Annotated in this window: 49 protein-coding genes and 1 pseudogene; 30 read left to right on the forward strand and 20 right to left on the reverse strand. The window is 58.6% G+C overall.

Translation table 11 applies throughout. The features are described from left to right. A pseudogene (locus MYY08_RS19245) lies at positions 1-121 on the reverse strand (flavin reductase family protein); the annotation flags it as partial. Between the two features lie 390 nt (positions 122-511). Between MYY08_RS19245 and narU the strand changes: the two are divergent. From narU to MYY08_RS08570, 7 genes are all read left to right on the forward strand, one after another. Next, the gene (gene narU / locus MYY08_RS08540; RefSeq protein WP_084970107.1) at positions 512-1,894 is read left to right on the forward strand and encodes a nitrate/nitrite transporter NarU; all 1,383 of its coding nucleotides are present in this window, start codon (positions 512-514) and stop codon (positions 1,892-1,894) included. An 88-nt stretch (positions 1,895-1,982) separates the two neighbouring features. Then, a complete protein-coding gene (locus MYY08_RS08545) occupies positions 1,983-5,723 on the forward strand; it encodes a nitrate reductase subunit alpha (RefSeq protein ID WP_288013918.1) in 3,741 nt (1,246 codons plus the stop codon). Next, positions 5,720-7,255, forward strand: coding sequence for a nitrate reductase subunit beta (narH, locus tag MYY08_RS08550; RefSeq protein WP_288013919.1), 1,536 nt, complete (start codon positions 5,720-5,722; stop codon positions 7,253-7,255). The genes MYY08_RS08545 and narH overlap by 4 nt, the downstream gene beginning before the upstream one ends. Beyond that, positions 7,255-7,950 (forward strand): nitrate reductase molybdenum cofactor assembly chaperone, encoded by a 696-nt coding sequence (narJ, locus tag MYY08_RS08555; RefSeq protein ID WP_288013920.1) that lies wholly within the window; start codon positions 7,255-7,257, stop codon positions 7,948-7,950. The genes narH and narJ overlap by 1 nt, the downstream gene beginning before the upstream one ends. Further along, positions 7,947-8,627, forward strand: coding sequence for a respiratory nitrate reductase subunit gamma (narI, locus tag MYY08_RS08560; protein ID WP_288013931.1), 681 nt, complete (start codon positions 7,947-7,949; stop codon positions 8,625-8,627). The genes narJ and narI overlap by 4 nt, the downstream gene beginning before the upstream one ends. Before the next feature lie 424 nt (positions 8,628-9,051). Further along, entirely contained in the window at positions 9,052-9,918 is an 867-nt protein-coding gene (locus MYY08_RS08565; protein ID WP_159378895.1) for an MBL fold metallo-hydrolase, read from the forward strand. An 81-nt stretch (positions 9,919-9,999) separates the two neighbouring features. Beyond that, on the forward strand, positions 10,000-10,740 hold the full coding sequence (locus MYY08_RS08570) for a nitroreductase family protein (RefSeq protein ID WP_288013921.1): 741 nt from the start codon (positions 10,000-10,002) through the stop codon (positions 10,738-10,740). 100 nt (positions 10,741-10,840) lie between these two features. Here MYY08_RS08570 and MYY08_RS08575 read toward each other — a convergent pair whose 3' ends face one another. Next, the gene (locus MYY08_RS08575; RefSeq protein WP_288013922.1) at positions 10,841-11,749 is read right to left on the reverse strand and encodes an AraC family transcriptional regulator; all 909 of its coding nucleotides are present in this window, start codon (positions 11,747-11,749) and stop codon (positions 10,841-10,843) included. A gap of 235 nt (positions 11,750-11,984) precedes the next feature. Here MYY08_RS08575 and MYY08_RS08580 point away from each other — a divergent pair, with 235 nt between their 5' ends. Further along, entirely contained in the window at positions 11,985-12,728 is a 744-nt protein-coding gene (locus MYY08_RS08580) for an SDR family oxidoreductase (protein ID WP_038626157.1), read from the forward strand. Between the two features lie 21 nt (positions 12,729-12,749). Beyond that, positions 12,750-13,604 carry an SDR family oxidoreductase gene (locus MYY08_RS08585; protein WP_104951491.1) on the forward strand — a complete coding sequence of 285 codons (855 nt, stop codon included), beginning with the start codon at positions 12,750-12,752 and terminating at the stop codon, positions 13,602-13,604. Between the two features lie 144 nt (positions 13,605-13,748). On the opposite strand, the gene tyrP is transcribed toward MYY08_RS08585, so the two are convergent. Next, positions 13,749-14,960: a tyrosine transporter TyrP gene (gene tyrP, locus MYY08_RS08590; protein ID WP_288013923.1), complete on the reverse strand. Its 1,212-nt coding sequence runs from the start codon at positions 14,958-14,960 to the stop codon at positions 13,749-13,751. Between the two features lie 338 nt (positions 14,961-15,298). Here tyrP and MYY08_RS08595 point away from each other — a divergent pair, with 338 nt between their 5' ends. Both MYY08_RS08595 and MYY08_RS08600 read left to right on the forward strand, forming a co-directional pair. After that, positions 15,299-16,321, forward strand: coding sequence for an LLM class flavin-dependent oxidoreductase (locus tag MYY08_RS08595; RefSeq protein ID WP_038626163.1), 1,023 nt, complete (start codon positions 15,299-15,301; stop codon positions 16,319-16,321). A 284-nt stretch (positions 16,322-16,605) separates the two neighbouring features. Beyond that, complete coding sequence (locus MYY08_RS08600; RefSeq protein ID WP_038626165.1) at positions 16,606-17,031, forward strand: WapI family immunity protein; 426 nt, start codon at positions 16,606-16,608, stop codon at positions 17,029-17,031. A gap of 434 nt (positions 17,032-17,465) precedes the next feature. On the opposite strand, the gene MYY08_RS08605 is transcribed toward MYY08_RS08600, so the two are convergent. The 4 genes from MYY08_RS08605 to tctD all read right to left on the reverse strand — a co-directional run bounded on the left by MYY08_RS08605 (position 17,466) and on the right by tctD (position 20,319). After that, positions 17,466-17,768, reverse strand: a complete 303-nt coding sequence (locus MYY08_RS08605; protein ID WP_038626167.1) for a DUF1493 family protein — start codon at positions 17,766-17,768, stop codon at positions 17,466-17,468. Then, the gene (locus MYY08_RS08610; RefSeq protein WP_288013924.1) at positions 17,762-18,208 is read right to left on the reverse strand and encodes an STM2901 family protein; all 447 of its coding nucleotides are present in this window, start codon (positions 18,206-18,208) and stop codon (positions 17,762-17,764) included. The genes MYY08_RS08605 and MYY08_RS08610 overlap by 7 nt, the downstream gene beginning before the upstream one ends. A 69-nt stretch (positions 18,209-18,277) precedes the next feature. Further along, complete coding sequence (locus tag MYY08_RS08615; RefSeq protein WP_038626169.1) at positions 18,278-19,657, reverse strand: sensor histidine kinase; 1,380 nt, start codon at positions 19,655-19,657, stop codon at positions 18,278-18,280. Continuing rightward, on the reverse strand, positions 19,654-20,319 hold the full coding sequence (gene tctD, locus MYY08_RS08620) for a transcriptional regulator TctD (RefSeq protein ID WP_038626170.1): 666 nt from the start codon (positions 20,317-20,319) through the stop codon (positions 19,654-19,656). Before tctD ends, MYY08_RS08615 begins: the two co-directional genes overlap by 4 nt. Before the next feature lie 107 nt (positions 20,320-20,426). Here tctD and MYY08_RS08625 point away from each other — a divergent pair, with 107 nt between their 5' ends. From MYY08_RS08625 to MYY08_RS08645, 5 genes are all read left to right on the forward strand, one after another. Then, complete coding sequence (locus tag MYY08_RS08625) at positions 20,427-21,413, forward strand: Bug family tripartite tricarboxylate transporter substrate binding protein (protein WP_038626171.1); 987 nt, start codon at positions 20,427-20,429, stop codon at positions 21,411-21,413. 12 nt (positions 21,414-21,425) lie between these two features. Then, positions 21,426-21,857: a tripartite tricarboxylate transporter TctB family protein gene (locus MYY08_RS08630; RefSeq protein WP_038626172.1), complete on the forward strand. Its 432-nt coding sequence runs from the start codon at positions 21,426-21,428 to the stop codon at positions 21,855-21,857. Positions 21,858-21,867: 10 nt separating this feature from the next. After that, a complete protein-coding gene (locus MYY08_RS08635; protein ID WP_038626173.1) occupies positions 21,868-23,373 on the forward strand; it encodes a tripartite tricarboxylate transporter permease in 1,506 nt (501 codons plus the stop codon). A 214-nt stretch (positions 23,374-23,587) separates the two neighbouring features. Further along, positions 23,588-24,388 carry a MetQ/NlpA family ABC transporter substrate-binding protein gene (locus tag MYY08_RS08640; RefSeq protein WP_038626175.1) on the forward strand — a complete coding sequence of 267 codons (801 nt, stop codon included), beginning with the start codon at positions 23,588-23,590 and terminating at the stop codon, positions 24,386-24,388. 18 nt (positions 24,389-24,406) lie between these two features. Further along, positions 24,407-25,348 (forward strand): nickel/cobalt transporter, encoded by a 942-nt coding sequence (locus MYY08_RS08645; RefSeq protein ID WP_084970113.1) that lies wholly within the window; start codon positions 24,407-24,409, stop codon positions 25,346-25,348. Here the strand turns inward: MYY08_RS08645 and MYY08_RS08650 are convergent. Continuing rightward, a complete protein-coding gene (locus MYY08_RS08650) occupies positions 25,345-26,250 on the reverse strand; it encodes a LysR family transcriptional regulator (protein ID WP_103790985.1) in 906 nt (301 codons plus the stop codon). The genes MYY08_RS08645 and MYY08_RS08650 overlap by 4 nt on opposite strands. Before the next feature lie 96 nt (positions 26,251-26,346). Between MYY08_RS08650 and MYY08_RS08655 the strand changes: the two genes are divergently transcribed. The 3 genes from MYY08_RS08655 (at position 26,347) to hpxO (ending at position 29,809) form a co-directional block, all read left to right on the forward strand. Further along, positions 26,347-27,414 carry an SDR family oxidoreductase gene (locus MYY08_RS08655; protein ID WP_084970114.1) on the forward strand — a complete coding sequence of 356 codons (1,068 nt, stop codon included), beginning with the start codon at positions 26,347-26,349 and terminating at the stop codon, positions 27,412-27,414. Positions 27,415-27,555: 141 nt separating this feature from the next. Beyond that, entirely contained in the window at positions 27,556-28,488 is a 933-nt protein-coding gene (gene glsB, locus MYY08_RS08660; RefSeq protein WP_038626183.1) for a glutaminase B, read from the forward strand. A gap of 163 nt (positions 28,489-28,651) precedes the next feature. After that, positions 28,652-29,809 carry an FAD-dependent urate hydroxylase HpxO gene (gene hpxO / locus MYY08_RS08665; protein ID WP_084970116.1) on the forward strand — a complete coding sequence of 386 codons (1,158 nt, stop codon included), beginning with the start codon at positions 28,652-28,654 and terminating at the stop codon, positions 29,807-29,809. Positions 29,810-29,956: 147 nt separating this feature from the next. On the opposite strand, the gene bla is transcribed toward hpxO, so the two are convergent. The 6 genes from bla to guaD form a co-directional block, all read right to left on the reverse strand. Continuing rightward, a complete protein-coding gene (gene bla / locus MYY08_RS08670; RefSeq protein ID WP_038626187.1) occupies positions 29,957-30,832 on the reverse strand; it encodes a class A beta-lactamase in 876 nt (291 codons plus the stop codon). A 74-nt stretch (positions 30,833-30,906) separates the two neighbouring features. Next, positions 30,907-33,054: a peptidyl-dipeptidase Dcp gene (gene dcp, locus MYY08_RS08675; RefSeq protein ID WP_038629999.1), complete on the reverse strand. Its 2,148-nt coding sequence runs from the start codon at positions 33,052-33,054 to the stop codon at positions 30,907-30,909. Between the two features lie 49 nt (positions 33,055-33,103). Continuing rightward, the gene (gene xdhC, locus MYY08_RS08680) at positions 33,104-33,895 is read right to left on the reverse strand and encodes a xanthine dehydrogenase accessory protein XdhC (RefSeq protein ID WP_288013925.1); all 792 of its coding nucleotides are present in this window, start codon (positions 33,893-33,895) and stop codon (positions 33,104-33,106) included. Then, complete coding sequence (gene xdhB / locus MYY08_RS08685) at positions 33,882-36,248, reverse strand: xanthine dehydrogenase molybdopterin binding subunit (RefSeq protein ID WP_288013926.1); 2,367 nt, start codon at positions 36,246-36,248, stop codon at positions 33,882-33,884. Before xdhB ends, xdhC begins: the two co-directional genes overlap by 14 nt. Then, the gene (gene xdhA / locus MYY08_RS08690) at positions 36,238-37,680 is read right to left on the reverse strand and encodes a xanthine dehydrogenase small subunit (protein WP_288013927.1); all 1,443 of its coding nucleotides are present in this window, start codon (positions 37,678-37,680) and stop codon (positions 36,238-36,240) included. The genes xdhB and xdhA overlap by 11 nt, the downstream gene beginning before the upstream one ends. Beyond that, positions 37,677-39,005 (reverse strand): guanine deaminase, encoded by a 1,329-nt coding sequence (guaD, locus tag MYY08_RS08695; protein ID WP_288013928.1) that lies wholly within the window; start codon positions 39,003-39,005, stop codon positions 37,677-37,679. The genes xdhA and guaD overlap by 4 nt, the downstream gene beginning before the upstream one ends. A gap of 380 nt (positions 39,006-39,385) precedes the next feature. Here guaD and ydfG point away from each other — a divergent pair, with 380 nt between their 5' ends. Beyond that, positions 39,386-40,135, forward strand: a complete 750-nt coding sequence (ydfG, locus tag MYY08_RS08700) for a bifunctional NADP-dependent 3-hydroxy acid dehydrogenase/3-hydroxypropionate dehydrogenase YdfG (RefSeq protein WP_038626197.1) — start codon at positions 39,386-39,388, stop codon at positions 40,133-40,135. Positions 40,136-40,177: 42 nt separating this feature from the next. Here the strand turns inward: ydfG and MYY08_RS08705 are convergent, their stop codons facing one another. Further along, a complete protein-coding gene (locus tag MYY08_RS08705) occupies positions 40,178-40,504 on the reverse strand; it encodes a YnfA family protein (protein WP_190296829.1) in 327 nt (108 codons plus the stop codon). Between the two features lie 119 nt (positions 40,505-40,623). On the opposite strand from MYY08_RS08705, the gene MYY08_RS08710 reads away from it, so the two are divergent. Together MYY08_RS08710 and MYY08_RS08715 are read left to right on the forward strand one after the other, a co-directional pair. Beyond that, positions 40,624-40,968 carry a DUF1283 family protein gene (locus MYY08_RS08710; protein ID WP_038626201.1) on the forward strand — a complete coding sequence of 115 codons (345 nt, stop codon included), beginning with the start codon at positions 40,624-40,626 and terminating at the stop codon, positions 40,966-40,968. 52 nt (positions 40,969-41,020) lie between these two features. After that, positions 41,021-41,317, forward strand: a complete 297-nt coding sequence (locus tag MYY08_RS08715; protein ID WP_084970362.1) for a DUF1161 domain-containing protein — start codon at positions 41,021-41,023, stop codon at positions 41,315-41,317. Positions 41,318-41,365: 48 nt separating this feature from the next. On the opposite strand, the gene MYY08_RS08720 is transcribed toward MYY08_RS08715, so the two are convergent. Beyond that, positions 41,366-42,820 (reverse strand): MDR family MFS transporter, encoded by a 1,455-nt coding sequence (locus tag MYY08_RS08720; protein ID WP_288013929.1) that lies wholly within the window; start codon positions 42,818-42,820, stop codon positions 41,366-41,368. 358 nt (positions 42,821-43,178) lie between these two features. Here MYY08_RS08720 and MYY08_RS08725 point away from each other — a divergent pair, with 358 nt between their 5' ends. The 4 genes from MYY08_RS08725 to osmV are packed head-to-tail and all read left to right on the forward strand — an operon-like array spanning position 43,179 to position 46,611. Next, complete coding sequence (locus MYY08_RS08725; RefSeq protein WP_038626206.1) at positions 43,179-43,892, forward strand: ABC transporter permease; 714 nt, start codon at positions 43,179-43,181, stop codon at positions 43,890-43,892. 14 nt (positions 43,893-43,906) lie between these two features. Then, positions 43,907-44,818: a glycine betaine ABC transporter substrate-binding protein gene (locus MYY08_RS08730; RefSeq protein ID WP_190296827.1), complete on the forward strand. Its 912-nt coding sequence runs from the start codon at positions 43,907-43,909 to the stop codon at positions 44,816-44,818. Positions 44,819-44,827: 9 nt separating this feature from the next. Then, positions 44,828-45,475: an osmoprotectant ABC transporter permease OsmW gene (gene osmW / locus MYY08_RS08735; RefSeq protein WP_038626208.1), complete on the forward strand. Its 648-nt coding sequence runs from the start codon at positions 44,828-44,830 to the stop codon at positions 45,473-45,475. Further along, entirely contained in the window at positions 45,475-46,611 is a 1,137-nt protein-coding gene (osmV, locus tag MYY08_RS08740) for an osmoprotectant ABC transporter ATP-binding protein OsmV (RefSeq protein WP_038626209.1), read from the forward strand. Before osmW ends, osmV begins: the two co-directional genes overlap by 1 nt. A 55-nt stretch (positions 46,612-46,666) precedes the next feature. Here the strand turns inward: osmV and bioD are convergent, their stop codons facing one another. The 3 genes from bioD to MYY08_RS08755 all read right to left on the reverse strand — a co-directional run bounded on the left by bioD (position 46,667) and on the right by MYY08_RS08755 (position 49,730). Then, positions 46,667-47,350: a dethiobiotin synthase gene (gene bioD, locus MYY08_RS08745; RefSeq protein ID WP_038626210.1), complete on the reverse strand. Its 684-nt coding sequence runs from the start codon at positions 47,348-47,350 to the stop codon at positions 46,667-46,669. 132 nt (positions 47,351-47,482) lie between these two features. After that, complete coding sequence (gene mlc, locus MYY08_RS08750) at positions 47,483-48,700, reverse strand: sugar metabolism global transcriptional regulator Mlc (RefSeq protein WP_288013930.1); 1,218 nt, start codon at positions 48,698-48,700, stop codon at positions 47,483-47,485. Between the two features lie 133 nt (positions 48,701-48,833). Then, positions 48,834-49,730 (reverse strand): LysR family transcriptional regulator, encoded by an 897-nt coding sequence (locus MYY08_RS08755; RefSeq protein WP_038626212.1) that lies wholly within the window; start codon positions 49,728-49,730, stop codon positions 48,834-48,836. Positions 49,731-49,825: 95 nt separating this feature from the next. Here MYY08_RS08755 and ynfM point away from each other — a divergent pair, with 95 nt between their 5' ends. Both ynfM and tus read left to right on the forward strand, forming a co-directional pair. After that, complete coding sequence (ynfM, locus tag MYY08_RS08760; RefSeq protein ID WP_498043456.1) at positions 49,826-51,082, forward strand: multidrug efflux MFS transporter YnfM/SxtP(Kp); 1,257 nt, start codon at positions 49,826-49,828, stop codon at positions 51,080-51,082. 128 nt (positions 51,083-51,210) lie between these two features. Next, positions 51,211-52,149, forward strand: coding sequence for a DNA replication terminus site-binding protein (gene tus / locus MYY08_RS08765; protein WP_084970365.1), 939 nt, complete (start codon positions 51,211-51,213; stop codon positions 52,147-52,149). Between the two features lie 77 nt (positions 52,150-52,226). Here tus and fumC read toward each other — a convergent pair whose 3' ends face one another. After that, positions 52,227-53,624 (reverse strand): class II fumarate hydratase, encoded by a 1,398-nt coding sequence (gene fumC / locus MYY08_RS08770; protein WP_190296824.1) that lies wholly within the window; start codon positions 53,622-53,624, stop codon positions 52,227-52,229. Between the two features lie 202 nt (positions 53,625-53,826). On the opposite strand from fumC, the gene manA reads away from it, so the two are divergent. Together manA and MYY08_RS08780 are read left to right on the forward strand one after the other, a co-directional pair. Then, positions 53,827-55,002 (forward strand): mannose-6-phosphate isomerase, encoded by a 1,176-nt coding sequence (gene manA, locus MYY08_RS08775; RefSeq protein ID WP_084970367.1) that lies wholly within the window; start codon positions 53,827-53,829, stop codon positions 55,000-55,002. 74 nt (positions 55,003-55,076) lie between these two features. Next, on the forward strand, positions 55,077-56,576 hold the full coding sequence (locus MYY08_RS08780; RefSeq protein WP_084970368.1) for a YdgA family protein: 1,500 nt from the start codon (positions 55,077-55,079) through the stop codon (positions 56,574-56,576). Positions 56,577-56,686: the final 110 nt, after the last annotated feature.

Here is a 56,686-nt window from a genome sequence, read left to right on the forward strand (position 1 = left end):
AGGCGGCGGCCATCACGTTGCGACGGCCGGAAGCGGCGTCGGCGCTGGTAATCAAGACCGTAGGGCCGTGATTGAGCAGGCGGCTGGCATGGTTAAGCGCGACGGGCTGAAAACAGGACATAATGCACCTTAAGGTTAAGCGGCGGCGCCGCAGTAAGTTATCCAGTGGAAAAGCATACTGAAAGAGGCGCGGCGATGTTAAACCGAAGTGGTCATGGCGCATGGCCATGAGAACATGCGCTGGCGCGTGGCAGCGATCACAAAAACGGACCTTTATCCCTCCAAACTTAACGGTCTTTGCCGTTAATTGCTATCAAGGTAAATAAGTGATTGCTGCTTTTTTACTGGTAGTGACTGTTTTTGCTGCATTTATTTTGTTTCGCAATCTAACTGTAACATTTTTTATTATTTCTTGGCGTTTATTGATCCCTCTAAATAACCCGTCTACGCTTACGGGAATTTGTCGCTTTGCTTCATTCCACCTTCATTGATTTTGACAGGGAATATGAACATGGCTTTAGATCAACGCAACACGCACGCCTCTCTGCGTGGCTGGGACGCTGAAAACCCACGTTTTTGGGCTCAGACCGGAAAAAAGATCGCGCGACGTAACCTCTGGGTTTCGGTTTTCGCCTTACTGCTGGCCTTCTGCGTCTGGATGTTATTCAGCGCAGTGGCGGTAAACCTCAACAAAGTCGGCTTTCATTTCACCACCGATCAGCTGTTTCTTCTTACTGCATTGCCTTCGCTTTCTGGCGCTATCCTGCGCGTGCCGTATTCTTTCGCCGTGCCGCTGGTCGGCGGACGGCAATGGACGGTGATCAGCACCGCCATCCTGATTATTCCCTGCGTCTGGCTCGGTTTCGCCGTGCAGAACACCGCCACGCCCTATAGCGTGTTTATCATTATCTCCCTGCTGTGCGGCTTCGCCGGCGCGAACTTCGCCTCCAGCATGGGCAATATCAGCTTCTTTTTCCCCAAGGCGCGGCAGGGCAGCGCGCTGGGCATTAACGGCGGGCTGGGCAATCTCGGCGTCAGCGTGATGCAGCTGGTAACGCCGGTAGTGATTACGCTGCCGCTGTTCGCCTTTCTCGGCGTGCATGGCGTCGACCAGGCGGACGGCGGCGCGCTGTGGCTGGCGAACGCCGCCTGGATTTGGGTGCCGCTGTTGGCGATAGCGGTTGCGACCGCCTGGTTCTGCATGGATACGCTGGCGGGCGCGCAGGCGTCGCTGCGCGAACAGCTTGTGGTGTTGAAGCGCGGCCATATGTGGCTGCTGAGCCTGCTCTATCTGGCGACCTTCGGCTCCTTTATCGGCTTTTCCGCCGGCTTCGCCATGTTGGCGAAAACGCAGTTTCCTTCCGTTGATATTCTGCGGCTCGCCTTTTTCGGACCCTTTCTCGGCGCGCTGGCGCGCTCGGTGGGCGGCATCGTCTCCGATAAGCTCGGCGGCATCCGCGTTACGCTGATCAACTTCATCCTGATGGCGCTGTTTACGCTGCTGCTGTTCTCCACACTGCCAGGCCACGGTACGGGCAACTTCATCGCCTTTTTCGCCGTGTTTATGGGGCTGTTTTTAACCGCCGGTCTTGGCAGCGGCTCGACCTTTCAGATGATCGCGGTCATTTTTCGCACCCTGACGCGCAAACGCGTGCTGGCCGCGGGCGGTACGGAAGCGCAGGCGCAGCATATCGCGGTGACGGAAACCGCGGCGGCGCTCGGCTTTATCTCCGCCATCGGTGCTATCGGCGGCTTCTTTATTCCAAAAGCGTTCGGCACCTCGCTGGCGATGACCGGCTCGCCGGTCGGCGCGATGAAGGTGTTCCTGGTGTTTTATATCGTTTGCATTCTGGTGACCTGGCTGGTTTACGGTCGCCGCACCTCTAAAAACTAATCACAGCGATGTTCCCTTTCTGCCTGTTTTTCAGGCTATGCAATGAACCATGTAACCGCAGGGGTGCCCCCTCTGCAAGGAGCAGGTAATGAGCAAGCTAGTGGACAAGTTTCGTTATTTTAGGCAAAAAAGCGACACGTTCTCCGACGGTCACGGTCAGCTGATGAACAGCAACCGCGACTGGGAGGACAGCTATCGTCAGCGTTGGCAGTTCGATAAGATTGTGCGTTCGACGCACGGCGTTAACTGTACCGGTTCATGCAGCTGGAAGATTTACGTTAAAAACGGCCTTGTCACCTGGGAGACGCAGCAGACCGACTATCCGCGCACCCGTCCCGACCTGCCCAATCATGAACCGCGCGGCTGTCCGCGCGGCGCCAGCTACTCCTGGTATATCTACAGCGCCAACCGTCTGAAGTACCCGCTGGTGCGCAAACGTCTGGTAGAACTGTGGCGCGAGGCGCTGGCGCAGCACAGCGATCCGGTCGACGCCTGGGGCTCGATCGTCACTGACCCGGTAAAAAGCCGCAGCTATAAAGAGGCGCGCGGCCACGGCGGTTTTATCCGCTCCGACTGGCGCGAGCTAAACACCCTGATCGCGGCCGCCAACATCTGGACAATTAAAACGTGCGGGCCGGATCGCGTGGCGGGCTTTTCGCCGATCCCGGCGATGTCGTTGATCTCTTACGCTGCCGGCACGCGCTATCTGTCGTTGATCGGCGCCACCAGCCTGAGTTTTTACGACTGGTACTGCGATTTGCCGCCCGCGTCGCCGATGACCTGGGGCGAACAGACCGACGTACCGGAGTCCGCCGACTGGTACAACTCCAGCTATATCATCGCCTGGGGCTCCAACGTGCCGCAGACGCGCACCCCCGACGCCCATTTCTTTACCGAGGTGCGCTATAAAGGCACCAAAACCATCGCCATCAGCCCCGACTATTCGGAAGTGGCCAAGCTGTGCGACCAGTGGCTGTCGCCGAAGCAGGGCACCGACAGCGCGCTGGCGATGGCGATGGGCCACGTTATTCTGAAAGAGTTTCATCTTAACAATCCCAGCGACTACTTCCTCAGCTACGCGCGACGCTATACCGATATGCCGATGCTGGTGCTGCTGGAGGAGAACGAGGCGGGCTACTACACTTCCGGCCGCCTGCTGCGCGCCGCCGATCTCGCCGACGGGCTGGGCGAAACCAACAACCCGGAATGGAAAACCGTCGCCTTCAGCGAAACCGGCGACCTGGTGGCGCCGAACGGCTCCGCCGGTTTCCGCTGGGGCGAAAAGGGCAAATGGAACCTGGAACCGCTGGCGGCGGGCCAGGAGGTAACGCTGCGTCTCAGCCTGATTGACCACCGCGACGACGTGGCGCCGGTGGCGTTTCCCTATTACGGCGGCAATGAAAGCCCTAACTTCCGCCATGTGAAACAGGACCCGATCCTGCTGCATCAGCTGCCGGTGAAACATATCACCCTGGCGGACGGCACGGCGGGCCGCGTGGTGACGGTCTACGATCTGCTGCTGGCCAACTATGGGCTGGATCGCGGACTGGACGACGCCAACTGCGCGCAGAGCTATGACGACGTAAAAGCCTATACGCCCGCCTGGGCGGAGCAGATCAGCGGCGTGCCGCGTCAGCATCTGGAGACTATCGCGCGCGAGTTCGCCGAGACTGCCCACAAAACGCGCGGACGCTCGATGATTATCGTCGGCGCCGGTCTCAACCACTGGTATCACATGGATATGAACTACCGTGGCCTGATCAATATGCTGGTGTTCTGCGGCTGCGTCGGGCAGACCGGCGGCGGCTGGGCGCACTATGTCGGCCAGGAGAAGCTGCGCCCGCAGACCGGCTGGATGCCGCTGGCGTTCGCGCTCGACTGGAACCGTCCGCCGCGCCAGATGAACAGCACCTCTTATTTTTACGCTCACGCCAGCCAGTGGCGCTTTGAAAAGCTGAGCATCAGCGAGCTGCTGTCGCCGATTGCGCAGAAGGAGCGCTTCAGCGGCCAGCTGATCGATTTCAACGTGCGCGCCGAGCGCATGGGCTGGCTGCCGTCGGCGCCGCAGCTGAATACCAATCCGCTACGCATCGCCGCGCAGGCGAAGCTGCTGGGCCAGTCGCCGGTGGACTATACGGTAGAGGCGCTGAAAAGCGGCAGGCTGCGCTTCGCCTGCGAGCAGCCGGACGATGGCAATAACCATCCGCGCAACCTGTTTATCTGGCGCTCCAATCTGCTCGGATCGTCGGGCAAAGGCCATGAATACCTGCTGAAATACCTGCTCGGCACCGACAGCGGCATTCAGGGGGAAGAGTGCGTCGGCAAGGGCGACGCTATCCCGGAAGAGGTGGAGTGGCAGACGAAAGCGCTGGAGGGCAAGCTCGATCTGCTGGTGACGCTCGATTTCCGCATGTCCACCACCTGTCTCTTCTCCGACGTGGTGCTGCCGACCGCCTCCTGGTATGAGAAGGATGATATGAACACCACGGATATGCATCCGTTTATTCATCCGCTCTCCGCTGCGGTCGATCCGGTCTGGGAATCACGCACCGACTGGGAGATTTACAAGGATATCGCCAAAACTTTCTCCACGCTTTGCGTCGGCCATCTCGGACAGGAAACCGACGTGGTGTTGCAGCCGATTCAGCACGATTCGCCCGCAGAACTGGCGCAGCCCTATGAAATTAAAGAGTGGCATAAAGGCGAGTGCGACCTGATCCCCGGTAAAACTGCGCCGAATATTATTGTCGTTGAGCGCGACTATCCCGCTACCTGGGATCGCTTTACCTCTGTCGGCCCGCTGCTGGAGAAAATCGGCAACGGCGGCAAAGGGATCAACTGGGAGACGGCGAACGAAGTGGAACTGCTGCGCCAGCTGAACTACGTCAAGCCGGACGGCCCGGCGAAAGGTCAGCCGATGATCAACAGCGCCATCGACGCGGCGGAGATGATCCTGACGCTGGCGCCGGAGACCAACGGCAAGGTGGCGGTGAAGGCCTGGGAAGCGCTGGGCGAGATCACCGGCCGCGAGCATACCCATCTGGCGCGGCGCAAGGAGGAGGAAAAGATCCGCTTCCGCGATATTCAGGCGCAGCCGCGCAAAATCATCTCCAGCCCCACCTGGTCCGGGCTGGAGGATGAGCATGTCTCCTATAACTCCAGCTACACCAACGTGCATGAGCTGATCCCGTGGCGTACCCTGTCCGGTCGCCAGCAGCTCTATCAGGATCACCCGTGGATGCGCGCCTTCGGCGAAAGCCTGGTCGCCTATCGTCCGCCGATCGATACCCGCAGCGTGACGCAGCTGCAACATATTCCGTCGAACGGCTACCCGGAGAAAGCGCTGAACTTCCTGACGCCGCATCAGAAATGGGGCATTCATTCCACCTACAGCGAAAACCTGCTGATGCTGACCATGTCGCGCGGCGGGCCGATTATCTGGATGAGCGAGGATGACGCGCGTGAGCTGGAGATCAAAGACAACGACTGGGTCGAGGTGTTCAACGCCAACGGCGCGCTGACCTGCCGCGCGGTGGTGAGCCAGCGCGTCAAGCCGGGTTCGACCATGATGTATCACGCCCAGGAGCGCATCACCAATATCCCCGGCTCCGAAGTGACCGGCATCCGCGGCGGTTTTCATAACTCCGTGACCCGCATCTGCCCGAAACCGACCCACATGATCGGCGGCTATGCCCATCTCGCCTACAGCTTTAACTATTACGGCACCGTAGGCTCCAACCGCGACGAGTACATTATGATCCGCAAGATGAAAAACATTAACTGGCTGGATGGCGAAGGTCAGGATCAGGTGCAGGGGGAGAGAAAATGAGAATACGTTCACAGGTCGGAATGGTGATGAATCTCGACAAATGCATCGGCTGCCACACCTGTTCCATTACCTGTAAAAACGTCTGGACCGGGCGCGAAGGGATGGAGTATGCCTGGTTCAACAACGTCGAGACCAAGCCGGGCATCGGCTACCCGAAAGCCTGGGAAGATCAGGAGAAGTGGAAAGGCGGCTGGATCAGGAAAATCAACGGCAAGCTGGAGCCGCGGCTGGGCGGCAAGGCGGGCGTCATGGCGAAAATCTTCGCCAACCCCGAAGTGCCGGGCATCGATGACTATTACGAGCCGTTCAGCTTCGACTATCAGCACCTGCATAACGCGCCGGAGGGTAAATATCAGCCGACCGCGCGTCCGCGCTCGCTGATCAGCGGTCAGCGCATGAAAAAGATTGAGTGGGGCCCGAACTGGGAGGAGATTCTGGGCGGCGAATTCAGCCTGCGCTCGCAGGACAGCAACTTTGTCGCCATGCAGAAGGAGATGTACGGCCAGTTTGAAAACACCTTTATGATGTACCTGCCGCGCCTGTGCGAGCACTGCCTTAACCCCAGCTGCGTGGCGACCTGTCCCAGCGGCGCCATCTACAAGCGCGAAGAGGATGGCATCGTACTGATCGATCAGGATAAGTGCCGCGGCTGGCGCCTCTGCATCAGCGGCTGCCCCTACAAAAAAATCTACTTCAACTGGAAAAGCGGCAAGTCGGAGAAGTGCATTTTCTGCTATCCGCGTATCGAATCGGGCATGCCGACCGTCTGTTCGGAAACCTGCGTCGGGCGCATTCGCTATCTCGGCGTGGTGCTGTATGACGCCGACCGCATCGCCGATGCCGCCAGCACCGAGCATGAAACCGACCTCTACGAACGACAGCTGGAGGTGTTTCTTGACCCCAACGATCCGGTCGTCATTGCCGAAGCGCTGGCGCAGGGCATCCCGGAGAACGTGCTGGAGGCGGCGCAGAAATCGCCGGTATGGAAGCTGGCGATGGACTGGAAGCTGGCGCTGCCGCTGCATCCCGAATACCGCACGCTGCCGATGGTCTGGTATGTGCCGCCGCTGTCGCCGATTCAGTCGGTGGCGGACGCGGGTCAGCTGCCGAAAAGCGACGGCGTGCTGCCGGCGGTAGAATCGTTACGCATTCCGGTGCAGTACCTGGCGAACCTGCTGACCGCGGGCGACACCGCGCCGGTGCTGCGCGCGCTCAAGCGTATGATGGCGATGCGCCACTACAAGCGCTCGCAGACGGTTGAGGGCGTGACTGATACGCGCGCCATCGAAGAGGTCGGTCTGAGCGTGGCGCAGGTAGAGGATATGTACCGCTATCTGGCGATCGCCAACTATGAGGATCGCTTCGTGATCCCCACCAGCCACCGTGAGCTGGCGGCCGACGCCTTCCCGGAGCGCAACGGCTGCGGCTTTACCTTCGGCGACGGCTGCCACGGCAGCGACAGCAAATTCAACCTGTTCAACAGCCGCCGCATCGACGCCATCAACATCACCCACAAAGCGGAGGGCGAGTAATGCAGATGCTGAAAATTGTCGCGCTGCTGCTGGAGTACCCGGAAAAAGCGCTGTGGGAAGAACGCGAGGAGCTGTGCGCGCTGGTGGCGCAGCGTGCGCCGATGTTGCAGGGCTTTGTCGACGGCTGGCTTGGCGGCGCGCTGCTCGATCGCCAGTCGGAGTGGTGCGAGACCTTCGATCGCGGCTGCGCCACCTCGCTGCTGCTGTTTGAACATGTACATGGCGAATCGCGCGATCGCGGCCAGGCGATGGTCGATCTGCTGTCGCAGTATGAGCAGGCGGGACTGCTGCTGAACTGCCGTGAGCTGCCGGACTATCTGCCGCTCTATCTGGAATATCTCAGTCTTCAGCCGGAACCGGCGGCGCGCCAGGGGATACAGGATGTCGCCCCGATCCTGGCGCTGCTCGGCGGGCGGTTGCAACAGCGCGGCAGCGCCTTCAGCCAGCTGTTTGACGCGCTGCTCGTCTGGGCGGGCAGCCCGCTGCGCAGCAGCAGCGTCGCCGCGCAGGTGAGCAAGGAGCCGCGTGACGATACCCGACAGGCGCTGGATGCGGTCTGGGAGGAGGCGCAGATTAAGTTTATCGATGATCGGGCGCAGGAGTGCGACTCCGCGCCGGAGAAAGCGCATCAGCAGCGCATTCAGCAGCAGACGATGCCGCAATATCTGGACCTGTCAGCCGGAGGAGCTAAATAATGCACTACCTCAACATCTTCTTCTTCGAGATCTATCCCTACCTGTGCGGCACGGTGTTTATTATCGGCAGCTGGCTGCGCTACGACTACGGGCAGTACACCTGGCGCGCCGGATCGAGCCAGATGCTGGACAAAGGCAATTTCCGCCTCGCCTCGAATCTGTTCCATATCGGCATTATCGGCATCTTCTTCGGCCATCTGTTCGGGCTGTTGACGCCGCACTGGGTGTATGAACCCTTTCTTGCCATCGCCACCAAGCAAAAACTGGCGATGGTTGCGGGCGGCGTGTTTGGCCTGATGGCGCTGGTCGGCGGGCTGATGCTACTGAAGCGTCGCCTGTTCAATCCGCGCATCCGCGCCACCTCGACCCGCGCTGATATTGTCATTCTCGGCATTCTGATGGTGCAGCTGATCCTCGGTTTGACCTCGATTCTCTTTTCGCTGCGGCATCTCGACGGCGTGGGGATGATGAAGCTGGTCGGCTGGGCACAATCGGTGGTCACCTTCCAGGGCAACGCTTCAACCTGGCTGGATGGCGTGGAGTGGATTTATCGCGTTCATCTGGTGTTGGGCATGACGATTTTCCTCGTGTTTCCCTTTACCCGCCTGGTGCATGTCTGGAGCGCGCCGTTTGAATACTTCACGCGCCGCTACCAGCTGGTGCGCGCCCGCCGCTAAGCCGTAACGATAAAGCCGGCCCTGTTGATAAGACGGGGCCGGTTTTTTTATGGGTTTTCATCTTACTGCCAGGGCCAGTGATTTACGCAGGGAAGGGAGAGAATAGCCGTTGGCGGCGATATTCAGTGGATAAAAAAAATCCGGCTCCGTGGCAATGAACCGGAACCGGATGACGAAAAAGCGTCTACAGCAAAGGGTTACACAGGAACTCGTTAATAAAGTTAGTCCAGTTTCCCGATAATGCAATGTCCATACGTTTATTAATGGTATTTTTTTGTCGTTAAGCCTGGTCCTGCGTTACGACGGCGATCGGTGTTAACTGCGGGGAAGGTTCCCTAAACGAAATGAATGATTATCCACTATTAAATTTATTCGACGGTTGGGTTAATTAAGATGGAAAACAATTATTAAAAGGAGGTATAGCGTGAAACATGTTCAGCCCCAAACAAAAGTTTTCCTGAGTAGCGATCAAAATGATGGCTTTGGCGTCACCTCTACCCTTATTTACGGCGAGCGTCAGGCGATACTGGTTGATGCGCAGTTTACCCTGGCTAATGCGCACCGGCTGGTAGCCGAACTGCTGGAACTGAAGCGAGAGCTGACGACAATATTTATTACGCACCTTCATCCCGATCACTATCTGGGCATTGAAGTTATCAAACAGGTTTGGCCAGAGGCGCGTATTGTTGCCTACCGGCAGATAGCGGATGCCATTAACGACGCCTGGGATTTCAAAATCGCTTACTGGGGCAAAACGATACTGCAAAAAAATGGCGCAACGATTAAGTTTACCGCCGAAAGGCTGGAAGATTCCGTTATCTGGCTGGAAGGTCAGGCGATAGAAATTCCGGGCATCATGTGTGGCGACTGCATTGAAATTGCGCCACTGTGGATACCCGCAACCCGAACGCTTATTGCTTCCGACCTGGTCTTTTCCGATTGTCACGTCTGGCTGGCGGATATGCGTACGCCTGAACGTTTGCAGCAATGGCTTAATACGCTGGAGCGGCTGAAAGAAATGAGGCCGGATGTGGTTATCCCAGGGCACTCCTCATCTTCCCTGCATCTGTTGCCGTCGGCCATCGATTTTACCCGTCGCTACATTGACGATTTCTTTGCGCAGCTGGCATTGTCGGCCGATGCGCAAGCGCTTCAGCAAAATATGGATCGCCTCTATCCCGATCTGCCCCTGCGTATCTGCCTGGATTACAGCAGCCGCATTTTGAAAGATCATTATGTCTGGCCCGGCGACTGGCCGCCCGCGCTCAGGGAGATGCCTTCGGCGTTTTAACGCCGGGACGGCACAGAGTGGCAAGCTGCGCAGAAAGGGCTCCTCTACAATCCGGCAGGATTTAACACCAGAGGAGGAATAATGAATCCGGTTATTGAAACACTGATCACTCATCGCAGCGATCGTAGCTATCTTGATAAAGCAATTCCTGATGCCGTTCTGGATGACATTATCCTTTCTGCGTACCGCGCCCCGACCTCGGTTCACTCGCAGCAGGTGTCGGTGATCGTCACGCGCGACAAAGCGACCAAAGCGAAAATCGCCGAGCTGGCAGGCGGCCAGCCCTGGATCGCGCAGGCGCCGGTCTTTATTACTTTTGTGCTGGATATGCATAAAACCCGTGAAGCGATGGCGCTGATTGGCGAACAGCAGATCGCCCACGAAAGTATTGAAAGCATCGTCTCCGGCAGCACCGATGTCGGCATTGCGCTGGCGTCCGCGATGGCGGCGGCGCGCGCGCAGGGCCTCGGCGTGGTGCCGATCGGCGGTATGAGAAGAAGTCCGGCGGCGTTTATTGAGCTGTTCAATCTGCCGCCGCTGACGTTCCCGCTGGTGGGTATGGCGCTGGGCTATGTCGATCGTCCTGCCGACCTGAAGCCGCGTCTGCCGCTCTTTACTTTCCGTCATGAAGAGAAATATCAGACTGAAGGTATGGTGGAACAGATTGCTCAGTTCAACGACGAGCTGGAACAGCACTGGAAAACCATCAACCGCGATGGCGGCGAGAACTGGAGCCATACCGTAGCCAACTACTACAAAAACATCTACTTCCCGGACGTGCTGCCTGCGCTGGTGAAGCAGGGCTTCGGCAAAGATAAATAATTCCGCCGTTAAAGATGCGGAGGCTGCGGCCTCCGTTTTTTTGCCTGCCTTTTATTGACGCCATCCTGTCTGTCACCCCCGTCCGCTAACGCGCCCGTCGCTAGTGGGTGGCGGCAATGCCTTCCAGCTGCGCTATCGGCATCAGCGCAAAAAGCATTTTCATTTCGCGCGCCTCTTCGCCGGGCGTTCGCCCGAAGGTGCGCTTGAACTCCCGGTTGAACTGCGAAGGGCTTTCATAACCGACGCGCACGGCCGCGCCCGCCGCCGTCAGGTTATCGCGGATCATCAGCAGCCGCGCCTGGTGCAGGCGAACCGATTTTATGTACTGTACGGGCGAAGTGCCGGTGACGGTTTTAAAATGGGCGTGGAAGGTGGGAATGCTCATGCCCACTTCGCCCGACAGCAGACCGACATCCAGCGCCTGCGCATAGTCGTCATGAATGCGCTTCAGGGCGCGCGCGATGCGGCCAAAACTGCCGTGACTGGCTAAGGCGGCCCGTATCGCGCCGCCCTGCACGCCGGTCAGTACACGAAAACAAAGCTCTCTGACAATTCCCGGCCCCAGCACTCGCGCCTCCAGCGGATTGGTCAGCGCCCGTAGCAGGCGCAGGGCGGTATCGGCGAGCGCACCGTCAAGCGGCGTGGAAACAATCCCCATCGGGTCGGCCATCGCGCCGCTGGCCTGTCGATCGACCTCTAACACCAGATCCGCTATCGAGGTCATATTGAGCCGCACTGAAATCGCCAGCAGCGGCTCCTCTTTGCTGGCGAAGGTTTCGGTCGAAAAAGGCAAGGGCACCGACAGCACCAGATAGTGCTGGGCGTCATAGGAGAAGATCCTGTCCGCCACATAACCGCGCTTGCTTCCCTGACAGACGATCACAATGCTCGGCTCATACAGCACCGGCGTGCGCCCTAAAGGATGATCGGCGCGCATCAGGCGCACGCTTTCCAGCAGCGTGCGCGTATAGCCTTCATGGGGCGCAAGCTGCTTAATCAGATCGATCATCTCTTTTTGCTGAACGGAGGCAGGAACAAACATGGCGCACGTAACCCGTTGATGACATAAACATGCAATGATTATGGCACAGAGCGTTTTAAAAATAATCATCTCTATAGGATTAGGCAATGATGCCATAGGTATCGACCTGTTTCATCCTGCTCTGCGGCTCTAAGCTTTCACTCAGTTCCACACACCCGGCGCCGCTACCGGCTCCGGCATGTAAAACCTGGAGGATCTGCCTGTGAAATCTTACGACGTAAACGCATCCAAAGTTATTTTACTGACCGGCGCCAGCAGCGGTATTGGCGAGGCGACGGCCCGACATCTGGCCTTACAGGGGCATAGGCTGATCGCCGGCGCGCGCCGCACCGATCGGCTTGCCGCTCTGTGCGATGAGCTGCGGGCGCAGGGCGCGACTATCGATACGCTTGAACTGGACGTTACCCAGCCGCACAGCGTGCAGAAGATGGCCGATTTCGCCATGGAGAAATACGGGAAAATCGATGTGCTGGTGAATAACGCTGGCGTGATGCCGCTTTCGCCGCTCTCGGCGCTGAAAATCGATGAATGGAATCAGATGATCGACGTCAATATCAAAGGCGTACTGCACGGCATCGCAGCGGTACTGCCGGTCATGGAGCGGCAGAAACAGGGGCAGGTGATCAATATTGCCTCTATCGGCGCCCATGCGGTTTCCCCGACTGCGGCGGTCTACTGCGCCAGTAAATATGCCGTATGGGCGATTTCCGACGGGCTGCGTCAGGAGAGCGATTACCTGCGCGTGACGGTTATCTGTCCGGGCGTGGTGGAGTCGGAACTGGCGGATCACATCACCGACGACGTGGCGCGCGACGCCATGCGCGAGTTTCGCCGCGTCGCGCTGCCGCCGCAGGCTATCGCCCAGGCGATTGGCTATGCCGTTGAGCAGCCGGACGGCGTCGACGTCAGTGAAATCATTGTGCGTCCTACCGCCAGCCCCTATTAATGTGTGCAGGAGATAACGCGTATGAATCCATCAAATAACGTCAACGTCTGGTTTATCACTGGCGCCGCACGCGGTATCGGACTGTCGCTGGCGCGTCAGGCGCTGGCCCAGGGAGACGCCGTGGTCGCCACATCGCGCACCCTTGCCAGCTTGCAACAGGCGCTGGGTAAAGAGAGCGCGACCCTGCTGGCGCTGGAAGTCGATCTTTGCGATGAGTCGAGCGTGCGAACGGCCATAGAGAAAGCTATCAGCAAGTTTGGCCGCATTGACCGCGTAGTCAATAACGCTGGTTATGGTCAGCAGGGCACGATCGAAGCATTAAGCGATGACGAACTGCGGCGCAACTTTGACGTTAACGTTTTCGCGCCGCTGCATGTATTGCGTTATGCCTTGCCGCATTTGCGACGTCAGCGTAGCGGACACATCTTTAACGTGGCGTCAATTGTCGGCTTTCAGGGTGGCTATGCGGGTTGGGGCAGCTATGTCGGCAGCAAATTCGCCATCGCCGGAATAACGGAAACGCTGGCGGCTGAAGTGGCTGAATTGGGGATTAAGGCTACCGTCGTTTATCCGGGGCCGGTGCGGACGGGCTTTTTATCTCAGGAGAGTCTGGCCGTTGCCCGCAACAGGATAGCCGATTACACCGAGGCTCAGGCCTCACTCGATCTTCATCTCAATAGCCTGGACGGGAAACAGGCGGGCGATCCTGAGAAGGTGGCCGCGCTCATCTTGCAGACGGCTACCGCTGAGACGCCGCCGGTGCATCTGTTTGTTGGCGCCATTGCCAACACGCTTGCAGAACAGAAGATGCGGGCTGCGCGTCAGGATCTCGAAGCCTGGCGCACGGCTTCCGACGCCACTGACTTTGCTCATTAAGCCGAAATGCGCCGCTGGAAGCGCGTGCCGGCGCGATTAACGCATAAACGGGCCATTGGCCCGTTTTTTATCACATCTGTGAAAAACCGGGCCTTTAACCCGGTTTGCTGGTGGCAGAAGGCTTTTTTTGCCGGTCTGGCCTTATTATCCCACCTCAGGCAGCCAACCCAGCGCGATCAGCGCCTGAATAGCGATCACGCCGATCCCGCAGAGAAAGACCAATATCAGCAGGGGCGAGCCGCCCATCACTTTGTATGCCGCCACGCCGTGCTGCTTGCGGCTGCGCCATACCAGCATCACGGGAATGATTAACGCCAGCACCGCCAACGCTACGCCAGCATAGCCGAGCGCCAGCACGAAACCCTGCGGATAGAACAGGGCGAAGGCGAGCGGCGGCAGAAAAGTCAGCAGGCCGCTTTGTAGTCGGCCTGTAACGTTACCGTTACGCTTACAGAGATCCGCCAGATAATCGAACAGGCCCAAAGAGACGCCGAGGAACGAGGTGGCCAACGCCAGATCGGCAAACAGATGGACCGCCAGCTCAACGTGCGGCGAAGCGACGACGGTACGGATCGCCTGTAACAGTCCATTCAGCCCGGCGTGATGGGCGAGCAGGGCGCTAAAGGTGTCGGCATTGATCGCGCCCAGCGTCGCCAGCTGCCAGAAGAGATAGGCGACCAGCGGGATCGCGCTGCCGGTAATAAAGACCCAGCGCAGCTTGCGCAGGTCGCCATTCATATAGCTGATAACGCTGGGTACGCTGCCGTGAAAGCCGAAGGAGGTGAAGATCACCGGGATCGCCGACAGCACCAGCCCTTTTTCCAGCGGCAGCGTCAGCAGATTGGTACGATGAATATGCGGCATCATCAGCGCCAGCATCACAACCAGCAGAATGATTTTGGCGCTGAACAGCACGCGGTTGAACATATCGACCATATGCGTACCAATACAGACCACGCTGCCGGCAATCAGCGTAAACAGCAGCACGCCGCCGCTGGTGGAGATGGAAACGGAAAACCACTCGCTCAGGCTTGCCGCCAGCAGCTCGCCAGCGCCGCTGATATAGGCGGCCGTCAGCGCGTACATCAAAAACAGCATGCTGAAGCCGGTCAGCCACTGGCCCGGACGTCCAAGATAGCGGCGCGTCAGGGTACCCAGGCCGGTATCTGCCGATGCGTGCTGATAAACTTCAACCAGAAGCAGCGCGGTATAGCACATTAACGCCCACAGGCTGACCAGCAACAGCAGCGTGACGCCGGGACCCACGCCAGCGGCGGCTAACGGCATCGCCAACATGCCTGCGCCGATGGTGGTGCCTGCAACAATAAAAATACTGCCAAAAGTGCGATTCCTCACGCCTTCCTCTGAATTTAAGCTTCGCTATCGTTAAGTGCTGCGCAGGGTAAGCGAAAGTTTACACTCCGTCAAATATCCATAACAGTGATGAAAGCCGCTGTGGGCGGGCAACAGCCAATCGGTGGCTGCTACAGATGCTCATAGAGCACGGCGCCGAGGTAATAGCCTGCGCCAAACCCGACGATAACGTCGTACAGCCCAGCGGCTGACTCGCTGTTACGCATCATTCAGATCGTGGCGTTAACATAGTGCGTTCCTGCCAGCAGATAGCTAAAGTTAATTGATGCATACACGATTATCGCCTGAACAGGCGGCCGCTTACAGATAAGGGTAAAAGCATGAAAAAAATCGGATTCCTGTCGTTTGGCCACTGGGGAGCCTCGTTCCAGTCGGCGACGCGCAGCGCGGCGGATGCGCTACAGCAATCGATCGAGCTGGCGGTCGCGGCTGAAGAACTTGGCGCGGATGGCGCCTGGTTTCGCGTGCATCATTTCGCCCGTCAGCTCAGCGCGCCGTTTCCGCTGCTGGCGGCGATTGGTGCACGCACCAAACGTATTGAGATCGGCACCGGCGTGATTGATATGCGCTATGAAAATCCGTTTTATATGGCGGAGGACGCGGGCGTGGCGGATCTGATCAGCAACGGACGTTTGCAGTTGGGGATCAGTCGCGGCTCGCCGGAGCAGGTGATCGACGGCTGGCGCTATTTTGGCTATCAGCCGCAGGAGGGCGAAAGCGATGCGGATATGGGACGCCGCCATGCTGAAGTATTGCTGGACGTATTGCGCGGCGAAGGATTCGCCAAACCCAATCCGCAGCCGATGTTCGCTAATCCGCCCGGACTGCTACGACCGGAGCCGTTTTCCGAAGGACTGCGCGAGCGTATCTGGTGGGGATCGGGTTCTAACGCCACGGCGATATGGGCGGCGAAGCTGGGCATGCATCTGCAAAGTTCGACCCTGAAGGATGATGAAACCGGCGAAGCGTTTCATATTCAACAGGCGAAACAGATCCGCGCCTGGCGCGCCGCCTGGTTGGAAGCGGGACATGCGCGCGTGGGGCGCGTTTCGGTTAGTCGCAGCATCTTCCCGTTGATCAATAATCAAGACCGCGCTTATTTTGGCGCCAGCAGAGAAGAGGGCGATCAGGTCGGTTATCTGGACGAGAAGACGCGCGCCATCTTTGGCCGCAGCTACGCCGCCGAACCGGAACGCCTGATCGCGCAGCTGAAGCAGGATGAAGCGATCGCCGAGGCGGACACGCTGTTGCTGACGATTCCCAATCAGCTTGGCGTCGATTACTGCGCTCATGTGATTGAAGCGGTATTAACGCAGGTCGCGCCGGAACTGGGCTGGCGTTAGCGGACAGCGAATTTGTCGTTTGTTCGGCCGCCGCGTTCGATACAGGCTGAAACTGTGTGTTATATGGCCGGTCTTTATCGACCGGCTGGATTTACTGGCGGAAAACCACGCCGTTACGTCTGTTTTTTTGACGCGTCTACGTTCATTTTGCAGGAGCATGGTGCTGTGAAGTTCACAGAATTCACGTAGCGCGATCTCACTAACATAAACGTTTTAAATTTGAAATCGTGGTTCGTGAAAAGGACTGGACGATCACTCATTTTTTATATAAGTAATGGGGTACTATGATAGAAATCGTAAGTGGTTCAAGGATATTACGTCTTTCGCCATTCGAAAGGCAAAATACCCCAGACGCCCCCAAATATGACTGGATAAGAACATACGTTGAATATCAACTTCCTGAATTGCAGACACAATATCAGCCATCATTTTGTGTCGGTGAGCTGACTGATTTTAGGAGAAATATAGCTTCTGTTTATCAGGAGTTGATTGATGGGAGCAGGCCACCTGAGGTGATCTTCTATAGTACAGAAAATCAGTTAAATCTTCGATTTTTTCCTATGTCTGGCAATTCTGTCGCAGTGGATTTAATACTCAGGCCTGAAAATCCAGCGGAAAGTGTCATTGTAAAAGATTCTTTTGGCATAGATCAAAGCTACTTCCCAGCATTGCTGTCCGGCCTTGACGAGATGATTAACTGGCAGAACTGAAAGGCTTTCGTTCTTGGTCAGCCTGTTCCCGTTACCACAGCCTGTATGTTGATGAAGTGGGAAATCTCCAAAAGATGAATCCGTTCACTTGCGCCAGCGATGTGGCGGTGCGTTATCAATGTTGCCCCATACGTTTAAGGGCGTTCCGCTAAAAGGATTGGAAGCGGGGCAGGACTCAGATTATGCAGCCAGCTGAACGGGCTAAACGATTGGACGACCTGGGTCAGGCAGTTACACCAGGCAATAAGACGCAAAGGGATAGGAAGGAAACAGGTAGCTATTTGCGGGTACATAAGCTGATATCTAATTTAACATAATATACATTATGCGCACCAATGTAACGGAGGCTCAAAGTTGACGTTTATTTGTGGTTCATTATTCAGGCTATAGCGGAGAGCGAAAAGCAGCTCTCCAAAAGCAGCTCTCCAATTGAGTTAATCATATAGCCAGCGACCCGCTTTAGCGGATTCAATTAGCATGTTGATGGTCAGTGGCTTCGCATCTTTACGATTTTTCACAGGAAAATAGATACTGAAATCGAGATCGGCATGTTTGAGATTAAACTCAGTAAAAATCTCATCAAGCAAATCCTGCGCCTCTTCTTCGTCCATGTTCATGGTGTGGTTTAGTGATGTATCGCCATTTAAAGAAGGCATTTTAAATGTCAGCCATGAGCGTCCATTCCACGGCCGGACAATCTCATAAACCCGCTTTTCGACAGCATCTGCATCTACCATATTTTATCGTTTCCTCTGGCTATGCGGTTGTAATCCCTGACTGTACGGTACGCTATTTGTGAGACATCAGACGCCAGAATAATCCAGCCCAGCACAGGTATAGCCCTGCCAGTAAAGGTGCTAATTTTTCTAACCATGAGAATTTTTAGTTTATGAGGTGGATAACCACCAATAACAGACGGTAGCTTTATTCCCCATGGAAAAATAGGTGTTGTTAAGCTCTTCGACTGTATCCATACCGTAATTTCCTGATTGTAAATGACTTTATTGCATTGGCAATGCGACCATACAGTGAGGCTGTTATAACGCTTTTGCGCGTCGTACCTTAGCCCAATCTTAAAATACTCAGCCAGGGCCAGGCAGACGAGCAGTTTTACATTTAATGATTTGTTGCTTTCTTCGCAATAACTTAATGATTCAATGAACGATTTTAAATCCATAAAGGGACAGTTCTGGGATTTGATATTGAGCTATAAATTGAATCATGTTTGCCTTTTGTAGAAACCAGGTCAGCTTGTAAAGGTAACCACCACCCTTAATCCGCCCAGCGTCGGACTACGTTCCAGCGTCATCGTCGCGCCGTGCCAGGCGCAAATATCCTTCACCAGAGCTAAACCGATTCCCGCGCCGGGCTGTGTACTGCCGTGATCGAGTCGGGAAAACGGCTGTAAGGCTTTTTCCTGCTCGGTGCCGGAAATGCCTGGGCCGCTGTCCTCGATCGCTAACCTGCCCGCCTGTAAACGCGCCGTAATGACCCCGCCGTCCGGCGTATACTTAATCGCATTATCCAGCAGATTCGCGCACAGTTCGCCAAGTAAAACCGCGTCGCCAAATACCGCACATTTCTCATCCCCCTCATAGCCGAGGTCGATCTGCTTATTTCTTGCGGCGGTATAGCTGCTGAAACAGGCGTCACGCAGAATTGCTGCTAAATCGACGCTGACGCGCGGCAGTTCTTCGCCGTGGTGCGCCTTAATCCGCGCCAGCTGAAGTAACCGATCGGTAAGCAGAATGGTGTCATCCAGCGTATGCCGCATTCCCTGCAAACTCTCCTGCCACTGTTCAGGACGATCGCTGCTCAGCGCCACGCCTACCTGCGTTTTCAGGATCGCCAGGGGCGTGCGGAGCTGATGCGCGGCGTCAGCGCTAAAACGATCCTGCCGCGCCAGCAGGCTGCGCAAACGTTCAAGATAACGGTTAAAAGCGATAATCAACGGTTGCAGTTCAGACCAGGGCAACGAAGGCAGCGGCGTTAATTCACTGCCGTCGCGCCGTGACAGAAGACGCGATAACTGGCGCAGTGGACGCAAAACCCGGCGCAGCATCAGTCCCGCCAGCAGCAGCGTCACCAAAACCAGAAAAGTTTGGCTGAGCAGCGCGGTATGCAGCAAACCGTCGGCAAAAGCGCGGCGGGAATTCAGCGTTTCCGCCACCAGTACCAGCGCCATGCCGTTAACGCCCTCCTCGCTCACCGGCTGCCAGAGCGCGGCAACCCGAATGCGTTGTTGGCGATAGCGCGCATCATAGAAATGCACCAGCGCCGGATAGAGCTCTGAAGGCGCGCTGGCTGGCGGAATGGCTGGCAGATCGTCGTAGCCCGACAGCGTTTTGCCCTCCGGCGAAATCACCTGATAAAAGAGCTGATCGTTCATATTGCGCTCGAAACTGTCGAGCACCACCCACGGCACATCCACTTCGATATGACCATTTCTTACCACCAGCCGCTCAGCAACGGTTCGCGCCGACGCCAGTAACGAGCGATCGTAAGCCTGATTCGCCGCATGGACAGCGCTTTGATAGTGCGTATAAACCGAAAGTCCCCACAGCAGCAGCAGCGGCGCGCCGAGCCAGGCAAGCAGTTCGCCGCGCAAAGAGTGAATAAGCCTCACGTTAGCGTTTCCAGCGTATAGCCAAGGCCACGCAGCGTTACGATTGCCACATCACTTCCCGCCAGTTTTTTACGTACCCGGTGTATATAAAGTTCAATGCTTTCCGGGCTGACATCATCAGCGAGCGTAAAGGTTTGTTCATAAAGATGCTGCCGTGAAACCGGCCTGCCGCGTCGCTGCATCAGCGTCGTCAGGATGCTGCTTTCTCGCGGCGTAAGGGCCAACGGCTTCTCGGCCAGCAGAAAATAGCCTTCGGCATCAAGGACTAACTGCCCCAGCGCCTGTTGCTGTGATGAATGATTCTGGCTACGCCGCAGCAGCGCCCGCAGCCGCGCTTCAAGCTCATCCAGCTCGAAGGGCTTGGTCAGATAATCGTCAGCGCCGAGATTAAGGCCGCGCACCCTGTCGTCCAGCGATCCGCGCGCGGTCAACAGCAGTACCGGCATATTTTGTCCGCGCCGCCGCAGCCGTGAGAGTACCTCAAGGCCATCCATACGGGGCAATGCCACATCCAGCACTACCAGAGCGTACTCCTCGCTATGCAGCATATGGTCTGCCGCGACGCCGTTCGCCACCCAATCGACAGCAAATCCTTTTTGCGTCAGCGCCTTCTGTAACCAACGCGCCAGCTCAACCGTATCTTCAACCAGTAAGAGACGCATATCACATCCTGACATTAATTCCGGGTAATGAAAGGTAAATGAAAGGTAGCTGCTTTAACAATTTGGTAACGATAAATTTTCGGCAGTAATCACACTCTGGAAGAAGAATGGAGCGAAAGATGAAAATTATAACGGCCCTGACCTCAACCCTGATGGCCCTTTCCGTTTCAACCGCCTTTGCGGCAGAAGCGCCCTCACGTACCGAATGTATCGCCCCCGCTAAACCGGGCGGCGGTTTCGACCTGACCTGTAAGCTGCTACAGGTCTCGCTACAGGAAACGAAACAGATCTCCTCGCCGATGCGCGTTACCTATATGCCCGGCGGCGTGGGCGCGGTGGCCTATAACGCGATTATTGCGCAGCGTCCGGCCGAAGCGGGCACCGTCGTCGCCTTTTCAGGCGGCTCGCTGCTGAATCTCTCGCAGGGCAAATTTGGCCGCTACTCCGTCGATGACGTTAAGTGGCTGGCTGCGGTCGGCACCGATTACGGCATGGTCGCGGTCCGTGATGACGCCCCGTGGAAAACGCTGGGCGAGCTGATGACGGCGATGAAAAATGATCCGACCAAAGTCGTGGTCGGCGCCGGCGCTTCGATTGGTAGTCAGGACTGGATGAAAACCGCGCTGCTGGCCAGCAAGGCGGGCATCGATCCGCGCAAAATGCGCTATGTCGCTTTTGAAGGCGGCGGCGAACCGGTCACCGCCCTGCTCGGCAATCATATTCAGGTGGTATCCGGCGATATGAGCGAAATGGTGCCGCATCTGCAAGCCGGCAAGCTGCGCGTGCTGGCGGTCATGTCTGATAAGCGCCTGCCAGGGAAGCTGGCCAGCGTGCCGACCGCCAAAGAGCAAGGCTTTGACGTCGAATGGCCAATTATCCGCGGCTTTTATCTGGGGCCGAAAGTCAGCGAGGCCGACTATCAGTGGTGGGAAGAGACCTTTAAAAAGCTGGTCAATACCCCTGAATTCCAGAAGCAGCGTGATATGCGCGGCCTGTTTGAGTTCAACCTGTTTGGCAAAGAGCTCGACAGCTACGTAAAAACGCAGGTGGCGGATTACCGCGAAAAAGCGAAATCGTTTGGGCTGGCCAAATAAGCGGAGCAGATAATGAGCGATCGTATTTTTGCAGCGCTGTGGCTTGCGCTCTGCCTTGGCGGCATGGTGGTAGCCTGGCAAATTCATAGCGAATACAGTTACGAACCGGTCGGCCCACGCCCGTTCCCTATGGGAATACTTGGTCTGATGGCGATCTGCGCTCTGCTGATGCTGTTTCGCAAACCCGACGTTATTCACTGGCCCGCCCGCAGCACGTTTAAACGTTTAGTGGCGCTGGCGGTGATGATGATGATTTACGGCTGGCTGTTTGAAACCCTGGGCTTCGCGCTTTGCACTACGCTGCTGACGTTTGGCATCGGCCTGCTGTTCGGCGCGCGTTGGTGGGCGGCGGCGATTTCCGGCGTGGTAATGGGCGTGGCGTTATTTTATGCCTTTGACAGGCTGCTGGAAGTGACGCTTCCGGTCGGCAGCTGGCTGAGTTAAGGAGAGCGTTATGGATACCTGGTATTTTTTGATGCAGGGCTTCGGCGTTGCGCTGACGCCGGAAAACCTGCTGATTGCGCTGATCGGCTGCTTTATCGGCACCATTGTGGGGCTGCTGCCGGGACTGGGGCCTATCAACGGCGTGGCGATCCTGATGCCGCTGGCCTTCGCCCTGCACCTTCCTGCGGAAACGGCATTGATCCTGTTGGCGACCGTCTATCTTGGCTGTGAATATGGCGGCCGCATCTCCTCCATTCTGCTCAACGTGCCCGGCGATGCGGGCGCGATTATGACGGCGCTGGATGGGTATCCGATGGCGCAACAGGGCAAAGCGGGCGTAGCGCTCTCTATCTCGGCGGTAAGTTCGTTTATCGGTTCGACCATCGCTATCATCGGCATTATTTTGTTCGCGCCGCTGCTGGCAAGCTGGTCGCTGGCGTTCGGCCCGGCGGAATATTTCGCGCTAATGGTCTTCGCCATCGCCTGCCTGGGCAGCATGATGAGCCATAATCCGCTGAAGTCATTCCTTTCGGCCCTGATTGGGCTGAGCATGGCTACGGTCGGCGTCGACGCCAATACCGGCGTTTACCGCTTTACCTTTGACAGCGTCCACCTTTCTGACGGCATTCAGTTTGTGGTGGTCGTGATCGGCCTGTTTTCCGTCAGCGAAATTTTACTGATGCTGGAGTCGACCAGCACCGGGCAGAAAGCGGTGCGCGCCAGCGGACGCATGATGTTCAATATGAAAGAGGCGGCCATGTCGACCGGCGCCACCCTACGCTCCTCGTTTATCGGCTTCTTTGTCGGCGTGTTACCTGGCGCAGGCGCAACGATCGCCAGCGCTATCGCCTATATGACCGAGAAAAAGATCAGCGGCAGCGATCAATTCGGTAAGGGTGATATTCGCGGCGTCGCGGCGCCGGAAGCGGCCAACAACGCCTCAGCCTGCGGCTCTTTCATTCCTATGTTAACGCTGGGCATTCCCGGCTCAGGTACGACGGCGGTGATGGTTGGCGCGCTAACCCTGTATAACATCACGCCCGGCCCGGCGATGTTCGTTGAGCAGCCTGATATTGTCTGGGGCCTGATCGCCGCGCTGTTAATCGGCAACGTGATGCTGCTGATTATGAATATTCCGATGATCAATGTCTTTGCCCGGATGCTGAACATTCCGCTGTGGTTTTTAGTGCCGGCTATCGCCGCGATCTCTGCGGTGGGCGTTTACGCGGTCCACAGCACCACCTTTGATCTGATGCTGATGGTGGGACTGGGCATCTTCGGCTATATCCTGCGCAAGATGGATTTCCCGATGTCGCCGCTGATTCTGGGCTTTGTATTGGGCGAAATGCTGGAACAGAACCTGCGCCGCGCGCTGTCGATCAGCAACGGCAACCTGCCTATTTTGTGGGAAAGCCTGATCTGTAAGGTGTTGCTGGCGCTGGCCATCGCCGTGTTGTTAGTGCCGCCTTTATGGAAACGCTATCGTCGCAAGCGCATGAAGCTGGCGGCTCAGTAACTGTTCATCAGAGAAAACCCCCGTAGAACGTGACGGGGGTTTTTCTTTTACTCTGCTTTTCCGCCGGATCGCCGACGCAACGGTAAGAATCTGTGCGGCCTCACCGCTTAAAATTCAGGCGGCGCATTTTTGAGCAAACGCATTTTCCACGGATGTACAGACGTCTGGATGTATATTATAGTGATTTCCTAACACTTATAAGGGAACACCATAAATGAAAAAAACACTGCTCACGGCCCTTCTGGCGGCGTCCGTCACTCTGCTCAGCGCCTGCAATAAAGAGGAAGACAGCAAAATTAAAGTGGCGATCAATACTGGCCCGGATCAGGCGCTGTGGGAAACCGTTAAGCAGGTGGCGCACGATAAATATAAGCTGGATGTCGATGTGATCGCGTTTAACGACTATGTACAGCCTAACGAAGCGCTGTTTAACAAGGATGTGGACGCCAACGCCTTCCAGAGTCTGCCTTATTTAGAGATGCAGTCCAAAGAGCGCGGCTATCGCTTCGCCGTAGTCACCCATACCTTTGTCTTCCCTATTGCAGGCTATTCGCGCAAGATTAAATCGCTGAAAGAGCTGCCGGACGGCGCAACGGTCACCCTCTCCAACGAGGCGACGACGCTGGGCCGTAGCCTGTTGTTATTACAGGCGCAGGGACTGATCACCGTTAAGCCTGAAGCGGGCCTGCTGCCGACCACGCTGGACGTTACCTCCAACCCGAAAAAACTGAAGTTTGTCGAAGTGGATACGCCGCAGCTGGCGCGCACGCTGGACGATCCGCAGGTCTATCTCTCGATTATCAACAACAATTTCGCGGCACTGGTTAATCTCTCCGCCTCGCGCGACGGCATGTTTATGGAAGGCAAAGCCTCCCCATACGTCAACGCGATTGTGGCGCGCGAAGATAATAAAGACAGCCCGAACATTCAGAAGCTGAAGCAGGCATTCCAGTCGCAGGAAGTGCTTGATAAAGCTAACGAGCTCTATAAAGGCGATATTATTAAAGGCTGGTAATCCTGCCCGTTTCCTGTTATGCTGACGCGCTCCCTTTCATCTTTTCCTTCCGGCAGGCAGAGCCTGACGATCCTCGCCGTGCTTTTCACGCTGCTGGCCGGTTTCTGTTGGTGGCACTGGAGCGCATTTCTCGCCTGGAGCCTGACGACGCAGATTACGCTGCACCGCTATCTGGTGCTGCATCTGCTGCAAATCAATAACGGGCAGTACGGCGGCGGGCTGTGGCTGCTGTTCTTTACCTTTATTTATGGCGTGCTGCATGCCGTCGGGCCGGGACACGGCAAATTTGTAGTGACCACCTGGCTCAGCACCCAGCAGGCGCCCTCATCCGGCGCACTGCGCGCGGTGCCGCTGGCGGGCTCACTGTTGCAGGGGGTAAGCGCTATTTTGTTTGTCTTTATTCTGGCGGTGGGCTTTAACCTGGTGGCGGGCGATCTCAGCCTCAGCCGCTGGTATTTAGAAAAGGCCAGCGCCCTGTTGATCGCCGCGTTCGGCTTTTGGCTGCTGCTGCGTGGACTACGTGCGTTTCGTTCCTCGGCAAAGCACGTTCATCATCATGACGCCTGCGGCTGCGGTCATCATCATATTGCGACCAGCCAGCCGGCGGACTGGAAAGAGCGGCTGAGCGTCATTGCCGCCATTGGTTTGCGTCCCTGTAGCGGCGCAATTACCGTACTGCTTTTCTCTAACGCCATCGGCATTGTGAGCTGGGGGATGTTGGCGGTGATGACGATGGCGCTTGGCACCGGACTTTCCCTGTTGCTGCTGTCGCTGGCGGTTAACCGTATGCGTGACACCGTCACTGCAATCTGGCTACGCGATACGCCCGCGCGGCTCGATGGCCTGGTGGCGCTGGCGCGCGTGGCGGGCGGCCTGCTGTTGCTGTTTTTCGCCCTGGTGCTGTTTCTGTCCGTGGTGCCGGTCAGTCCCAACGGCGACTTTATCGCCGCAGGCTGCTAGCGAATAGTGAGCTGCCGGAACGCCTGCAACAGCGCATCCACTTTCGGCAACAGCTGCTTCTTGCGCGGCCAGACCAGATAGAGCGGCAGGCCGTCAAGCGCCAGCTGCGGCAGGATGATCTTTACCCTTCCCGCCTGTTCCGCCTCCTGAAGCAGCCAGGTTGCCATCTGCGCGATGCCAAGCCCGGCGCAGACCGCGCTCAGCTGCGCTTCGCTGTCGCCGAACGCCAGCGCATGATTAACCGTGCGGCTGGCAATGCGTCCGTCGGCGGCGATAAAGCGCCACGGCGTGGTAGAGCCGTCCACCCGTTCATAGGCGACCGCGCGATGCTGCTGTAACGCATCGAGATGCTGCGGCGTGCCGTGACGCCGCAGATAGTCCGGAGAGGCGCAAAATACCAGCCGCTCGTTGCCCAGATGGCGCACGCCCAGCGAGGCGGGATAGTCCGCCGGGCCGCCGATGCGCACCGCCACATCCACCCCTTCGTCAAACAGATCCACGAAGCGATCCGCGAAGGTCATATTGATATGCAGATCGGGATGTTCGCGGCAAAACGCGTTGATCACCGGCATCACATGGGTGCGGCCAAAGGTCATCGGCACCGCTACCCGCAGCCGCCCGACGGTATGGGTGCGCTGCGCCGCCAGCACCGACTCCGCCTCGCTCAGCTCGTTGACCACGCGCTGGCAGGTTTGATAGTAGGCTTCGCCAGCGTCGGTCAGCTTCAGGCTGCGCGTGGTGCGCTCAAACAGTTGCGATCCCAGCCGTTCCTCCAGCCTGGCGATGCTTTTACTGACGGCTGAACTGGTCAGATTCAGCCGTCCCGCCGCGGCGCTGAAGCTGCCCGCTTCCACCGTCGCCACAAACGGCATAATGCCTTTCAGCAGATCGTTCCCTACCATGATTTGTGAATCCTGTTCTGAAATCTTGTGAATTTATACCTGAGATAAGAATTAAATTCCGCATTATGCTTATCAGTAACTGTTACAGGAGGCGTAATGAGTAAAAAAGCATTAATCGTGGGCGTCAGCGGCGTGGTTGGCAGCGCACTGGCGGAAAAACTACAGTCGGACGGCTGGCAAGTTTATGGTCTTTCACGCGGCCGCGCGCCGGTACCGCAGGGCTGTCACTCCCTTACCGCCGATCTGACCTCGGCGCAGTCTGTCAATGAAACACTGGACGGTCAGCGGTTCGACAGCATCTTTTTCAGCGTCTGGTCGCGTCAGGCGAATGAAAAAGAGAACATTCGCGTTAACGGCGCGATGGTGCGCAACGTGCTGGAAGCGCTGGGCGATCGCCTGAAAGGCAGCCATGTCGCGCTGGTGACCGGCCTGAAGCACTACCTTGGCCCTTTCGACGCCTACGGCAAAGGCAGCGTGCCGATGACCCCGTTCCGCGAAGAACAGGGGCGCCAGCCGGTAGATAACTTCTACTATGCGCAGGAAGATGAGCTGTTCGCCGCCGCCGAGAAATATGGCTGCACCTGGAGCGTGCATCGCCCGCACACTGTTATCGGCTATGCGCTGGGCAATGCGATGAATATGGGCCAGACACTGGCGGTCTACGCCACGATCTGTAAAGAGACCGGCAAGCCGTTTATCTTCCCTGGCTCTGAAGCGCAGTGGAACGGCGTCACCGATATGACCGATGCCGGGCTGCTGGCGGAACAGCTGGAATGGGCGGCGACCACGCCCGCCGCGCAGAATGAAGATTACAACGTGGTGAACGGCGACGTTTTCCGCTGGAAATGGATGTGGCAGCAGATCGCCGACTACTTCGGCATCGAAGCCGCGCCGTTCCCCGGCGAAATGCAGCCGCTGGAAGGTCGTATGCTGGCCGCCGAAGATGACTGGCGGCAGATTGCGCAAAAATATCAGCTGCGCGAGTCGGACGTTGCCCGTCTGGCCTCCTGGTGGCATACCGATGCCGATCTGGGCCGCCCGATGGAGGTATTTACCGATATCAGCAAAAGCCGCAACGCCGGCTTCACCGGCTACCGCTCGACGCGCGAAGCCTTCTTCGCCCTGTTTGATAAGCTGAAAGAAAACCGCATCATCCCTTCCTGATGCCTGCCGCCGCCGCGCATTATGCGTCGGCGGCGCGCTTTTGCCCTTTACCCGCCTTTTACGCCGCGCTTTTTCTCTCCGCCCGTTGACGAAGCGACGACAAGCCCCGATCATGCTGCGCCATTAGCTCACGTAACGGAGATGAGTGCTGTGGCTGAACTCAGCAATGCTTTACTGGAAGAGATCCTGCATCAGGTGCGCCCGCTGACCCGTCAGGGAAAGGTGGCCGACTACATTCCGGCGCTGGCGCAGGTTGAGCCCGACGCGCTCGGCATCGCCGTGCTGACACACGACGGCGCGCTGTATCAGGCGGGCGATGCTAACGAACGCTTCTCGATCCAGTCCATCTCCAAGGTGCTGTCGTTGACGCTGGCGCAGACGCGCTATCAGGAACAGGAGATCTGGCAGCGCGTCGGCAAAGAGCCGTCGGGCCAGCCGTTTAACTCTTTGGTGCAGCTGGAGCTGGAACGCGGCAAGCCGCGCAATCCCTTTATCAACGCCGGCGCGCTGGTGATCTGCGATATGCTGGAAACCCGCCTGACCGCGCCGCGTCAGCGTATGCTGGAAGTGGTGCGCCAGCTCTGCGGCGAGCCGTCCATCAACTATGACCGCCACGTCGCCCGCTCTGAGTTCGATCACTCCGCGCGCAACGCCGCCATCGCCTGGCTGATGAAGTCGTTCGGCAACTTTGAAAACGACGTGCCGACGGTACTGCAAACCTATTTCCACTACTGCGCGCTGTCGATGAGCTGCGTGGAGCTGGCGCGCTGCTTCTTTTATCTGGCGAATCAGGGCCGCCCCCTCGGCGATGCGCCGTCGATGCTGACGGTGCGCCAGACGCGCCAGGTCAATGCCCTGCTGATCACCAGCGGCATGTATGACGGCGCGGGCGAATTTGCCTGGCGCGTCGGCATGCCCGCCAAATCGGGCGTCGGCGGCGGGATTATCGCCGTCATTCCTGGCAAGATGACGATCGCCGTCTGGTCGCCGGGACTTGACGCCTCCGGCAATTCGCTGGCGGGCACCGCCGCGCTGGAGCTGTTTTCCGAACGGTTAGGCTGTTCGATATTCTGAGCCGACGCTGAAACAAAGGTTTCAGCGCGCGCCCCGTTTTAGCGCGTCTTGCCCCGTTCAGGCGCAACAAGGATTGCCAAACCGCCGCAAATGCGGCGCGCAGGCCGCTACAGAGCTGGTACAAAAGTTGCAGTCTCTCATTATCAACAGAAAGGAGACGGCAATGAAAGCGATTGTAATCGGTGGCGGCATCGGCGGCATGTGCGCGGCGCTGGCGCTGGAGAAAAGCGGATATCAGACAGAGGTCTACGAGGCGGTCAGCGTGATCAAGCCGGTCGGCGCGGCGATCTCCATCTGGCCAAACGGCGTGAAGTGCCTTAATTACCTTGGGCTGGGCGAACAGCTGCGGGCGCTGGGCGGCAATATGGCCATGATGGCCTACCACGATTTCCGCCAGGGCGAGGTGCTTACCCGCTTCAGCATGCAGCCGCTGGTGGAAAGCGTCGGCGAACGGCCCTGTCCGGTGGCGCGCGCCGACCTGCAGGCGATGCTGCTGAACCGCTACGGCGCGCAGCGCGTTCATTTCGGCAAGCGCGTCAGCCATATTGAGCAGGACGCTTCCGGCGTCACCGCCTGGTTTACCGACGGCAGCGACGCGCGCGGTGATTTCCTGATCGCCGCCGACGGCACCCATTCAGTGATCCGCGCCCAGGTCACCGGCCACAGCGCCGAACGGCGCTATGCGGGCTACGTGAACTGGAACGGGCTGGTGGCGATGGATGAAAGTATCGCGCCCGCCGACCAGTGGACCACCTTTGTCGGCGAAGGCAAGCGCGTCTCCCTGATGCCGGTGAGCGGCAACCGCTTCTACTTCTTTTTCGATGTGCCGCTGCCGAAGGGACTGGCGGAAGATCGCAGCAGCGTCCGATCGGATCTGTTGCGCTATTTTAGCGGCTGGGCCGATCCGGTGCAGAAGCTGATTGCCGCGATCGATCCCCATACCACCAACCGAATCGAAATCCATGACATCGATCCTTTTCCGCAGCTGGTGAATGGCCGCGTGGCGCTGCTGGGCGATGCCGGGCACAGCACCACGCCCGATATCGGTCAGGGCGGCTGCGCGGCGATGGAGGATGCGGTGGTGCTGGCGATGACGTTACAGACGCATTCGCTGGGCATTGAGGACGCGCTGCGCCGCTATCAGGCGCGCCGGGCGGCGCGAGTCGAGGATCTGGTGCTGAAGGCGCGCAAGCGCTGTGACGTCACTCACGGTAAGGAGCCTGAAGCGACGCGCGCCTGGTATGAGGAGCTGAAGCAGGAAACCGGCGAACGTATTCTTAACGGTATGCGGGAGACCATCCTTGGCGGCCCGCTGGCCTGAAACGCTGCTTTTCAAGACAGACGGCGCGTTTCAGTGACAACGTCACAACACGCTGCTATGCCAGAAGCGGCAGTTTAATTACCGTTGCGCCGCTCAGCGTTGCCTGGAAGCAGAGCCGGTTAATGGACAACCGCGGCCGGTCTGATATCAGCGGCCTAACGCGTCGATCGCCAGCCGCGTCGCTGACGCCAGCACCGCCTTATTATTGGCGGCGTCGGGCTGCGGCTGGGTAAAGTAGATCGCCAGAATTTTCGGCGCGCCTTTTTCCGGCCAGAGAATCGCCAAGTCGTTCGTGGTGCCGTAAGCGCCGGCGCCGGTCTTATCGCCTACCGTCCAGCCTGCGGGCACGCCGGCGCGAATGCTCTGATCGCCGGTCGTGTTCTGCTTCAGCCAGCTTATCAGGCGTTGACGCTGCGCCGTCGGCAACGCATCGCCAAGCGTGAGCTTAGAGAGATTCTCCGCCATCGCCGCAGGCGTGCTGGTATCGCGTTCGTCGCCCGGCGCGGCGCTGTTCAGCTCGGTTTCCTGACGATCGAGCCGCGTCAGCGTGTCTCCCAGTAAACGCGCATAGGCGGTCACGCCCTGTGGCCCGCCCAGCTCTTTCAGCAGATAGTTGGCCGCGAGATTATCGCTGTACTCAATGGCGGCGGCGCACAGCGCGGCGATGCTCATCTCTTTGCCGAAATAGTTGCCGGTCACCGGCGTCCATGCCACCCGATCCGCCTCACGGATGCGGATTTTCTTCTCCAGCAGATTCGGCTGGCTAACGCTATTGTGCAGAATCGCCGCCGCCGCCAGCGTTTTAAAGGTGCTGGTCATCGGAAAGCGCTCATCGGCGCGGTAGCCGTAGCGCAGACCGTCGCCGTCGATCCAGGCCACGCCCAACCTGCCGCCGGTGGATTTCTCCAGCGCCGCCAGCTTCTGCGTCAGCGCGGTGTTATCAGCCAGCGCGACGGTAGAACCCAGGCTGAGATTCAACAAACCAGCCAGCAGTAAACCACGCCATACACTTTTATTACGCATCCACATTTCCTGTTAAACGGGTATAAAAAAAGGGCATCGCTGCCCTTTTTATGTTGGCTATACCGGGAAGAAGCTTACTCTTCTTTCAGGCCCCGGTTGATCAGCATCGGTTCGATTTGCGGCTCCTGACCGCGCCAGTCGTGATAGAGCTGCTTCAGATCGCTGCTGTTGCCGCGCGACAAAATCATATCACGGAAGCGCTGGCCGTTTTCACGCGTCAGGCCGCCATGCTCTTTAAACCACTCGAAGCCGTCGTCGGCCAGCATTTCGGTCCAGAGATAGGCGTAGTAGCCCGCCGCATAGCCGTTCCCCCAGATATGCTGGAAGTAGCTGGAACGGTAGCGCGGCGGCACCTCCGGCAGGTTGACCTTATCCTGCGCCAGCGCCTCCTGCTCGAACTTATCCACGTCCGGCAGCGGCTGACCGGCGCTGATGCTGTGCCAGTGCATATCCAGCAACGCCGCCGCCAGCAGTTCGGTCATGTCGTAGCCTTTGTTGAATTTATCCGCTTTCAGGATTTTATCGTGCAGCGCCTGCGGCATCGGCTCTCCGCTCTGGTAGTGGCGGGCGAAATGTTTGAATACCTTCTCGTCGCTGGCCCAGTGCTCGTTGAACTGCGACGGAAACTCCACAAAGTCGCGCGGCGTGGCGGTGCCGGAAAGGCTTGGGTATTGCTGATCGGCGAACATGCCGTGCAGCGCGTGGCCGAACTCATGGAACAGGGTGATCACGTCGTCCCACGAGAGCAGCGCTGGCTGGCCCGCCGCCGGTTTGCTGAAGTTGGCGACGTTATAAATAACCGGTTTGGTGCCAAGCAGCCGCGACTGGTCGACGAAGTTGCTCATCCAGGCGCCGCCGCCTTTGTTGTCGCGTTTAAAAAAGTCGGTATAGAACAGCGCCAGCGAACTGCCGTCCTTATCGAACACTTCATAGACGCGCACGTCGGGCTGATAAACCGGAATATCCTTGCGCTCTTTAAAGGTCAGGCCGTACAGCTGATTGGCGGCGTAAAACACGCCGTTCTCCAGTACGTTGTTCAGCTCGAAGTAAGGACGGATTTGCGCCTCATCAAGATCGTATTTGGCGCGGCGCACCTGTTCAGCATAAAAAGTCCAGTCCCAGGGCGCCAGCTTAAAGCCGCCCTTCTGCTGGTCAATCACCGCCTGGATATCCGCAGCTTCACGCGTGGCGCGCGCGGTGGCCGCCGGTACGATATTACGCATAAAATCGAGCGCCGCCTGCGGCGTTTTCGCCATCTGATCCTGCAATTTCCATTCCGCATAGCTGTTAAAGCCCAGCAGTTTCGCCTGCTGCGCCCGCACTGCCGCCAGGCGTGCGATCAGTTGGCGCGTATCGTTGCCGTCGCCTTTTTCCGCACGGTTCCAGGAAGCGTTAAACAATGCTTCGCGCGTGCTGCGGTCTGACAGACTTTGCAGTTCCGGCTGCTGCGTGGTGTTCTGCAACGCCAGCAGCCACTGGTTTTTCAGGCCGCGCGCCTCGGCCGCTTCCGCCGCCGCCGCGATCTCGCCTTCGCTCAGTCCGGCGAGCGCCGCCTTATCGCTAACTGCCAGGCCGCCCGCTTTGGTCGCCGCCAGCAAACGGTTGGTAAACTGGGTGCTGAGGGTCGCCGCTTCCTGATTGAGCGCTTTCAGTTCGGTTTTCTGCTGTTCGCTCAGGCTGGCGCCCGCCAGCTGGAAAGATTGCCAGGTCACTTCCACCAGGCGACGCGACTCCGCATCCAGCTTCAGCTGGTCGCGCTGCTGATACACCGCATCGAGGCGGGCGAAAAGCTGGCTGTTAAGATGGATCTCGTCATCCAGCGCCGCCAGTTTCGGCGCGGTCTCTTCGTCAATTTTTTGCAGTGTGTCATTGGTATTGGCGGAGGTCATCGCGCCGAACACGTTCATTACGCGCTGTAGCAGCTGGCCGCTTTTTTCCAGCGCCACGTAGGTGTTTTCAAAGGTCGGCGGCTGCGGGTCGCTGGCGATGCGCGCTACCTCCTGCTGTTTTTCGGCAATGCCAGCTTCGATAGCGGGCAGATAGTCGCTGTCCTTGATGCGATCAAACGGCGGCGCCTGGAAAGGCAATGTGCTGGGCTGGCTGAAGGGATTGTGCTGGACTGACATATTTTTCTCCCGAACGTGGTCTGCTGTCGCATCGGCCGCCAGAGCGTTGCCGCTCAGCGCCAGACCGACGGCGAAAAATAACACCGATAACCGCATATCCTTACTCTCCTGTTCCTTGCCTGTAAAGTCAGAATCATAGGTGCAGTTACCCGCCCATGCCAGCATTCGCCGTCCGCTGATAAACAGCAATAATTTCTGCTGCGACGGCAACGGCGATTTCCGCCGGCAGCTTCCCCTTCACCTCCGGCAGCCCGATCGGACAGCGCAGGCGCGCCAGCTGCTGCGGGCTAAAGCCTTTGCCGCTGAGACGATATTCGAAGCGTTGGCGTTTGGTCTGGGAACCGATCACCCCGGCGTAGCGGTAGTCGTCGCGCCGCAGAATCGCCTCGCAGATCGCCAGATCGAGCGGATGATGATGGGTCATTACCACAAAGTAGCTGTCGGCGGGCAACCGGGCGACATACGCCGCCGGGTCGTCGCTGTGGCAGACGGCGACGCCTTCCGGCGCGTTGGCAAGCAACGCCGCGCGTTCATCAATCCACTGGATGTGACAGGGTAACGTATTCAGCAGCCTGATCAGCGCCTGTCCGACATGACCCGCGCCGAAAACCGCGATTTGCGGCTGGTTTACCGGCAGCGGCTCAAACAGAATGGTGGTCGCGCCGCCGCAGCACTGCCCCAGCCGCGCGCCAAGGCTGAACTGCTCGCAGTGCGGCAGCTCGCGACGCTGCGTCAGCATCGCGCGCGCCATCTCGACGCACTGAAACTCCAGGTGGCCGCCGCCGATAGTGAAAAACTGCTGGTCGGCGGTGACGATCATTTTACTGCCGCGATCGCGCGGCACTGAACCGTGTTCGTTCAGCACGGTGATCAGCACGCAGCCGCGCTGCTGCGCCCGCAGCTGATGTAGCGTCTCTATCCATTCATACGGCTGCATCTGGCTTCCCCTTCAGCCGCTCGGCCGCCCAGAAAACCCGTTCCGGCGTGGCGGGCGCATCCATATGCGGATGATGCTGATAGTCAGAGACGCTGGCCACCGCGTCCTGCAATGCGCTCCAGACGGAAATCCCCAACATAAACGGCGGCTCGCCCACCGCTTTGGAGTGGAAAACCGTCTGCTGCGGATTTTTGCGATTTTCCAGCAGCGACACGCGCAGATCGGCAGGCACGTCGCCGATAGCCGGGATCTTGTAGCTGGCAGGGCCGTCGGTCATCAGCTGGCCCTGTGCGTTCCAGACCAGCTCCTCGCAGGTCAGCCAGCCCATGCCCTGCACGAAACCGCCTTCCACCTGACCAATATCAATGGCGGGATTCAGCGAGGCGCCGACGTCATGCAGAATATCGGCGCGCAGCAGCCGGTATTCGCCGGTGAGCGTATCGATCACCACCTCGCTACAGGCGGCGCCCCAGGAGAAGTAGTAGAAAGGCTGACCGCGTCCCGCCTGCCGATCGTAATGAATGCCCGGCACGCGGTAATAGCCGGTGGCGGAGAGCGGCACCTGATTCAGCCACGCCAGCTGCGCCACCTCGGCGAAGGTGAAATGGCGCTGGCCCACCCGAACGACGCCGTTGCTGAAGCTCACCTCCTGCGGCGAACACTGATGCAGGCGGCAAAGCATCTCCGTCAGGCGCTGACGCAGGATTTCCGCTGCCTGCTGCGCCGCTTTGCCGTTGAGATCGGTGCCGCTGGAGGCAGCGGTCGGCGAGGTGTTAGGCACTTTGCCGGTATCTGTAGCGGTAATGCGAATGGCGGCCATATCGATTTGCAGCACCTCCGCCACGATTTGCGCCACCTTGGTATGCAGCCCCTGGCCCATTTCCGTGCCGCCGTGGTTAAGCTGCACCGTGCCGTCGGTGTAGATCAAAATCAGCGCGCCTGCCTGATTGAGAAAGCTGGAGGTAAAAGAGATGCCGAACTTCACCGGCGTCAGCGCCAGACCGCGCTTCAGAATCGGGCTGGCGGCGTTGAACTCCCGCACTGCCGCGCGCCGTGCCTGATAGTCGGCGCTTTGCTCCAGCTGAGCGGTGATCTCATCCAGCAGATTATCCTCAACCCGCTGATGATAATGGGTGACGTTGCGCGTCTCGCAGCCATAGTAGTTGCGTTTGCGCACCGTTAGCGGGTCCAGTCCGCGATGGCGCGCGACCGCGTCGATGATCTGCTCGATCGCCACCATACCCTGCGGCCCGCCGAAGCCGCGATAGGCGGTGTTGGAGGCCAGGTTGGTGCGGCAGCGATAGCCGGTGACGCGCGCGTCACCAAGGTAGTAGGCGTTGTCGGCGTGAAACATCGCGCGATCGACGATCGATCCCGAAAGATCGAGTGAGCAGCCGCAGTTGCCCGCCAGCTCAATATTGACGCCGCAGAAGCGCCCTTCGTCGTCAAAGCCGACGTCGTAACGCACAAAGAAAGGATGGCGTTTGCCGGTGATGCGCATATCGTCGCGGCGCGCCAGGCGCATTTTGGCCGGACGACCGGTTTTGTGCGCTGCCAGCGCGCACAGGCAGGCGACGCCCGCCGCCTGGGTCTCTTTGCCGCCGAAGCCGCCACCCATGCGGCGCATATCGATCGTCACGTTATGCATGCCGGTGCCCATCACCGAGGCGACCAGCTTCTGCACTTCCGTCGGGTTTTGCGTGGAGGACCAGACCTGAAAGGTGCGATCCTCGCCGGGCGCGACCAGCGCGATCTGGGTTTCCAGATAAAAGTGTTCCTGCCCGCCGATATGAAACTGTCCCTGAATACGGTGCGGCGCACTCGCCAGTGCCGCCTCGACGTCGCCGCGCTGGTGGATATGCGGCTCCTGGACAAAATGACGCTGCGCCAGCGCCTCCTCCACCGTTAAAACCGCCGGCAGCGGCGTATAATCGATGCGTGCGGCCTGGGCGCCTGCGCGTGCCGCCTCCTCGCTTTCCGCCGCGACCACCAGAACGATCTGTCCGGCGTACTGCACCGTGTCGCGCGCCAGCAGCGGATCGCCCGGCTCCAGCGGCCCGATATCCAGCTCGCCCGGCACGTCGCGCCAGGTCAGCACCTCAATCACGCCGGGAACGGCGTAACAGGGCGCGACGTCAACCGCCAGAATACGTGCGTGGGCATGGTCGCTCAGGCGCGGACAGAGATGCAGCAGGCCGGGAAACGCTAACCGGTCATCAATATATTGCGCCTCGCCGGTGACATGCTTTTCCGCGCTTTCATGACGTTGGTTTTTACCCACGCCGTGCTGCAAATCCGCCAGATACTGCGCTTCCAGCATATTTTGCTCCAGCGCGGGACGATTATGAGACATAGCGCGATACCTCGGTGACGGCCAGTTCGCCGTTTAGCTGATGGAAATAGCGGCGCAGCAGGTTTTTCGCCAGCTGCATACGCCAGGCTGCGCTGGCGCGCGCGTCGCTCAACGGCTGAAAATCCTGCTCCAGCGCCCGGCAGGCGCGCGCCAGCGTGGCGGCGCTCCACTCTGCGCCGGTCAGAGCCGCTTCGCAGGCGGCGGCGCGTCGTGGCGTTTCCGCCATGCCGCCGAAGGCGATGCGCGCCTGAATAACCCGATCGCCGCTGCGTTGCAGGTTAAAAGCAGCGAATACCGCTGAAATGTCATCTTCGCTGCGCTTTGAAACCTTCCAGGCGCGAATATCAGGTGACAGGGTCACTTTTGGAATGATTATCGCCCGGATAAACTCCCCCGGCTGTAGCGCGGTGCGGCGATAGCCGAGAAAAAAGGCGTTCAGCGGCAACCGACGCAGCGCATCGCCGCGTTGCAGCATCAGCTCAGCGTCCAGCGCCAGCAGCATTGGCGAAGCGTCGCCAATCGGCGAGGCATTAGCGATATTGCCGCCCAGCGTGCCGCGATTGCGAATCTGCAATGAGGCGAAGCGATGCAGCATCTCGCTAAAGGCGGGCACGCTCTGTTGCAGGCGGCGCTGGCATTCGCTCAGCGGCACGGCGGCGCCGATAATTATCGCCTCGTCAGTTTCCTCCCAGGCGCGCAGCTCCTCTACCGTCTCCAGCGCAATCATGAGCGGCAGGCGCTGGTACTGCTGGGTAATGCGCAGCGTCAGGTCGGTGCCGCCTGCCAGCAGCACCGCTTCCGGGTGCGCCAGACATAGCTCCGCCAGCTGCGCGCAATTCTGCGGCAGCACGCAGCGACTGTTTTCCGTGACAACGTCACTCATAGTTGACTGACGCCGCGCCGTTAACCGAGCCACGGTCTCTGCTTCATGCTGGCTGAAACTGTCGTTTTCTGGCCGCTCGCAGGCGATCCGCGCCGCCTGGACGATGGGGCGATAGCCGGTACAGCGGCACAAATTGCCCGCCAGCGCGCTTTCGGCCCGTTCGCGATCCCAGCCCTCGCCCTGCTTTTGCAGCGCGAACAGCGACATAACGAAACCGGGGGTGCAAAAGCCGCACTGTGAAGCGTGGCTCTCTACCATCGCCTGCTGTACGCCGTGCAACCGGTCCCCCTGATGCAGATCTTCTACGGTGATCAGCTGTTTGCCGTCCAGCGCGCCGATCGGCAGCAGGCAGCTGTTGACCGTTTCATAAACCATTTTCCCGCCGACGACGCGGCCAAGCGCCACGGTACAGGCGCCGCAATCGCCGGAGGCGCAGCCCTCTTTCGTGCCGCAGCGCCCTTTATGCTGGCGTAGCCAGTTCAGCACCGTGGTGTTGGCGTCGATCTGCTGTTCGCGCACCAGCGTCTGATTTAACAAAAACTGAATCACAGGTTCTCCTCCCCGCCATCTCGTTGCCAGGCGCGCTGGCCGTTTACCCAGGTTTCGGCGATAGTGCGATCGTCGCCCAGCGTCATCAGCACAAACAGTTTTTCCCAGATATCGCGGCTGTTGCCCCAGCGCAGCGCCTGAAGCGGCGTCGCGGTCGGTTGCAGCATCACGAAATCCGCCTCTTTGCCGGGCGTAAAGTTGCCGATCAGATGATCGAGACTCAGCGCCCGCGCGCCGCCGAGCGTGGCGTGATAGAAAGCTTCGCAGGCGTGCAGCTTGTAGTTCTGCAACTGCCCGACCTTGTAGGCCTCACCCAGGGTTTGCAGCATATTGAAGGTGGTGCCCGCGCCGATATCGGTGCCGATCCCCAGTTTTACCTGCTGCTGCCAGCTCCGTTGCAGATTAAACAGGCCGCTGCCGAGAAACAGATTGGAGGTCGGACAAAAGGCGATGGCGGAGTCGGTCTGATGCAGGCAGCGCCACTCGTCTTCTTCCAGATGCAGGCAATGGGCGAAGACGCTGCGCGCGCCGGTCAGACAATAGTGGTGATACACATCCAGGTAGCCGCGCTGCGCCGGGAACAACCGTTTTACCCACTCCACCTCCTGCTGGTTTTCCGCCAGATGGGTATGAATCCAGGTATCGGGAAATTCCTGATGCAGCTGTGACACCTTTTCCAACAGCGCGGGCGTCGACGTGGGCGCAAAGCGCGGCGTCAACGCATAGCCCAGCCGCCCACGCTTGTGCCAGCGCTGAATTAGCGCGCGCGTCTGCTGGTAGCTCTCTTCTGGCGTTTCCAGCAGGTTTTCAGGCGCGTTGCGATCCATCATCACCTTGCCGGCGATAAGGCGCATCGCGCGACGTTCGGCGGCCTGGAACAGCGCCTCGACCGATTCAGGATGCACGGTGCCGAAGACCAACGCGCTGGTTATGCCGTTGCTCAGCAGCTGTTGCAGAAAGAATTCCGACATCGCGGCCGCGTGCTGCGGCGAGTGATAGTGGCTTTCCGCCGGGAAGGTGTAGTTCTCCAGCCAGTTCAGCAGCTGTTCGCCGAACGCGCCCACCATCTCAGTTTGCGGATAATGGATGTGGCAGTCGATAAAGCCCGGCACGATCAGCATGCCGCGCCGATCGATAATCGGGCAGTCGGGCAACGCGGCTTCCGCCTGTAGCCAGGGGCGCAGGCTGACGATTTTGCCCTGCTTAACTTCCAGCAGGCCCTCTTCAAGGTAGCGCGCCTGCGCTTCGATCGCTGCTGGATCGCTGGCCGTGGCGCCAATATCGAAAAAGCTGCTGCGGATAGCATAGTGTTCAGAGACTGACATAGGGCTTCCTTTGCAATCAGGCAGGTTTCTTTTGTTATTGCAGCAGGGCTGCTGAATAGCAAATTGCAAGAGTTATGCCAGCTGCAAAAAAAGATAAAACTATTTCAAATCAATAAATTAAATTAAATATTGCGCTATTTTAGTCAACTAATCGATTGCGCAAACGCTTGCCTGAAAGGTGGGCGATGCGATTTTATGTGCAGAGATCTCAGGCGCGAAAAAATTGCGCCTGCCCCGCCCCCGCCTGCACGCTGAATGGGCAAGCGCGCGGTGCAAAGCACCAAAATGCGTCGTGCCGGATACGGTTTAATGGGTCCTGTGCAGCGGCAAAACGAAGTGCTATGGTGTTTAACCTGGAAAATCTGTTGAGGAACAGTGAGATGATAATTTTTGTTACCGGCGCTACCGCTGGCTTTGGTCAGAGTATTGCCCGTCGTTTTATCGCTGCGGGCCATAAAGTTATCGCGACCGGACGCCGTCAGGACCGTCTGGATGCCCTGAAGGCGGAGCTGGGCGACAATCTCTATACCCTGCAATTTGACGTGCGCGATCGCGCCGCCATTGAAACCGCCGTGGCGACGCTGCCTGCGGAATGGCGCCAAATCGATATTCTGGTGAACAACGCCGGGCTGGCGCTGGGCGTGGAGCCAGCGCACAAGGCCAGCATCGAAGACTGGGAAACCATGATCGACACCAACAATAAAGGGCTGGTCTATATGACCCGCGCCCTGCTGCCGTCGATGGTGGAGCGCAATATCGGCCACATTATCAATATCGGCTCCGTTGCCGGCAACTGGCCTTATCTTGGCGGCAACGTCTACGGCGCCACCAAGGCCTTTGTGCGTCAGTTCAGCCTTAATCTGCGCACCGATCTGCACGGCACCGCGCTGCGCGTGACCGATATCGAGCCGGGTCTGGTCGGAGGCACCGAATTTTCCAATGTGCGCTTTAAAGGCGACGACAGCCGCGCGGAAAACGTCTACGCGGGCACTACCGCGCTGACGCCGGAAGATGTCACCGAGGCGGTGTTCTGGGTGGCGACGCTGCCTGCGCATGTCAATATCAATACGCTGGAGATGATGCCGGTCAGCCAGACCACCGCAGGTCTGACCGTCGCGAAGAAATCCTGATCCCATGGGGAGCCTGGCTCCCCCTTGTTTTATCTCGCCCGCCTACGCCTTGCCCCAGCCCGCCACGATAATCAGCATGCCGCAGAACGCCACCGCCGCGCCCAGCCAGTCGTAAGCGCTTAAGCGCACGCCGTCTACCCAACGCAGCCACAGCAACGCCGTCATGACATAGACGCCGCCGTAGGCGGCATAGATGCGCCCGCTGGCGGCCGGATGCAGCGTCAGCAGCCAGACGAACAGCGCCAGACTCAGCGCGGCGGGCAACAGCAGCAGCGGCGACGCCCCTTTTTTCAGCCAGAGAAACGGCAGAAAGCAGCCGATAATTTCCGCCAGCGCGGTAATAAAAAAAAGCAACGAAGTTTTCAACATCAAAAGTTTCCAAAAGCTAAACGAAGCGCTCAGCCCGCTGGTGAGTAAATAAACGGCGATGATATACTAAAAGCGATGTCACCTCATGGCGGGTCGCCGTGAAAGATAAGGAAGAAAAGATGAAAACGTTAACTCAACGTCTGGCCGTTGCGCTGTTGCCCTTTACCCTGCTCGGCGCGCTGACGCTTTCCACCCAGGCTCAGGCGCGCACCGATCGCGTGATTATTGAAAATGGCAGTAACGCGCTCAGCAATGAAGAGGCGCGTCAGAATAAAGAACAGTGGGACGATACCCGCATGCTGCGCAAAAAAGTGAACAGCCGCGTGGAGAAAGAGTTCGACAAGACCGATCGCGCCTTTGATACGCGTGACGCCTGCGAACAGAGCTACAATGTCAACGCCTACTGGGAAGCCAACACCCTGCGCTGCCTCGATCGCCGCACCGGACGTCCGGTCACGCCCTGATCCCGCAGAGCTGCTATAGTTACCGCTGGTTTTATTGCAAAAGGATGATGTGATGAGAGCGAAGAAGTGGATGTTAAGCGCCCTGCTGGTTGCCGCTCCGCTGGCTGTTCAGGCGTCGTGCGAGTCGGTGAAGGCGGATATCAGCCAGAAAATCATCAATAACGGCGTGCCGGAATCGGGCTTCACGCTGGATATCGTGCCCAACGATCAGGCGGATGCCGCTGGCGGTCAGGTTGTCGGACACTGTGAAAACGACACGCAGAAAATCGTCTACAAGCGCACCGGCGCTGACGGCGACGCTAACGTGCCGGCCAATGCGGGAACGACTCAGGACGCGCCCGCGCAGTAACGACTATCTCCGGCACCGCCTCCTGCGGTGCCTTCTTTTTTTCTTCCGCTATTCCGGCCGCCGCCGTGGCATCGACCAGGCGATAAACAGCGCGCCTGTCGCAATCAACAGCGAAACGATAAACACCCAGTGCAGCGACGCCGCAATCTGCGCGATCATCTGTTGCAGCGTGCTGCTGTCCAGCGCCTGACGTCGGTCGGGCGACATGATCTGCTGTACCGGATCGTGCGCCTCCGGCAGCCGCAGCATCAGGTTGTAATTCAGTACCGCCCCCATTACCGCTGTGCCGATAGCCGATCCCAGCATGCGGCTGAACATGATCGAGGCGGTGCAGATGCCGCGAATGGCGAAGTCGGCGCTGTTCTGCACCGAGACCAGAAAGGTGGTGCTGGTCATGCCCATGCCGGTGCCGATGACGAACGCGGCGAAGCCCGCCAGGATCAGGCTGCTGTCGGCATGCAGCGTCAGCAGCAGCGCGGTGCCGGCGATCAGCAAAAAGGCGCCCAGCTGGGCGGTAAAGCGGTAGGAGGTGCGCAACATCAGCCTGCCGCTCAGGGTACTGGCCAGCGGCCAGCCGATCGACATCATCGCCAGCGCGCTGCCCGCCTGCAACGGCGAACCGCCGTTGACGCCCTGAATCCAGGTCGGCAGAAAGGCGCTGATGCCCATCATCGCCGCGCCGATAATCAAATTGCCCGCGTTGCCCGCGAGGATCACCCGGCTGCGCCAGATGGCCAGCGGAAACAGCGGCGCCTCCGCCGCCTTTTCATGGCGCAGCAGAAGAAAACCGGCCAGCAGCGCCACCGCTAAAAACAGCAGCAGCCAGTAGCCGAGCGCCTCTGCCTGCAACAGCGCCACTAACAGCGCGCTGACGCTCAGCATCAGCCAGGCGCTGCCGGAAACGTTAAGCCGCTGTGAGCCTTCCGTCGGATGCGCCGGAAGCCAGCGTGCCAGCATCAGCATCGAGACGATCCCCAGCGGCACGTTGACCCAGAACACCAATGCCCAGCTGAAGTGCTGCACGATCCATGCGCCGGTGAGCGGGCCGATAATCGCCGCCACGCCCCAGACGCTGGAAAGCCAGCCCTGAATGCCCGCCCTTTCACGCGGCGAATAGATATCGGCGACGATGGTGGAGGTCAGCGGCATAATCGCTCCGGCGCCCAGCCCCTGAAAGGCGCGGAACAGGATCAGCCAGCCCATGCTGTTAGCGAAGCCGCACAGCACCGAACCGAGTAAAAACAGCGTGGCGCCGATAAAAAACATCCGTTTGCGCCCCCAGAGATCGGCCAGCCTGCCGTAGATCGGCACGCTGACCGCCTGGGTCAGCAGATAGATGGAAAAGACCCAGCCAAACTGCGAAAAACCGCCGAGCTGGGCGATGATGGTCGGCATGGCGGTGGCGACGATGGTAACTTCGATCGCTGCCATAAACATCGCCAGCATACAGGCGATTAAGATCAAATGGCGGTGCGCGACCGGCTGATGTGCGTTCTCTGGCATGATTCCCCTTCCTGTCGATCCCCTAAGCGTAGCCCACCTGGTGACGCCGCGCGCCGCGTTCTGCTTGTTGATAAGGCGCCGCGCGCTCGATTGCTGAAAATAGCGCCGCTTACGCCGCAAAAAGCAAAAGTATCCTGCTGATTTTAACGCTAAAACTGGCGAGCCTGCCCAGCCGCTGCTATAGGTTTAAGGCACTGCGTTTGTTTTTGCTGATAAAGAGGCATAAATCAGCATTTTGTATCGAGCGCGAGCGCGGCTGGCGGAACCCCTTTCCACATGGCCGCTGCACGCTGATTACTATAACAATGGCGCCGTCTTGCTAAAGGCGCTTCAGGTTATTCCCAGGAGAACCCTGTCCATGCACTTTTCTTCGACGATGAAGCGGATCCTGCTGGCCCTGCTGGTGATCGCGCCAGTCGCCGCGCTGTTGATCTACGGCATAGGTCTGGATGTGATTAAAGCGCGCCGGGTCGATTTGATCTATCTCGGCAGACAGCACCTCTGGCTGGTGGGCTGGTCAATGCTGTTCGCGCTACTGGTCGGCATTCCCAGCGGCATTCTGCTCAGTCGCCCTTTCGCCCGCCGCTGGGCGGAATATATTATGCAGATCTTCAATGTCGGCAATACTCTGCCGCCGCTGGCCGTGCTGGCGCTGGCAATGGTCGTGATCGGCATTGGCGATCGTCCGGCGATTATCGCCCTGTTTCTCGCCTCGCTGCTGCCGGTAGTGCGCAACACCTACGCCGGTCTGATTGGCGTGCCCGACTCGCTGTTGGAAGCGGCCAACGGCATCGGCATGACGAAGATGCAGCGCCTGCGTCAGGTGGAACTGCCTGGCGCCTGGCCGGTGATGCTTTCCGGCATCCGCATCGCCATGGCGATCAATGTCGGCACCGCGCCGCTGGCGTTCCTGATCGGCGCCAGCAGCTACGGCGAACTGATCTTCCCCGGCATCTATCTGAACGATTTCCCCGTTCTGATCCTCGGCGCGGTGGCGACGGCGCTATTCGCGCTAATACTGGATATGCTGCTGGCCCTCCTTGGCCGCTGGCTCAGCCCGCACGCGCTGTAACAGGAGACGCGATAATGACCCTATTCCGTACCTTAACGCGCGCGCTGGCGCTGTTTAGCCTGTTGGCTTTCGCCGCTGGCGTGGCAACCGCCAGACCAATTACCATGGCGACCAAGGGCTTTACCGAACAGCATATTTTATCAGCGATGACTACGCTCTGGCTGACCAAAAAAGGTTTTGACGTTATTCCCAAAACCAACATCGCCCTCTCGATCAGCCGCAGCGCGATGCTTAACAAGCAGATCGATATGACGTGGGAATATACCGGCTCGTCGCTGATTATCTTCAACCACATCAAAGAGCCGATGTCCTCTAAAGAGGCTTATGAAACGGTGCGTCGCCTGGATGCGAAGCTGGGGCTGGTCTGGCTTGAGCCAGCGCCGATGAACAACACCTATGCCTTCGCCATGCAGCGCAAACGCGCCGAAAAAGAGCATATCAGCACGGTGTCGCAGCTGGTGGCGCGCATTGAAGAGATTCGGCAGCGCGATCCCGACCATAACTGGATGCTGGGGCTGGATCTGGAGTTCGCCGGACGCTCAGATGGCCTGAAACCGCTACAAAAACTCTACGGCCTGACCCTCGACCGTCCGCAGATCCGCCAGATGGACCCCGGTCTGGTCTATAACGCCATCCGCGACGGCTTTGTCGACGCCGGACTGGTTTATACTACCGATGGCCGCGTTAAGGGCTTCGATCTGAAGATCCTTGAGGATGATAAGCATTACTTCCCCAGCTATAACGTGACGCCGGTGGTGCGTAAAGAGGTGCTGGCGGCGAATCCGGGTCTGGATACGGCGCTGAATCAGCTTTCCGCGCTCATTACCGATGACGTCATCACCGAACTGAATAAACGGGTGGACATCGATCATCAGTCGCCGCAGCAGGTCGCGCGCGAATTCCTGCAATCGAAAGGCATGCTGTAAGGAGAGGCTATGGATACCATTCACTATATGATCGGCAACTGGCCCTACCTTCTTGATCTGACCTGGCAGCACCTGTGGCTGGTGCTGGTCGCGGTGGGCTGCGCCATTCTGGCGGGCGTGCCGCTGGGCGTGCTGATTGTGCGTTTTAAATGGCTGGCGACGCCGGTGCTGGGCGTGGCGACCATCGTGCTGACCATCCCGTCTATCGCCCTGTTCGGCCTGATGATCCCGCTGTTTTCGCTGATCGGTCAGGGCATTGGCGTGGTACCGGCGATAACGGCGGTGTTTCTCTATTCGCTGCTGCCGATCGTGCGCAATACCCATACCGCGCTGGAGAATATTCCGCCCGGCATGCGCGAAGCGGGCCGCGGCATCGGCATGACCTTTCTGCAACGCCTGCGCTGGGTAGAGATCCCGCTGGCGCTGCCGGTGATTTTCGGCGGCATTCGCACCGCCGTAGTCATGAACGTTGGCGTGATGGCGATCGCCGCCGTTATCGGCGCTGGCGGTTTAGGACTGCTGCTGCTGGACGGCATCAGCGGCAGCGATATCCGCATGCTGATCGCCGGCGCGCTGCTGATCTGTTTGCTGGCGATTATTCTTGACTGGCTGCTGCAACGTCTGCAACGGGTGCTGACACCCAGGGGGATTCGATAATGATAAAACTGGAAAACCTGACTAAAACCTTTACCCAGAAAAACGGCACGACGATAAATGCGGTGGACAATGTCAGCCTGCACGTGCCCGCCGGCGAGATGTGCGTACTGCTTGGCCCTTCCGGGTGCGGCAAAACCACCACCCTGAAGATGATTAACCGCCTAATCCCGGCGACCAGCGGAAAAATCACCATCAACGGCGAAGATACCAGCACGCAGGATACCGTGACTCTGCGGCGCAATATCGGCTACGTTATCCAGCAGATCGGCCTGTTCCCCAATATGACCATTGAGGAGAACATTACCGTGGTGCCGCGCATGCTGGGCTGGGATAAAAAACGCTGCCGCGAGCGCGCGACCGAGCTGATGAATATGGTCGCGCTCGATCCCCATAAGTTCCTAAACCGCTATCCGAAAGAGATGTCAGGCGGCCAGCAGCAGCGCATCGGCGTTATCCGCGCCCTCGCCGCCGATCCGCCGGTGCTGCTGATGGATGAGCCGTTCGGCGCGGTCGACCCGATCAACCGTGAGGCGATTCAGAACGAGTTTCTTGAGATGCAGCGCCAGCTGAAGAAAACCGTGATGCTGGTCAGCCACGATATCGATGAGGCGTTGAAGCTGGGCGACCGGATCGCCGTCTTCGGACAGGGCAAGATCGTGCAGTGCGCCACCCCGGATGAGCTGCTGGCGAAACCGGCCAATGAGTTCGTCGGCTCTTTTGTTGGTCAGGACCGCACCCTGAAACGGCTGCTGCTGGTGCAGGCTGGCGACGTGACCGATCAGCAGCAGACGCTGACCGTGAAACGCTCTACTCCGCTGGCGGAGGCGTTCGCGCTGATGGACGATAACGATATGCGATCGATCACCGTAGTGGATAACGACGGTCGTCCACTCGGCTTTGTGAAACGCCGCGAGGCGCGCGGCGCCAGCGGCAACTGCGAGGAGCTGTTGCACAGCTTTAAGATCACTGGCAAAGCGGAAGAGAATCTGCGCGTGGTGCTGTCGAAGCTTTATGAACACAACTCGGTCTGGATGCCGATTGTCGATGAGGATGGGCGGTACAGCGGAGAGATTTCGCAGGATTATATCGCCGATTACCTCAGCTCCGGTCGGACGCGCCGCTCGCTGAATCGTTAACCGTTAATCGCGTCAGAAAGCCTTATCAGGCGCGTCTCGGCGCGCCTGTTTACTTTCAGGCCACCGCCTGCGGCTGCGTCAGCGCAGAGAGGTCGATATAGCCCGCCAGGTCACGCTGCTCGGCGCGCGGCAGATAAGGCAGCTCGCCTAGCAGCGGCGCCGGGATCTTCTCCTGTAGCACGTCGATAATGTCTGCGTAATGCGCCAGGCCCGGATTAATGCGGTTCGCCACCCAACCCAGCAGCGGCAGGCCATCATTGATAATCGCCTGCGCCGTCAGCAGCGCATGGCTGATGCAGCCCAGCTTGATGCCGACCACCAGGACGACCGGCAGCTGCTCCTGAATCACCCAGTCCGATAAAGGACGCAGATCGTTCATCAGACTGCGCCAGCCGCCAGTGCCTTCAACCACGACCACGTCCGCCTGTGCTTGTAACGCCTGTAGCCCACTGCTCAGGCGCGCGTAGTTAATCGGCTCGCCGCGGTGGGTACTGATCTCATCTTCCAGCAGCGTAATCGGGTTAACCGCTTCATACGGCATCTCCAGCGTGGAGGCCTGTTGCAGCACCAGCGCATCTTTATTGCGCGGCCCTTCCGGCGTCATCTGGCTGCTTTTGGCGACCGGTTTATAGCCTGCGACAGCGACATGACTTTCCGCCAGCTTTTGCATCAGGGCGCGGGTAATGACAGTTTTACCGACGGCGGTATCCGTACCGGTAATGAAAAGACGACTCAGCATAGCAACACTCCGGCAGGCTGACGGCCTGAAATAGTTAAACTTTAATCATCGGTTTACGCCGGACAGTGTAGGAAATCACGCGTGATAACAGCTTGCGTTAGCGCAATTTTTTGCAGGATAGCGGAGGTTTGATTAGCCCTGTAACAGTTTGACCAGCAGTTCGCCGTTGTACATCGCGTTTTTAACCAGCGCGGCGCCCGGCATGGTACCCAGATTGGGGAATTCGGTCGGTTCGACCTGGATGTCAGCGCTGTAGGCGGGCAGCGCCTGCTGACGAATCGAGGCGCAGATAGCGGGATACAGCACCGCGGCGGCGCGGTTGAGCGGCGAACCGATAAGAATTTTTTCTGGGTTAAACAGGTTGACCATGATCGCCAGAATGCGGCCGACGCTGTTGCCGATACCGGTGATGATATCGCGCGCCAGCGGATCGCCGTTCAGCGCCGCGTCGCACAGCGTGTCCACGCTCAGCGGCTGATAGTGCAGGCTGGAGCTGGGTACCGACGGCATACGCTGCGCGGCCAGTTCCAGAATGCTGCCGATGCTGGCGACCGTTTCCAGACAGCCATGATTCCCGCAGTAACACTGTTTACCCCAGGCGTCGACCTGAGTATGGCCGATTTCAACCAGCGAACTGCGGCTGTTATGCAGCAGGCGTCCGCCGGTGATCACGCCCGCGCCGACGTTATCGTCAATCACAATCTGGATAACGTCGCTGGCGCCGCGCGAGGCGCCGAACAGCGATTCGGCGATGGTCCAGGCGCAGACGTCGTGCTGAATATAGACCGGCAGGCCGGTATGCGCCGCCAGTTCCGGCCCCAACGGCATATCCGCCACGTCGTAAAACGGCATGCGATGCACAATGCCGCTACCGGTGTGAATAATACCGGGTAAGGTGATGGCGATAGCGGTCAGACGCTCAAGCTGGCGCTGATGACGAATAAAAAACTGATCGACTTCGACGGTGACGCGGGCCAGCAACGGCGTTTCGCTCTTAACCGGCAGCGGTCGCGTCTCTTCTGTTACCAGCTTGCTGCTGAGATCGCGCAGCGCCAGGGTGATTTCCCCCCGGCTGATGCGAATGGAAAGATAGTGCCAGGCGACGGTGTCCAGAATCAAACCGACCGCAGGCCGACCGCGACTGCCCGGTTCCTGATATTCGGTTTCCTGCACCAGATGCGCTTCCAGCATTTCACGCACGATTTTGGTGATGCTGGCCGGCGCCAGCTGCGCCCGCCGGGAAAGCTCAATACGCGATATTGGGCCAAACTGGTCGATCAGGCGATACACAGCCCCAGCGTTTGTCTGCTTGATCTGGTCGATGTGACCAGGTTGACTGTCCGCTATCACTCCCCCTGCTCCCACTTATTTTCGCGCTTCAAAATAAACCTTCTCAGGCTATGGTGGAGCAGTTATCGAAGGTCGTCAACTATTTGATTCGATATGTGATTTACCGCACAAAAACCGTCCTGCTCAGGGGAAATTACGCCTGATTTTTACCCAACAGCAGCGCTTTCATATGGGCCATCACCGCGCTGGTTTCCCGCTGGCGCGACCAGACCAGCCACATTTCAGACCAGGCGTCCGGCTCGGCCAGCGGCAGCCAGACTACATGCGCCAGCTGCGCCCGGCGAAACGAAGCGGGCAGAATGGAAATGCCGAGCCCGGTCGCCACCAGGCCGAGGATAGTCATCGCCTCGCCTACTTCCTGAGTGATATACGGCTGGATATGATAGCGATGCAGCAGCGTCATAATTTCGCCATACAGCGCAGTGCCGCTTTGTGCATCGAAGAAGACAAACGGCTCCTGTGCCAGATCGCGCACTGAAACAAGCGGTCGACGCGCCAGCGGATGCGCATGATGCAATACGCAACAGAGCGGCTCGCGCAGCAACAGCTGCCAGGCGAGCGTATCCGGCAGCGGCGTATTGCGCATCACGCCGAGGTCCAGCCTGCCGTCGCTGAGCGGCGTCAGCTGCTGGCGAGTATTCATCTCCTGCATCTGAATATGTACCTGCGGATAGCGCTGACGAAAATTGAACAGCGCGTCGGAAACGGCGGCGATAAAGGGCGCGGACGAGGTAAAACCGATGCGGATTTCGCCTTCTTCTCCCTGATGCAGACGCGCGGCGCGGCTGGCGGCCTGTTCGACATCCAGCAGAATGGCGCGCGCGTCCTGCAGAAACTGACGCCCGGCGGCGGTCAGCTGCACGCTGCGGTTAGTGCGCGCCAGCAAGCGCGCGCCGATCTGCTGTTCGAGTAGCTGTATTTGCTGGCTTAAAGGCGGCTGCGAGATATTCAGACGCAGCGCGGCGCGACCGAAATGCAGCTCCTCGGCGACGGCAATAAAGTAGCGCAGATGACGCAGCTCAATATTCATATTTTATAAGTATCATTTCAGATAATTAATATATTAGACAGTATATTACCTTGCACCCACAATTAAGCGATGGATGTTTAACTCAGGAAACCGTTGTGGATCGCTCATCTCATACTGCGTCTCTGCCCGCTGACGACGTACAGCCTGCTTCTTCTCTCCCTGTTCACAAGCATCGCTATATTAAACGCGGCACGCCGCAGTTTATGCGCGTGACGCTGGCACTGTTTTCAGCAGGCCTGGCGACTTTCGCCCTGCTTTACTGCGTACAGCCGATTTTGCCGGTGCTGTCGCAGGAGTTCGGCGTCTCGCCTGCGGCAAGCAGTATTTCTTTATCCATCTCCACCGCCCTGATGGCGCTGGGGCTGCTGGTGACCGGCCCGCTCTCTGACGCCATTGGCCGCAAGCCGGTGATGGTGGTCGCGCTGCTGCTGGCCGCGATTTTTACCCTGCTTTCCGCCACGATGAGCAGCTGGCACGGTATTTTGATTATGCGTGGACTGACCGGGCTGGCGTTGAGCGGCGTAGCGGCCGTGGGCATGACCTACCTGAGCGAAGAGATTCACCCCAGCGTTATCGCGTTTTCGATGGGACTGTATATCAGCGGCAACTCAATCGGCGGCATGAGCGGGCGCCTGCTCAGCGGCGTTATTACTGATTTCAGTTCCTGGCGCGTGGCGATCGCCTTTATTGGCTGCTTTGCGCTGGCTTCGGCCTTGATGTTCTGGAAAATTCTGCCGGCGTCGCGTCATTTTCGCCCCGCCTCGCTGAACCCGCGCAGCCTGATGATTAATTTCCGTCTGCACTGGCGCGATCGCGGCCTGCCGCTGCTGTTTGCGGAAGGTTTTCTATTGATGGGCGCCTTTGTGACGCTGTTTAACTATATCGGCTACCGCTTATTGAGCGCGCCCTGGTCGCTAAGCCAGGCGGTGGTCGGCCTGCTGTCGGTGGTTTACCTCACCGGCTCCTGGAGTTCGCCGAAGGCAGGCGCGATGACCGCCCGCTACGGTCGCGGCCCGGTGCTGCTGTTCTCGACCGCGGTTATGCTGATCGGCCTGCTGATTACGCTGTTTCAGTCGCTCTGGCTGATTTTCCCCGGCATGATGCTGTTCACCGCCGGTTTCTTCGCCGCGCACTCGGTGGCCAGCGGCTGGATCGGCCCGCGCGCGCGTCGCGCCAAAGGTCAGGCCTCATCGCTTTATCTGTTCAGCTATTACGTCGGTTCCAGCGTCGCGGGCACCCTGGGCGGCCTGTTCTGGCACCGTTACGGCTGGCCGGGTATTACGGCGTTTATTGCCCTGCTGCTGCTGATCGCGCTGTTTGTGGCCACCCGGCTGCATACTCGTAAGCTGTGATTCCTGAGGCCGCCTGCGGGCGGCGTTTTTCTTTTTGCCTGACTGGTTTTTTCTCTGTTGCTGAGGTATCGTTAATGGTGTTTAAAATTGTATGTTGTAACTAATTGACGTTCTTTAAAGGAGTCGCCATGAGCCGCTACGATTTAGTGGAAGATCTGCGCCGGTGCGCCAGCCAGCTGGAAGAAGAACTCGCCGCGTTGCAGCAGCAGTTAACGGCGCTGCCTCTGCTGATCGGCCGCGTCTTCTCCCTGCCGCCGGTGGCAAAAGGCGCCGAACACGACCCGGTGACGCAAATCAATGTGACGCAGCATCTTGGCGACGATGCGCGACAGCGGGCTCTACAGCACTACTGCCGGCTGTTTATTCAGCATCAGTCGGAGAATATCAGCACCAAAGCAGCGGTGCGTCTGCCCGGCGCGCTCTGCTTCGAGGCGGACAACCACCAGCACGCCCTTCTCCACCAGCAGGTTGAGAAGGTCAATCAGCTGAAGGCGGCGCTGGAGCGCATTATTACCGTTGAATCGGGGCTGCCGAGCGAGGCGCGCTTCGATTTTGTGCATACTCACCTGCGCGGCCTGCTGACCCTGAACGCCTATCGCGCCATTACACTGCTGGATGCGCCTGACAGCGTGCGCTTCGGCTGGGCCAATAAGCATATTATTAAAAACGTTACGCCGCAGGAGATAGCCGAGAAGCTGGAAAAAAGTCTGAAGGCGGGACGCGCGCAGGCGCCCTGGACGCGCGAGCAGTGGGCGGAAAAAGTACAGCAGGAGCTGGAGGCGGTGCGTTCGCTGCCGAAAGGCGCGCGGCTGAAAATCAAACGTCCCGTGAAGGTACAGCCTATCGCGCGCATCTGGGACAAAGAGCAGCAAAAACAGACGCAGCTGGCCTGTCCCTCCCCGCTGCTGGTGCTCTGCCCGGATCGACAGCAGGTGCCGGTGCTGGGCGAACTGCTGAATTACGATGCGGAGAATATTACCCATCGCTATAAGCCGCAGGCGGAACAGCTGTGGCTGCTGATCCCGCGTCTGCATCTGTATTGCGACCGACCGGTGAGCGAGGTGTAACGGGTTAAGGCAGAAGGAATGCTTTACAGCATGGCGGAAAAAAAGAAACGGGGCCGTTGCGGCCCCGTAAATAACCTTTACTGCTTCATGCTGCCGACCATATCTTCCGGACGCACCCAGGCGTCAAACTCATCTTCAGTGAGATAGCCCAGCTTCAGCGCCGAGGCCTTCAACGTCAGCCCCTCTTTATGCGCTTTCTTGGCGATTTCCGCCGCCTTGTCGTAGCCGATATGGGTATTGAGCGCAGTCACCAGCATCAGCGATTCGTTCAGCAGCTGGGTAATGCGATCGCGGTTCGGCTCGATGCCGACGGCGCAATGGTGATTAAAGCTGTCCATGCCGTCTGCCAGCAGGCGAACAGATTGCAGGAAGTTATGAATCACCATCGGACGGAAGACGTTCAGCTCGAAGTTGCCGGACGCGCCGCCGATATTGATCGCCACATCGTTGCCCATCACCTGACAGCAGAGCATGGTCATCGCTTCGCACTGTGTCGGGTTAACCTTGCCTGGCATGATGGAACTGCCCGGCTCATTTTCCGGGATAGCGATTTCGCCAATGCCGCAGCGTGGACCGGACGAGAGCCAGCGCACGTCGTTGGCGATCTTCATCAGCGAGGCCGCCAGGCCTTTCAGCGCGCCGTGCGCATGTACCAGCGCGTCGCAGGTGGCCAGCGCTTCAAACTTATTCGGCGCGGTCACAAACGGCTGGCTGGTCAACGAGGCGAGTTCTTCCGCCACGCGCACCGCATATTCCGGGTGGGTATTCAGGCCGGTGCCGACCGCAGTGCCGCCCAGCGCCAGTTCCGCCACATGCGGAATGCTCTGTTCGATATGCTTCAGGTTATGTTCCAGCATCGCCACCCAGCCGGAAATCTCCTGGCCCAGCGTCAGCGGCGTAGCGTCCTGCAGGTGGGTACGGCCGATTTTGACGATATCTTTAAACGCGTCCGCTTTAGACTGTAGCGTCTGCTTCAGCGTATTCAGCTGCGGGATCAGATGCTCGCGCACCGCTATCACCGCCGCCACATGCATCGCGGTCGGGAAGACGTCGTTGGAACTCTGGCTTTTGTTCACATCGTCGTTGGGATGCACCAGACGCGACATGCCGCGCTCGCCGCCGAGGATCTCGCTGGCGCGGTTAGCCAGCACCTCGTTCATGTTCATATTGGTTTGTGTGCCGGAGCCGGTCTGCCAGATCGCCAGCGGGAATTCGGTGGTGTGCTTGTCGGCCAGCACTTCGTCGGCGGCCTGGATAATCGCCTGCGCCCTCTCCTGCGGCAGTAGCCCCAGATCGCTGTTGACCTTCGCGGCGGCGCGCTTGGTCAGCGCCAGCGCATGCACCAGTTCGGCAGGCATTTTTTCTATAGAGATGCGAAAGTGTTCCAGCGAGCGCTGCGTCTGCGCGCCCCACAGTTTATCAGCCGGTACATCAATGGGTCCCATTGAATCTTTTTCAATGCGGTTGGCTGCCATTACTTCTCTCCTTAAGCACAAACGTATGATTTAAATAGCTCTGACCTGTGCGTATCCGACACAGCGAGCGCGGGCCATAGTGTGACATACAATAATTTAACATTATGCGAGCCAGTCGTCCTTATTTGACTTGCATCGTGGTTTAACAAGACGTTTCTGCTTTAATAGTGTGCTGTTAACGGCCCGCGGAAAGGGAGAAACCATGTTTAAGCTTCACAATACGCTGCAACACTATGCCTGGGGCAGCACCCATGCCTTAACCGATCTCTACGGCATTGAAAATCCGTCGCAGCAGCCGATGGCCGAGCTGTGGATGGGCGCGCATCCGAAAAGTAGCTCGACGGTGTTGATTGACGGCCAGCAGCGATCGCTGCGCGAGGTCATCGACGCCGATAAAAACAGCATGCTCGGCGCAAAGGTGGCGGCGCGCTTCGGCGAACTGCCCTTTCTGTTTAAGGTTTTGTGCGCCGCGCAGCCCTTATCTGTCCAGGTTCATCCGGGTAAGGCGGCGGCGGAAGCGGGTTTCGCTCGCGAAAACGCAGCGGGCGTGCCGCTCAGCGCGCCGGAGCGCAACTATAAGGACGCCAATCACAAGCCGGAGCTGGTTTATGCCCTGACGCCCTTCCAGGCGATAAACGGTTTCCGCGAGCTGCGCGAGATCGTCTCGCTATTGCAGCCGGTGGCGGGCGCGCATCCTGCTATCGCACATTTCCTGCAACAGCCGGATGAAAAGCATCTGGCGTCGCTCTTTTCTACCCTGCTTTCGTTACAGGATGAGGAGAAAGCGCGCGCGATCGATATCCTTACCGCCACGCTGCAAAGCTACAGCGGCGAGCCGTGGGATACGATTCAGCGCATCGCTGAATTCTGGCCTGACGACAGCGGGCTTTTCTCGCCGCTGCTGCTGAACGTGATTGAACTGCAACCGGGCGAAGCGATGTTTCTGTTCGCCGAAACGCCGCATGCCTATCTGCACGGCGTGGCGCTGGAGGTGATGGCCAACTCGGACAACGTGCTGCGCGCCGGGCTGACGCCCAAACATATCGACGTGCCGGAGCTGATGGCGAACGTCAAATTTGCGCCACGCGCCAGCGACAGCCTGCTTACCGTGCCGGAACGCGAGGGCGACGAGCTACGGTTCCCGGTGCCGGTCGAGGATTTCGCCTTTTCGGTGCATCTGCTGAATGACGCGCCGACGTCGCTCACTCAGCAAAGCGCCGCCATCCTGTTTTGCATCGAAGGGAAAGCGGAGCTGACAAGCGGCGCGCAGCGCCTGACGCTGAATCCGGGCGAATCCTGTTTCGTCGCCGCCAGCGAAGCGTCGGTCTCCGTACAGGGAGAAGGCCGCCTCGCCCGCGTCTGCACTCGGCTGGGCTGACGGCTTCACCAGTAAATGCTATGATTATTCAAGAAATTAATATCAGGCATTGATGCCGGCAAAAGGACGAATCGATGAAAAAGACGAAAATTGCGGTCGGCGTGGTGATCGCACTGGGCGTAATCTGGACGGGCGCCGCCTGGATAACAGGCAAACAGATCGAAAGCCATATGGATCAAATCGTGCAAAACGCCAACGCGCAGCTGGCGCAGATTGCTCCCGACAGCCGCCTGAAAGTGAGCTATCAAAACTACCAGCGCGGCATTTTCACCAGCCGCACGCAGCTGGTGGTGCAGGCCAGCTCGCAAACGGAAGACAACGCCCTGCTGAAACCCGGACAGAGCGTCGTGCTTAACGAAACCATCGATCACGGTCCTTTCCCCTTCGCCCAGCTGAAGAGATTCAACCTGATTCCGAGCATGGCGTCAGTGCACAGCGAGCTGGAGAATACCCCGGCGCTGAAAAAGCTGTTTGAGCTGAGCAAAGGCAAGTCGGTGATTGAAGCAGACACGCGCATCGGCTACAGCGGCGCGACCGCCTCGGCGATCCGTCTGCTGCCGCTCGATTATCAGAATGCGGAAAGCGGCGAGCGCTACGCCTGGAACGGCGGCACGCTGGGCATCGACAGCGACAGCAAAGGCGACCAGGTCAACTTTGACAGCGATATCGACAGCATCGCGCTGACGGTCAGGAACGAGGCGAACCAACCGGTGCTGTTTACCCTCAACGGCATCACCCTCAACGGCAACACCCACCTCAGCCCGCAGGGCGTGCGCATCGGCGATCAGCATCTGGCGCTGAAGAAATTTTCCGCCAGCGTTAACGGCCAGGAAGCGGCGGTGCTGGAAGGCACCGATGTCAAAACGCAGTTCGACGCCAACGGCAACACCATCTCTGGCCAGATGGATTACGTGGTCGATAGCCTGAAGCTGGAAAACCGTCATTTTGGTTCCGGCAAGCTGACCATGAAACTGTCGCAGTTCGATGGTCAGGCGCTGAAAACCTTCGGGGACAATTACAACAGCCAGATGCAGGCGCTGCTCAACCAGCCCGGCATCGATAAAGATCCGGCGCGCTATCAGGAAGGCATGCGTCAGATTCTGGCGGCTAACCTGCCGCTGCTGCTGAAAGGCGATCCGGTGGTGACGGTTGCGCCGCTGAGCTGGAAAAACGATAAGGGCGAAAGCACCTTTAATTTCGCTGCGCACTTTAAAGATCCGGCAACCGCGCAGGGCGAGGCGAAAACGCTCTCCGACGCGCTGAATCGTGTGCTGAAAACGCTGGACGGCAAGCTGGTGATCAGCATGCCGATGGCGACGGAAATGATGAAGCAGGTGGCGATGGCGGAAGGCTATCAGGAAGCGGACGCCGTCAAACTGGCGGATCAGCAGGTTAAAGGTCTGGCGGCGATGGGCCAGATGTTCCGTCTGACCACCCAGCAGGATGACAATATTGTCACCAGCCTGCAATACAACGGCGCGCAGGTGACGATGAACGGCGAGAAGATGCCGCTTGATGGCTTCCTCTCCCGCTATATGTTGGGCGCACCGTCCACAGAAGGCCTGCCGGAATAAACGGGCCTGACGCATTCAACATAGCGTTAATTATCAGGGCGACAACAGGTCGCCCTTTTTATTGATATTATTTTGCGCGCTTGCTCTCAGCCATAAAAAATAAGCCTTGC

The organism is Mixta sp., from assembly GCF_024610815.1.
In the GTDB taxonomy this organism is placed as follows: domain Bacteria; phylum Pseudomonadota; class Gammaproteobacteria; order Enterobacterales; family Enterobacteriaceae; genus Mixta; species Mixta calida.

What these genes read in the sequence shown, in the direction of transcription:
- narU (WP_084970107.1), top strand. Translation starts at nt 512, where the DNA reads ATGGCTTTAGATCAACGCAACACGCACGCCTCTCTGCGTGGCTGGGAC.
- MYY08_RS08545 (WP_288013918.1), top strand. Translation starts at nt 1,983, where the DNA reads ATGAGCAAGCTAGTGGACAAGTTTCGTTATTTTAGGCAAAAAAGCGAC.
- narH (WP_288013919.1), top strand. Translation starts at nt 5,720, where the DNA reads ATGAGAATACGTTCACAGGTCGGAATGGTGATGAATCTCGACAAATGC.
- narJ (WP_288013920.1), top strand. Translation starts at nt 7,255, where the DNA reads ATGCAGATGCTGAAAATTGTCGCGCTGCTGCTGGAGTACCCGGAAAAA.
- MYY08_RS08570 (WP_288013921.1), top strand. Translation starts at nt 10,000, where the DNA reads ATGAATCCGGTTATTGAAACACTGATCACTCATCGCAGCGATCGTAGC.
- MYY08_RS08575 (WP_288013922.1), bottom strand. Translation starts at nt 11,749, where the DNA reads ATGATCGATCTGATTAAGCAGCTTGCGCCCCATGAAGGCTATACGCGC.
- MYY08_RS08585 (WP_104951491.1), top strand. Translation starts at nt 12,750, where the DNA reads ATGAATCCATCAAATAACGTCAACGTCTGGTTTATCACTGGCGCCGCA.
- MYY08_RS08595 (WP_038626163.1), top strand. Translation starts at nt 15,299, where the DNA reads ATGAAAAAAATCGGATTCCTGTCGTTTGGCCACTGGGGAGCCTCGTTC.
- MYY08_RS08600 (WP_038626165.1), top strand. Translation starts at nt 16,606, where the DNA reads ATGATAGAAATCGTAAGTGGTTCAAGGATATTACGTCTTTCGCCATTC.
- MYY08_RS08605 (WP_038626167.1), bottom strand. Translation starts at nt 17,768, where the DNA reads ATGGTAGATGCAGATGCTGTCGAAAAGCGGGTTTATGAGATTGTCCGG.
- MYY08_RS08610 (WP_288013924.1), bottom strand. Translation starts at nt 18,208, where the DNA reads ATGGATTTAAAATCGTTCATTGAATCATTAAGTTATTGCGAAGAAAGC.
- tctD (WP_038626170.1), bottom strand. Translation starts at nt 20,319, where the DNA reads ATGCGTCTCTTACTGGTTGAAGATACGGTTGAGCTGGCGCGTTGGTTA.
- MYY08_RS08625 (WP_038626171.1), top strand. Translation starts at nt 20,427, where the DNA reads ATGGAGCGAAAGATGAAAATTATAACGGCCCTGACCTCAACCCTGATG.
- MYY08_RS08630 (WP_038626172.1), top strand. Translation starts at nt 21,426, where the DNA reads ATGAGCGATCGTATTTTTGCAGCGCTGTGGCTTGCGCTCTGCCTTGGC.
- MYY08_RS08635 (WP_038626173.1), top strand. Translation starts at nt 21,868, where the DNA reads ATGGATACCTGGTATTTTTTGATGCAGGGCTTCGGCGTTGCGCTGACG.
- MYY08_RS08640 (WP_038626175.1), top strand. Translation starts at nt 23,588, where the DNA reads ATGAAAAAAACACTGCTCACGGCCCTTCTGGCGGCGTCCGTCACTCTG.
- MYY08_RS08645 (WP_084970113.1), top strand. Translation starts at nt 24,407, where the DNA reads ATGCTGACGCGCTCCCTTTCATCTTTTCCTTCCGGCAGGCAGAGCCTG.
- MYY08_RS08650 (WP_103790985.1), bottom strand. Translation starts at nt 26,250, where the DNA reads ATGGTAGGGAACGATCTGCTGAAAGGCATTATGCCGTTTGTGGCGACG.
- MYY08_RS08655 (WP_084970114.1), top strand. Translation starts at nt 26,347, where the DNA reads ATGAGTAAAAAAGCATTAATCGTGGGCGTCAGCGGCGTGGTTGGCAGC.
- glsB (WP_038626183.1), top strand. Translation starts at nt 27,556, where the DNA reads ATGAGTGCTGTGGCTGAACTCAGCAATGCTTTACTGGAAGAGATCCTG.
- hpxO (WP_084970116.1), top strand. Translation starts at nt 28,652, where the DNA reads ATGAAAGCGATTGTAATCGGTGGCGGCATCGGCGGCATGTGCGCGGCG.
- bla (WP_038626187.1), bottom strand. Translation starts at nt 30,832, where the DNA reads ATGCGTAATAAAAGTGTATGGCGTGGTTTACTGCTGGCTGGTTTGTTG.
- dcp (WP_038629999.1), bottom strand. Translation starts at nt 33,054, where the DNA reads ATGCGGTTATCGGTGTTATTTTTCGCCGTCGGTCTGGCGCTGAGCGGC.
- xdhC (WP_288013925.1), bottom strand. Translation starts at nt 33,895, where the DNA reads ATGCAGCCGTATGAATGGATAGAGACGCTACATCAGCTGCGGGCGCAG.
- xdhB (WP_288013926.1), bottom strand. Translation starts at nt 36,248, where the DNA reads ATGTCTCATAATCGTCCCGCGCTGGAGCAAAATATGCTGGAAGCGCAG.
- guaD (WP_288013928.1), bottom strand. Translation starts at nt 39,005, where the DNA reads ATGTCAGTCTCTGAACACTATGCTATCCGCAGCAGCTTTTTCGATATT.
- ydfG (WP_038626197.1), top strand. Translation starts at nt 39,386, where the DNA reads ATGATAATTTTTGTTACCGGCGCTACCGCTGGCTTTGGTCAGAGTATT.
- MYY08_RS08705 (WP_190296829.1), bottom strand. Translation starts at nt 40,504, where the DNA reads ATGTTGAAAACTTCGTTGCTTTTTTTTATTACCGCGCTGGCGGAAATT.
- MYY08_RS08710 (WP_038626201.1), top strand. Translation starts at nt 40,624, where the DNA reads ATGAAAACGTTAACTCAACGTCTGGCCGTTGCGCTGTTGCCCTTTACC.
- MYY08_RS08715 (WP_084970362.1), top strand. Translation starts at nt 41,021, where the DNA reads ATGAGAGCGAAGAAGTGGATGTTAAGCGCCCTGCTGGTTGCCGCTCCG.
- MYY08_RS08720 (WP_288013929.1), bottom strand. Translation starts at nt 42,820, where the DNA reads ATGCCAGAGAACGCACATCAGCCGGTCGCGCACCGCCATTTGATCTTA.
- MYY08_RS08725 (WP_038626206.1), top strand. Translation starts at nt 43,179, where the DNA reads ATGCACTTTTCTTCGACGATGAAGCGGATCCTGCTGGCCCTGCTGGTG.
- MYY08_RS08730 (WP_190296827.1), top strand. Translation starts at nt 43,907, where the DNA reads ATGACCCTATTCCGTACCTTAACGCGCGCGCTGGCGCTGTTTAGCCTG.
- osmW (WP_038626208.1), top strand. Translation starts at nt 44,828, where the DNA reads ATGGATACCATTCACTATATGATCGGCAACTGGCCCTACCTTCTTGAT.
- osmV (WP_038626209.1), top strand. Translation starts at nt 45,475, where the DNA reads ATGATAAAACTGGAAAACCTGACTAAAACCTTTACCCAGAAAAACGGC.
- bioD (WP_038626210.1), bottom strand. Translation starts at nt 47,350, where the DNA reads ATGCTGAGTCGTCTTTTCATTACCGGTACGGATACCGCCGTCGGTAAA.
- MYY08_RS08755 (WP_038626212.1), bottom strand. Translation starts at nt 49,730, where the DNA reads ATGAATATTGAGCTGCGTCATCTGCGCTACTTTATTGCCGTCGCCGAG.
- tus (WP_084970365.1), top strand. Translation starts at nt 51,211, where the DNA reads ATGAGCCGCTACGATTTAGTGGAAGATCTGCGCCGGTGCGCCAGCCAG.
- fumC (WP_190296824.1), bottom strand. Translation starts at nt 53,624, where the DNA reads ATGGCAGCCAACCGCATTGAAAAAGATTCAATGGGACCCATTGATGTA.
- manA (WP_084970367.1), top strand. Translation starts at nt 53,827, where the DNA reads ATGTTTAAGCTTCACAATACGCTGCAACACTATGCCTGGGGCAGCACC.
- MYY08_RS08780 (WP_084970368.1), top strand. Translation starts at nt 55,077, where the DNA reads ATGAAAAAGACGAAAATTGCGGTCGGCGTGGTGATCGCACTGGGCGTA.